The 57671-nt window shown below is 38.8% G+C and carries 62 protein-coding genes (2 of these 62 running past the window's edge); 36 read left to right on the top strand and 26 right to left on the bottom strand.

What is annotated here, in order from left to right:
- The 6 genes from cheR to flhA all read left to right on the top strand — a co-directional run.
- Window positions 1-273, top strand: the 3' portion of a protein-coding gene (gene cheR, locus ABN236_RS09800; RefSeq protein WP_088495210.1) for a protein-glutamate O-methyltransferase CheR. The gene continues 618 nt to the left of window position 1, outside the view; the window shows 273 of its 891 coding nt (coding positions 619-891); its start codon lies off the left edge, out of view; it ends in the stop codon at window positions 271-273.
- Window positions 266-1318, top strand: coding sequence for a protein-glutamate methylesterase/protein-glutamine glutaminase (locus ABN236_RS09795; protein ID WP_088495211.1), 1053 nt, complete (start codon window positions 266-268; stop codon window positions 1316-1318). Before cheR ends, ABN236_RS09795 begins: the two co-directional genes overlap by 8 nt.
- Before the next feature lie 59 nt (window positions 1319-1377).
- Complete coding sequence (cheY, locus tag ABN236_RS09790) at window positions 1378-1767, top strand: chemotaxis response regulator CheY (protein ID WP_023581807.1); 390 nt, start codon at window positions 1378-1380, stop codon at window positions 1765-1767.
- Window positions 1768-1776: 9 nt separating this feature from the next.
- Window positions 1777-2433 carry a protein phosphatase CheZ gene (cheZ, locus tag ABN236_RS09785; protein WP_023581808.1) on the top strand — a complete coding sequence of 219 codons (657 nt, stop codon included), beginning with the start codon at window positions 1777-1779 and terminating at the stop codon, window positions 2431-2433.
- Window positions 2434-2855: 422 nt separating this feature from the next.
- Entirely contained in the window at window positions 2856-4004 is a 1149-nt protein-coding gene (gene flhB / locus ABN236_RS09780) for a flagellar biosynthesis protein FlhB (RefSeq protein WP_156733639.1), read from the top strand.
- Window positions 3997-6087, top strand: coding sequence for a flagellar biosynthesis protein FlhA (gene flhA, locus ABN236_RS09775; protein ID WP_088495213.1), 2091 nt, complete (start codon window positions 3997-3999; stop codon window positions 6085-6087). Before flhB ends, flhA begins: the two co-directional genes overlap by 8 nt.
- Before the next feature lie 388 nt (window positions 6088-6475).
- On the opposite strand, the gene ABN236_RS09770 is transcribed toward flhA, so the two are convergent.
- The 3 genes from ABN236_RS09770 to flgA form a co-directional block, all read right to left on the bottom strand.
- Window positions 6476-6913 carry a flagella synthesis protein FlgN gene (locus ABN236_RS09770; protein ID WP_349473900.1) on the bottom strand — a complete coding sequence of 146 codons (438 nt, stop codon included), beginning with the start codon at window positions 6911-6913 and terminating at the stop codon, window positions 6476-6478.
- A gap of 16 nt (window positions 6914-6929) precedes the next feature.
- Window positions 6930-7229 carry a flagellar biosynthesis anti-sigma factor FlgM gene (gene flgM / locus ABN236_RS09765; protein WP_088495214.1) on the bottom strand — a complete coding sequence of 100 codons (300 nt, stop codon included), beginning with the start codon at window positions 7227-7229 and terminating at the stop codon, window positions 6930-6932.
- 585 nt (window positions 7230-7814) lie between these two features.
- Window positions 7815-8471 carry a flagellar basal body P-ring formation chaperone FlgA gene (gene flgA / locus ABN236_RS09760; RefSeq protein WP_194950776.1) on the bottom strand — a complete coding sequence of 219 codons (657 nt, stop codon included), beginning with the start codon at window positions 8469-8471 and terminating at the stop codon, window positions 7815-7817.
- Window positions 8472-8680: 209 nt separating this feature from the next.
- Between flgA and flgB the strand changes: the two genes are divergently transcribed.
- The 11 genes from flgB (at window position 8681) to flgL (ending at window position 18833) form a co-directional block, all read left to right on the top strand.
- Window positions 8681-9091 (top strand): flagellar basal body rod protein FlgB, encoded by a 411-nt coding sequence (gene flgB / locus ABN236_RS09755; RefSeq protein ID WP_075673034.1) that lies wholly within the window; start codon window positions 8681-8683, stop codon window positions 9089-9091.
- 10 nt (window positions 9092-9101) lie between these two features.
- Window positions 9102-9506, top strand: a complete 405-nt coding sequence (flgC, locus tag ABN236_RS09750) for a flagellar basal body rod protein FlgC (protein WP_069367469.1) — start codon at window positions 9102-9104, stop codon at window positions 9504-9506.
- Window positions 9507-9518: 12 nt separating this feature from the next.
- Window positions 9519-10349: a flagellar hook assembly protein FlgD gene (locus ABN236_RS09745; protein WP_349473899.1), complete on the top strand. Its 831-nt coding sequence runs from the start codon at window positions 9519-9521 to the stop codon at window positions 10347-10349.
- Window positions 10350-10376: 27 nt separating this feature from the next.
- A complete protein-coding gene (flgE, locus tag ABN236_RS09740; RefSeq protein ID WP_349473898.1) occupies window positions 10377-11603 on the top strand; it encodes a flagellar hook protein FlgE in 1227 nt (408 codons plus the stop codon).
- Window positions 11604-11624: 21 nt separating this feature from the next.
- On the top strand, window positions 11625-12380 hold the full coding sequence (locus ABN236_RS09735; protein ID WP_088495218.1) for a flagellar basal body rod protein FlgF: 756 nt from the start codon (window positions 11625-11627) through the stop codon (window positions 12378-12380).
- 19 nt (window positions 12381-12399) lie between these two features.
- Window positions 12400-13182 (top strand): flagellar basal-body rod protein FlgG, encoded by a 783-nt coding sequence (gene flgG / locus ABN236_RS09730; RefSeq protein WP_088495219.1) that lies wholly within the window; start codon window positions 12400-12402, stop codon window positions 13180-13182.
- 63 nt (window positions 13183-13245) lie between these two features.
- Window positions 13246-13989 (top strand): flagellar basal body L-ring protein FlgH, encoded by a 744-nt coding sequence (locus tag ABN236_RS09725; RefSeq protein WP_088495220.1) that lies wholly within the window; start codon window positions 13246-13248, stop codon window positions 13987-13989.
- 14 nt (window positions 13990-14003) lie between these two features.
- The gene (locus tag ABN236_RS09720) at window positions 14004-15110 is read left to right on the top strand and encodes a flagellar basal body P-ring protein FlgI (protein ID WP_088495221.1); all 1107 of its coding nucleotides are present in this window, start codon (window positions 14004-14006) and stop codon (window positions 15108-15110) included.
- Window positions 15110-16096, top strand: coding sequence for a flagellar assembly peptidoglycan hydrolase FlgJ (gene flgJ, locus ABN236_RS09715; protein ID WP_088495222.1), 987 nt, complete (start codon window positions 15110-15112; stop codon window positions 16094-16096). The genes ABN236_RS09720 and flgJ overlap by 1 nt, the downstream gene beginning before the upstream one ends.
- 117 nt (window positions 16097-16213) lie before the next feature.
- Complete coding sequence (gene flgK / locus ABN236_RS09710; protein WP_349473897.1) at window positions 16214-17857, top strand: flagellar hook-associated protein FlgK; 1644 nt, start codon at window positions 16214-16216, stop codon at window positions 17855-17857.
- Between the two features lie 31 nt (window positions 17858-17888).
- Window positions 17889-18833 carry a flagellar hook-associated protein FlgL gene (flgL, locus tag ABN236_RS09705; RefSeq protein ID WP_156733628.1) on the top strand — a complete coding sequence of 315 codons (945 nt, stop codon included), beginning with the start codon at window positions 17889-17891 and terminating at the stop codon, window positions 18831-18833.
- Window positions 18834-18897: 64 nt separating this feature from the next.
- On the opposite strand, the gene ABN236_RS09700 is transcribed toward flgL, so the two are convergent.
- From ABN236_RS09700 to fliF, 15 genes are all read right to left on the bottom strand, one after another.
- Window positions 18898-19275: a hypothetical protein gene (locus ABN236_RS09700; RefSeq protein ID WP_088495225.1), complete on the bottom strand. Its 378-nt coding sequence runs from the start codon at window positions 19273-19275 to the stop codon at window positions 18898-18900.
- A 58-nt stretch (window positions 19276-19333) separates the two neighbouring features.
- Window positions 19334-19930, bottom strand: a complete 597-nt coding sequence (locus ABN236_RS09695) for a hypothetical protein (RefSeq protein ID WP_349473896.1) — start codon at window positions 19928-19930, stop codon at window positions 19334-19336.
- A gap of 113 nt (window positions 19931-20043) precedes the next feature.
- A complete protein-coding gene (fliR, locus tag ABN236_RS09690; protein ID WP_088495227.1) occupies window positions 20044-20826 on the bottom strand; it encodes a flagellar biosynthetic protein FliR in 783 nt (260 codons plus the stop codon).
- A 5-nt stretch (window positions 20827-20831) separates the two neighbouring features.
- Window positions 20832-21101, bottom strand: a complete 270-nt coding sequence (gene fliQ, locus ABN236_RS09685; RefSeq protein ID WP_069367481.1) for a flagellar biosynthesis protein FliQ — start codon at window positions 21099-21101, stop codon at window positions 20832-20834.
- Window positions 21102-21116: 15 nt separating this feature from the next.
- Window positions 21117-21887, bottom strand: a complete 771-nt coding sequence (gene fliP, locus ABN236_RS09680; protein ID WP_023581828.1) for a flagellar type III secretion system pore protein FliP — start codon at window positions 21885-21887, stop codon at window positions 21117-21119.
- On the bottom strand, window positions 21887-22333 hold the full coding sequence (gene fliO / locus ABN236_RS09675) for a flagellar biosynthetic protein FliO (protein ID WP_023581829.1): 447 nt from the start codon (window positions 22331-22333) through the stop codon (window positions 21887-21889). Before fliO ends, fliP begins: the two co-directional genes overlap by 1 nt.
- Before the next feature lie 3 nt (window positions 22334-22336).
- Window positions 22337-22747 (bottom strand): flagellar motor switch protein FliN, encoded by a 411-nt coding sequence (fliN, locus tag ABN236_RS09670; protein ID WP_023581830.1) that lies wholly within the window; start codon window positions 22745-22747, stop codon window positions 22337-22339.
- Window positions 22740-23768, bottom strand: coding sequence for a flagellar motor switch protein FliM (gene fliM, locus ABN236_RS09665; protein WP_088495228.1), 1029 nt, complete (start codon window positions 23766-23768; stop codon window positions 22740-22742). Before fliM ends, fliN begins: the two co-directional genes overlap by 8 nt.
- Before the next feature lie 5 nt (window positions 23769-23773).
- Complete coding sequence (fliL, locus tag ABN236_RS09660) at window positions 23774-24256, bottom strand: flagellar basal body-associated protein FliL (RefSeq protein WP_006533151.1); 483 nt, start codon at window positions 24254-24256, stop codon at window positions 23774-23776.
- A gap of 177 nt (window positions 24257-24433) precedes the next feature.
- On the bottom strand, window positions 24434-25834 hold the full coding sequence (locus ABN236_RS09655; RefSeq protein ID WP_349473895.1) for a flagellar hook-length control protein FliK: 1401 nt from the start codon (window positions 25832-25834) through the stop codon (window positions 24434-24436).
- On the bottom strand, window positions 25834-26280 hold the full coding sequence (fliJ, locus tag ABN236_RS09650; RefSeq protein WP_006533149.1) for a flagellar export protein FliJ: 447 nt from the start codon (window positions 26278-26280) through the stop codon (window positions 25834-25836). The genes ABN236_RS09655 and fliJ overlap by 1 nt, the downstream gene beginning before the upstream one ends.
- A 36-nt stretch (window positions 26281-26316) precedes the next feature.
- Window positions 26317-27684, bottom strand: coding sequence for a flagellar protein export ATPase FliI (gene fliI, locus ABN236_RS09645; protein WP_088495230.1), 1368 nt, complete (start codon window positions 27682-27684; stop codon window positions 26317-26319).
- Window positions 27684-28403 carry a flagellar assembly protein FliH gene (gene fliH / locus ABN236_RS09640; RefSeq protein ID WP_349473894.1) on the bottom strand — a complete coding sequence of 240 codons (720 nt, stop codon included), beginning with the start codon at window positions 28401-28403 and terminating at the stop codon, window positions 27684-27686. The genes fliI and fliH overlap by 1 nt, the downstream gene beginning before the upstream one ends.
- A complete protein-coding gene (fliG, locus tag ABN236_RS09635) occupies window positions 28396-29394 on the bottom strand; it encodes a flagellar motor switch protein FliG (protein ID WP_023581835.1) in 999 nt (332 codons plus the stop codon). Before fliG ends, fliH begins: the two co-directional genes overlap by 8 nt.
- Window positions 29391-31124: a flagellar basal-body MS-ring/collar protein FliF gene (gene fliF, locus ABN236_RS09630; protein WP_088495231.1), complete on the bottom strand. Its 1734-nt coding sequence runs from the start codon at window positions 31122-31124 to the stop codon at window positions 29391-29393. Before fliF ends, fliG begins: the two co-directional genes overlap by 4 nt.
- Window positions 31125-31400: 276 nt before the next feature.
- On the opposite strand from fliF, the gene fliE reads away from it, so the two are divergent.
- Complete coding sequence (gene fliE, locus ABN236_RS09625) at window positions 31401-31712, top strand: flagellar hook-basal body complex protein FliE (protein ID WP_072068509.1); 312 nt, start codon at window positions 31401-31403, stop codon at window positions 31710-31712.
- A 307-nt stretch (window positions 31713-32019) separates the two neighbouring features.
- On the opposite strand, the gene ABN236_RS09620 is transcribed toward fliE, so the two are convergent.
- Window positions 32020-32646: a hypothetical protein gene (locus ABN236_RS09620; RefSeq protein WP_349473893.1), complete on the bottom strand. Its 627-nt coding sequence runs from the start codon at window positions 32644-32646 to the stop codon at window positions 32020-32022.
- A gap of 221 nt (window positions 32647-32867) precedes the next feature.
- Window positions 32868-33518: a hypothetical protein gene (locus tag ABN236_RS09615; protein WP_194950765.1), complete on the bottom strand. Its 651-nt coding sequence runs from the start codon at window positions 33516-33518 to the stop codon at window positions 32868-32870.
- Window positions 33519-33767: 249 nt separating this feature from the next.
- On the opposite strand from ABN236_RS09615, the gene ABN236_RS09610 reads away from it, so the two are divergent.
- The 8 genes from ABN236_RS09610 (at window position 33768) to ABN236_RS09575 (ending at window position 38959) form a co-directional block, all read left to right on the top strand.
- Entirely contained in the window at window positions 33768-33938 is a 171-nt protein-coding gene (locus tag ABN236_RS09610; protein WP_201161568.1) for a DUF2933 domain-containing protein, read from the top strand.
- A gap of 360 nt (window positions 33939-34298) precedes the next feature.
- A complete protein-coding gene (locus ABN236_RS09605; protein ID WP_349473892.1) occupies window positions 34299-35174 on the top strand; it encodes a YdhT family protein in 876 nt (291 codons plus the stop codon).
- 169 nt (window positions 35175-35343) lie between these two features.
- Window positions 35344-35682: a GlpM family protein gene (locus tag ABN236_RS09600; RefSeq protein ID WP_072068506.1), complete on the top strand. Its 339-nt coding sequence runs from the start codon at window positions 35344-35346 to the stop codon at window positions 35680-35682.
- 54 nt (window positions 35683-35736) lie between these two features.
- Window positions 35737-35967 carry a DUF6500 family protein gene (locus tag ABN236_RS09595; RefSeq protein WP_349473891.1) on the top strand — a complete coding sequence of 77 codons (231 nt, stop codon included), beginning with the start codon at window positions 35737-35739 and terminating at the stop codon, window positions 35965-35967.
- Window positions 35968-36071: 104 nt separating this feature from the next.
- Complete coding sequence (locus tag ABN236_RS09590; RefSeq protein WP_006533140.1) at window positions 36072-36287, top strand: hypothetical protein; 216 nt, start codon at window positions 36072-36074, stop codon at window positions 36285-36287.
- Between the two features lie 353 nt (window positions 36288-36640).
- Window positions 36641-37774, top strand: coding sequence for a hypothetical protein (locus ABN236_RS09585; RefSeq protein WP_349473890.1), 1134 nt, complete (start codon window positions 36641-36643; stop codon window positions 37772-37774).
- 185 nt (window positions 37775-37959) lie between these two features.
- Complete coding sequence (locus ABN236_RS09580) at window positions 37960-38241, top strand: hypothetical protein (RefSeq protein WP_075673016.1); 282 nt, start codon at window positions 37960-37962, stop codon at window positions 38239-38241.
- A gap of 253 nt (window positions 38242-38494) precedes the next feature.
- Window positions 38495-38959, top strand: a complete 465-nt coding sequence (locus ABN236_RS09575) for a GNAT family N-acetyltransferase (RefSeq protein WP_349473889.1) — start codon at window positions 38495-38497, stop codon at window positions 38957-38959.
- 172 nt (window positions 38960-39131) lie between these two features.
- Here ABN236_RS09575 and fliT read toward each other — a convergent pair whose 3' ends face one another.
- Genes fliT through fliD form a run of 3 tightly spaced genes read right to left on the bottom strand, consistent with a single transcriptional unit; the run spans window position 39132 to window position 41353 of the window.
- Window positions 39132-39485: a flagellar protein FliT gene (gene fliT, locus ABN236_RS09570; RefSeq protein ID WP_088495238.1), complete on the bottom strand. Its 354-nt coding sequence runs from the start codon at window positions 39483-39485 to the stop codon at window positions 39132-39134.
- A gap of 18 nt (window positions 39486-39503) precedes the next feature.
- Entirely contained in the window at window positions 39504-39902 is a 399-nt protein-coding gene (gene fliS, locus ABN236_RS09565; RefSeq protein WP_023581844.1) for a flagellar export chaperone FliS, read from the bottom strand.
- A 20-nt stretch (window positions 39903-39922) separates the two neighbouring features.
- Window positions 39923-41353: a flagellar filament capping protein FliD gene (gene fliD / locus ABN236_RS09560; protein WP_349473888.1), complete on the bottom strand. Its 1431-nt coding sequence runs from the start codon at window positions 41351-41353 to the stop codon at window positions 39923-39925.
- Between the two features lie 387 nt (window positions 41354-41740).
- Here fliD and ABN236_RS09555 point away from each other — a divergent pair, with 387 nt between their 5' ends.
- From ABN236_RS09555 to fliZ, 5 genes are all read left to right on the top strand, one after another.
- The gene (locus tag ABN236_RS09555) at window positions 41741-42904 is read left to right on the top strand and encodes a FliC/FljB family flagellin (RefSeq protein WP_194950760.1); all 1164 of its coding nucleotides are present in this window, start codon (window positions 41741-41743) and stop codon (window positions 42902-42904) included.
- 221 nt (window positions 42905-43125) lie between these two features.
- On the top strand, window positions 43126-43425 hold the full coding sequence (locus tag ABN236_RS09550) for a HigA family addiction module antitoxin (RefSeq protein WP_349473887.1): 300 nt from the start codon (window positions 43126-43128) through the stop codon (window positions 43423-43425).
- A gap of 251 nt (window positions 43426-43676) precedes the next feature.
- Window positions 43677-44798, top strand: coding sequence for a FliC/FljB family flagellin (locus ABN236_RS09545; protein ID WP_349473886.1), 1122 nt, complete (start codon window positions 43677-43679; stop codon window positions 44796-44798).
- 442 nt (window positions 44799-45240) lie between these two features.
- Window positions 45241-45963, top strand: a complete 723-nt coding sequence (locus ABN236_RS09540; RefSeq protein WP_036912728.1) for an RNA polymerase sigma factor FliA — start codon at window positions 45241-45243, stop codon at window positions 45961-45963.
- Between the two features lie 58 nt (window positions 45964-46021).
- Window positions 46022-46552, top strand: coding sequence for a flagella biosynthesis regulatory protein FliZ (gene fliZ, locus ABN236_RS09535; protein ID WP_088495242.1), 531 nt, complete (start codon window positions 46022-46024; stop codon window positions 46550-46552).
- Window positions 46553-46989: 437 nt separating this feature from the next.
- Here the strand turns inward: fliZ and putA are convergent, their stop codons facing one another.
- On the bottom strand, window positions 46990-50958 hold the full coding sequence (gene putA, locus ABN236_RS09530) for a trifunctional transcriptional regulator/proline dehydrogenase/L-glutamate gamma-semialdehyde dehydrogenase (protein ID WP_349473885.1): 3969 nt from the start codon (window positions 50956-50958) through the stop codon (window positions 46990-46992).
- A gap of 468 nt (window positions 50959-51426) precedes the next feature.
- Here putA and putP point away from each other — a divergent pair, with 468 nt between their 5' ends.
- A complete protein-coding gene (gene putP, locus ABN236_RS09525) occupies window positions 51427-52911 on the top strand; it encodes a sodium/proline symporter PutP (protein WP_088495244.1) in 1485 nt (494 codons plus the stop codon).
- A 120-nt stretch (window positions 52912-53031) separates the two neighbouring features.
- On the opposite strand, the gene ABN236_RS09520 is transcribed toward putP, so the two are convergent.
- Window positions 53032-53862: a hypothetical protein gene (locus tag ABN236_RS09520; RefSeq protein WP_349473884.1), complete on the bottom strand. Its 831-nt coding sequence runs from the start codon at window positions 53860-53862 to the stop codon at window positions 53032-53034.
- Window positions 53863-54101: 239 nt separating this feature from the next.
- On the bottom strand, window positions 54102-54938 hold the full coding sequence (locus ABN236_RS09515; RefSeq protein ID WP_349473883.1) for a hypothetical protein: 837 nt from the start codon (window positions 54936-54938) through the stop codon (window positions 54102-54104).
- Between the two features lie 292 nt (window positions 54939-55230).
- On the opposite strand from ABN236_RS09515, the gene ABN236_RS09510 reads away from it, so the two are divergent.
- From ABN236_RS09510 to ABN236_RS09495, 4 genes are all read left to right on the top strand, one after another.
- Window positions 55231-55677, top strand: a complete 447-nt coding sequence (locus ABN236_RS09510; RefSeq protein ID WP_194950754.1) for a DUF6386 family protein — start codon at window positions 55231-55233, stop codon at window positions 55675-55677.
- 650 nt (window positions 55678-56327) lie between these two features.
- Window positions 56328-56858: a fimbrial protein gene (locus ABN236_RS09505; protein WP_088495248.1), complete on the top strand. Its 531-nt coding sequence runs from the start codon at window positions 56328-56330 to the stop codon at window positions 56856-56858.
- Between the two features lie 63 nt (window positions 56859-56921).
- Window positions 56922-57647: a fimbrial biogenesis chaperone gene (locus tag ABN236_RS09500; protein WP_088495249.1), complete on the top strand. Its 726-nt coding sequence runs from the start codon at window positions 56922-56924 to the stop codon at window positions 57645-57647.
- Between the two features lie 15 nt (window positions 57648-57662).
- Window positions 57663-57671: the start of a fimbria/pilus outer membrane usher protein gene (locus ABN236_RS09495; protein WP_349473882.1), read on the top strand. The gene runs 2520 nt beyond the window's last position; the window shows 9 of its 2529 coding nt (coding positions 1-9); the start codon lies at window positions 57663-57665; its stop codon lies off the right edge, out of view.

The raw sequence follows: 57671 nt of genomic DNA, 5'->3' as shown, positions 1-57671 counted from the left end.
ATCAGCGAGATGGTCTCTTTTCAGTATTTGAATTTACTCGACAAGCAATGGGATTTAGAAGGCAGTTTTGATGCGATTTTTTGTCGTAATGTCATGATTTATTTTGACAAAGCGACACAACAAACCTTACTTAACCGCTTTACCTCATTACTTAAGCCAGACGGAATGCTGTTTGTTGGACATTCTGAGAATGTAAGCCAGCTTAGCAAGGATTTCTACTTGCATGGGCATACCGTTTACGGGCTGACACCAGCAAGGAGAGGTTATGAATAAAATAACGGTACTCTGTGTTGATGATTCGGCGTTAATGCGTCAAATCATGCGAGAAATCATCAACAGTCATAGCGATATGGAAGTTGTTGATTGTGCACCAGATCCTATAGTGGCTCGTGACTTAATAAAAAAGTACAACCCACAGGTATTAACGTTAGACGTTGAAATGCCACGTATGGATGGTATTGATTTCTTGGAAAAACTGATGCGATTAAGACCAATGCCTGTCGTTATGGTCTCATCATTAACAGCTAAAGGCTCAGAAGTGACGTTAAAAGCGTTAGAGCTGGGTGCGGTTGATTTTGTGACTAAACCACAGCTTGGTTTGCGTGAAGGTATGATGGCTTATAGTGAACTGATTGCTGAGAAAATTCGTGCTGCGGCACTGGCACGGATTAATCGACGAGAAGTACAAGCAGCGCCTTCTAAATCATTGTCATTTACACCGATGATTTCGAGTGAAAAGTTGATTGCTGTAGGTGCATCAACTGGTGGCACAGAGGCTATTCGTAATTTTCTAGAACCATTACCCGTTACCAGCCCTGCGATATTAATTACGCAACATATGCCCGCAGGGTTTACACACTCATTTGCAGAACGATTAAATCGTTTATGCCAAATTAGTGTAAAAGAAGCAGAAGACGGCGAACGTGTATTACCTGGGCATGCTTATATTGCGCCAGGTGATTATCACATGGAGCTTCGTCGCAATGGTGCTAACTACCAGATCCACATTAATAAAGAGCCAGCAGTAAATCGTCATCGTCCTTCTGTCGATGTGCTATTTAGGTCTGTCGCAAAATATGCGGGACGTAATGCTATCGGTGTGATTTTAACCGGAATGGGAAGTGACGGTGCTGCGGGTTTATTAGAAATGCGTCGTGCTGGTAGTTATACCTTTGCACAAGATGAAGCGAGTTGTGTCGTCTTTGGTATGCCACGCGCTGCGGTTGAATTAGGCGCAGTAGACGAAGTGAAAAGCATAAGCGCAATGAGTAAAGCGGTGCTGATGAAAATCAGCAGCACACAATCATTGCGTATCTGATTAAGTTCAGTTTAAAAAGCAACACAGTAATTTGCCGATATATTTTGAAGGAGTTTTCAATGGCAAGTAAGGATCTGAAATTTTTAGTGGTTGATGATTTTTCAACAATGCGCCGCATAGTTCGTAATTTGCTAAAGGAATTAGGATTTACGAATGTAGAAGAAGCAGAAGATGGTGCTGACGCGTTAGCTAAATTACGCAATTCGGCAATTGATTTTGTGATCACAGACTGGAACATGCCAAACATGGATGGTCTAGAGCTTCTTAAAAATATTCGTAGTGACGCGGGACTTGCAGCAACACCAGTACTTATGGTTACCGCTGAAGCTAAAAAAGAAAATATCATTGCAGCAGCGCAAGCGGGTGCAAGTGGATATGTTGTTAAACCTTTTACAGCAGCAATTCTTGAAGAAAAACTAAATAAAATTTTTGAAAAACTGGGCATCTAAGGAGTCGCAATGAGTGGGAATCCAATTATGCCGAAAGATAATATTGAAATGACATCTGATATTATCAGCCGGATCGGACAATTGACGCGGATGTTACGCGACAGTTTGCGAGAATTAGGATTGGATAAAGCAATAGCCGAAGCAGCAGAAGCCATCCCTGACGCTAGGGAACGACTGGACTATGTTGCTCAAATGACCGCTCAGGCAGCTGAGCGTACATTGAACTGTGTCGAAGCTGCGCAGCCTAAACAGGATGCGTTAAGTGCCGATGCGACTAAGCTTACTGAGCGTTGGGACCAATGGTTTGAACAGCCAGAAGAGCTGAAAGATGTACGCTCTCTTGTAACCGATACCCGCAATTATTTGCGGGATATCCCTGAGAGTACGGCTTTTACTAACAGTCAGTTATTGGAAATTATGATGGCACAGGATTTCCAAGATCTGACCGGTCAGGTAATTAAACGCATGATGAGTGTTGTTCAAGAAATTGAAAAACAACTCGTGATGGTATTAATGGAAAACCTGCCACCAGAGCAACTTGAAAAGTCTAATGTGAAGAAAGAGACCGACTCTTTATTAAATGGTCCACAGGTTAATAAAAACAACGCTGGCGTGATCAAAAATCAAGATCAAGTTGATGATTTACTGGAAAGTTTAGGTTTCTAACCTTCTAATGAGTTTTAGGGCGATAAGGACGTTGAGATATGCAGGACGCATTCGCTCTATGCTCTGCTCTTTTAGGATGGTGTATTTTATGGATAAAAAATCACGTAACAATGCTTTAATAGCACACGCTATTGAAGAAAATGTAAGCCGCTTTTTTTAAGCGGCTTTTGAAGTTGTCGAAATAAACATCAAAAGTAAAATTACTCAATTTTGCTGTGAATTTTGCTGATTTCCTTATAATCAGCGTCAATATTGCCTATATCTCCATTTTTATCATTGGGTTATTTTTTAAGTACATGCTGTCATAGCCCAAAAAGCCCCGTAAATTTGCGATTGTTCAGCCCATCAATTTCCTCTGAATTTGTCATGCTTAGAGTCATTTCATTCATGCTTTTAATCTCAATATCTAAATCGGACAGACTGTGGCTGAAGATAGCGATCTCGAAAAAACAGAGGACCCCACACCCCATAAACGGGAAAAAGCCAAAAAGGATGGACAAATTGTTCGTTCTAAAGAGCTATCGTCCGTATTAATGATCTTGGGTGGCGTGAGTTTGCTGTGGATGAGTGGTGGGTTTATCACTCGTGGGCTATATGCCATGTTAACAGAAGGGTTTACGTTTAATCATCACCTTATCGGTAATGAGAATTTGCTGATCCCTCGATTTGGTAGCTTGATTAAACAAGCTGTATTTGCGCTATCACCGGTATTTTTGGGTTTAGTACTTGTGGCAATTGGTGGCTCTGCCTTATTAGGCGGAATTAACTTTAGTAGTAAATCCATTAAGTTTGATCCGAAAAAATGGAACCCTATTTCCGGGTTAAAGCGCATTTTTTCAATGAATGCGTTAGCTGAGTTATTTAAAGCGATACTGAAATCAACCTTTGTGGGGATCGCTGCAACCATTTTTTTATGGCACAACTGGAACGATATTCTTCATCTGATCACGCTTCCACCACTAAGTGCGCTAGCGAATGCGATGCAACTGCTGATTTTCGCAGTCTATATCACAGTGTTTATGCTGATCCCGATGGTGGCATTCGACATTATTTTCCAAATTCGTAGCCATTTGAAAAAGCTACGTATGACGCGCCAAGAAATTAAAGATGAATTTAAACAGCAAGAGGGTGATCCGCAGCTTAAAGCGCGTATCCGTCAGCAACAACACGCAATGTCTCGCCGTCGAATGATGGCGGATGTACCTAAAGCTGACGTTATTGTTACGAACCCAACGCACTATGCTGTTGCACTGCAATATAACGACAAAATGACTGCACCTAAAGTTTTAGCAAAAGGTGCAGGGGCTATTGCGTTAAAAATTAAAGAGATTGGTGCAGAAAATCGAATTCCGCTTCTAGAAGCGCCACCGCTTGCTAGGGCGTTATATCGTCACAGTGAAATAGGCCATGCAATACCTTCAACCCTCTATGCTGCGGTTGCAGAGGTACTTGCATGGGTTTATCAGCTGAAACGATGGAAAACCGAAGGTGGTTTAAAACCTAAACAACCTATGAACTTGCCAGTGCCTCCCGCACTGGACTTTGCTGGAGAAGATAATCGTCATGGCTAATTTGGCCTCATTACTCCGCTTGCCGGGAAATTGGAAAAGTTCTCAGTGGCAGATACTGGCAGGGCCAGTGCTTATCTTGTTGATACTGTCAATGATGGTATTGCCATTGCCACCTTTTCTATTGGATTTATTATTTACCTTCAATATCGCACTCTCCATCATGGTGCTGTTGGTTGCAATGTTCACTCGACGTACTTTGGACTTTGCAGCTTTCCCTACTATTTTGCTGTTTACCACGTTGTTACGTTTATCATTAAACGTGGCTTCAACACGTATCATCTTAATGGAAGGACATACAGGACCAGAAGCGGCAGGGCGCGTTGTTGAGGCGTTTGGCCATTTTCTTGTTGGCGGTAACTTTGCTATCGGTATTGTGGTCTTTATCATCCTTATTTTGATTAACTTTATGGTTATCACTAAGGGTGCGGGACGTATTGCTGAAGTAGGTGCGCGTTTTGTGTTAGATGGAATGCCGGGTAAACAGATGGCAATCGATGCTGACCTGAATGCTGGTATTATCAACGAAGACGAAGCAAAGAAACGCCGTAAAGAAGTTTCATTAGAATCCGACTTTTACGGCTCAATGGATGGTGCGAGTAAGTTCGTTCGTGGTGACGCCATTGCCGGCTTAATGATCCTTGTGATTAACGTGGTGGGTGGTCTTATCGTCGGTGTTGCTCAACACGGAATGGCATTAAACGATGCAGCAACGACTTATACCCTTTTAACCATCGGTGATGGCCTGGTTGCTCAAATTCCTGCATTGATTATTTCAACGGCAGCGGGTGTTATCGTTACTCGTGTTGCAACAGATGAAGACGTTGGTCAACAGATGGTTACCCAGCTGTTTGATAATCCTCGTGTTCTACTGTTAACTGCTGGTGTGCTAGGTCTGTTAGGTTTAGTACCAGGAATGCCTAACTTTGTTTTCCTTTTCTTCACTGCAGCATTAGGTGGATTAGGTTGGTATATCTTACGCCGCAACGCCAATCCTGAAGTACAACAACAAAAAGAGATGGAAGAAGTTGAAAAACAAAACCGTGTTGTTGAAGCTTCATGGGAAGATGTACAGCTTGAAGATCCATTAGCTATGGAAGTAGGGTATCGCTTAATTCCAATGGTTGATAATCGCCAAAATGGTGAGTTATTAGGCAGAATTAGTGGTATTCGTAAAAAGTTTGCTCAGGAAACCGGATATCTTCCTCCCGTCGTTCATATTCGAGACAATATGGAATTAAGACCTTCCTCTTATCGTATTTTAATGAAAGGGGTTGAAATTGGTCACGGTGAAGCGCATCCGGGTCGTTGGTTAGCAATCAATCCGGGTAATGCAGTTGGTTCTTTAGATGGCGATATTACTCAAGAGCCAGCATTTGGTTTACCCGCAGTTTGGATTGATGACAGCTTAAGAGAGCAAGCACAGGTTCAAGGTTATACCGTTGTGGCTGCAAGTACCGTTATTGCAACGCACTTTAACCATGCATTAGCGAAATACGCATCAGAATTATTTGGTCGTCAAGAAGCACAAATGTTGTTTGATAGGGTGAGTAAAGAGCTCCCTAAAATGACAGAAAATATGATCCCAGATATGCTTTCGCTTACTGTATTGCACAAAGTATTGCAAAACCTGCTGTCTGAGCAAGTGCCTATTCGTGATATGAGAACCATATTAGAAGCTTTAGCAGAGCACGCGCCAGAGCAGAAAGATCCAGCCGAATTAACAGCCGTTGTTCGTGTTGCACTTCGCCGTGCGATCACACAACACTGGTTTGGCGATCAGGATGAAATCCAAGTCATTGGTTTAGATGCAAGTTTAGAGCGTATTCTTGTTCAAGCTATGCAAAGTGGCGGTGGTTTAGAGCCAGGGTTGGCTGAGAATATTGAACAACAAGCAGCGGATGCCGTGCGTCACCAAGAGATGTCCGGTGGAGCTCCAGTATTGTTAGTGAATCATGCGTTACGTTCATTATTGTCACGTTTCTTACGTCGCAGCCTACCGCAATTAGCCGTATTGTCGAATATGGAAGTCAGTGAAGGTCGTCGCATTAGAATGACGTCGATGATTGGCGGACAACCTCATTAATTGGCTATAAGGGATATCTAAGTCTAAAAGGTCACTGTAATAAGTGGCCTTTTTTATATTTATAAAATAGAAAGATGTGATGGTTAGAGAGCAGGAGATGCGTTAGCTTTTTACTCACAACAAAGAGAGAAGCCAGTGCATCAATAAATAGATAGCTTAGTGATATTTATTTTAGCGTTATGAAAAAGTATGGTCATGATGTGGTGATAATCAAGATCCAAGCAAGAGTTAAGGTTTTAGATAAGAGAAGTGCCACAAGAAGATGATAGATAACAGCGGAGTGTTATCTGTTGTTGCTGGTTTAAAGTGAGTCGTGTTTTATCGGCAAAGCAAAACGCCATCAATATTGATGGCGTATCGTGTGAATTCTGATAATTATCGAGAAAGCCTAAACCTGAATTTTACGCCCAGCCAGTGTTGAACGCTGTGCTTGCCCATCAGAACCATAAAGGGTTGGGCTGTGGTTCTTCTGCAAAAAACGGATAGCATCACTATTACGAGTGATATGTTGATCGAGTAGTAATCCGTTATGTTGATTCAGATATTTTAACTCCGCCGTGATGTCTATTATCTGTGTCCATAAATCAGATAAGAACGGCAACCCTGAATAAGGTTTTTCTACACCGGCTTGTAGGCTTAGCGTATGACGCTGTTGGTCTGTATGACCTAAAGCCGACAAGACAAAATTCTTCTGTTCAGTTACTTCGTGTAGGGCATTGATATCAATATTACCTGCGCATAATAACTGTTGTTCAGCACGTAAAATACCCGCAATGGTATTAAGCTGTGATAATTGAAGATCTAAAGTCTGGCGGAGTTCTTCCATCATAATCATTAAAATATTATTGAGTTATGCTTTCAGCAGCTTCACGGAAAAGAGCGTCCGCAATTTTACCGCTGTCCATGGTTAATGTGCCGTTGGCAATTGCTTCTTTTAAACGAGCAACTTTCTCAACGTCAATGTCTTTATTTCCAGGTTGAACAAGTTTTTTCTGCGCTTCACTTAGTTTTACAGAAGTGTCACCTGTTGCAGTTTTTTGTTCAGTTGTTCCCGATTTACGTGAGCCTTGAGTGATTTCACCCGGGTTACGTTGTGCAATTGCGTTAATCGGAAGCAGTGGATTCGCGCGTTCAATACTCATAGGAAAATCCTTTGTTAGGCATCAATTAATAGTCAGATGAAGCCATTGTAAAACAACCTATGTGTTTTCGCCTATCATCTTGTTTCTTTATATCGGCTATGAAATCAAAAACTTTAATCTTAGTCGTCATACTCGTCATACTTTAAGTTGTAGCGTTGTTGACTGCATTCACTCGCGCTAGTCCCATTACTCGTCATACTTCAAGCCATAGCGTTGTTGACTGCATTCACTCACACTAGTCCCATTACTCGTCATACTTTAAGTTGTAGCGTTGTTGGCTACGTTCATTCGCACTAGTCACATACTATTGTATGCTCCTAGTGACTCATTCACTTGCCGCCTAGCTACACCTTAAATTATTTAGAGTATCTATTGGCAGTGCTTTAAATTGCTGCCTAGCTACAACTTGAATTATTTAGAGTAAAAAGGCTTAGAGTAAAAAGTATGCAAACAAATCTAAAGTTTTTATTCAAAATGCGACATTGATAAATGTAATACAAGAGAGTTTACCTTGGCTTGCCATAACTGAAACGGGTAACAAGCAATTCAATATAGGCTTATTCTGCTTATCAGCTTTTTAATCTATTAAAGAGGGATGCGTACAGAGCCATCTTCAAGTGCTTCGCCAGTGACGATTTGACCTGATTTAACTCTGACTCGAATCGTTTCATTGGCGACAGCATTGTTTACGGCTTTACCTTCATAACGGATCTGAAAGTGAGGACCCTGTGCAAATACAGTGACTGTTTGTCCCGCCAAAATAGCCCAAGGGCGACGAACCATTGTGGAAGTTAAAGGTTTTCCTGCGGATATTTGTCGCATTGCGATCGCATTTTTAATTAATGCTGGATCACGTAATACATCATAAGGTAATTTTTCTAACTCACCCGTTGCCATGCTAACGGCAGAAGTTTCAATAATGTCATCACGATTAATGTCTTTTTTCGCGATTAAGTATTCACCATTAACGCTAACATCAATTTGAATAAACCGACGTTGTTTATCACACTGAATTGGGATTGAAAGACGCCCCCAATTACGCGCGCCAGCATGACGTTGGATCTCTTGTGTTTGGCAGACAGGCCATTTATCTTCTGGTGTTAAAACTGTCACAGTCACTTTATCGCCTTGTTGATGAAGTGCGACAAAGAAATCTTGTAGTTCTTCAGGGAGTGATTTTGCGACACTCACATTCATCATAAAGAAAAAAGAAAATAGACCGATAAGAGTTCTAACTAACATAATTTGTATCACCTTACAGAGTTGATGCTAATTGTGCGTTTGTCATTATTTAGCAATAACAGTGTACATCGACTTTGCACGCCTTAAACGCATAAATAGCAATCCAATTTACGCCTATTCCTCCAATCATCTTTTTTTTGAGCGTTTATTCTGTCAACTGAAATTGTTTTATCAGCTGAGGTAAGTGGCTTAGCCACCAAGGATAGAAGATGCTCGATAAATTAGAAAATACGTTTCATTTTCAACAAGAAGCGCTCTCAATACGCAATAAACGCCAAGAAATTCTCGCTGCGAATATCGCTAACGCAGATACCCCAGGCTTTCAGGCTCGTGATATTGATTTTGCTTCTGAATTGAAGAAAACCATTGAAAATGGACGTACAGGTACTCATGGCATGCAATTAGCTATGACATCTGAACGCCATATCCCAATCAAACCCGGTTATCGCTTAGAAGCGGACTTACTTTATCGCGTGCCTCATCAAACTGCGATGGATGGTAATACCGTGGATATGGACATGGAACGTAGTAATTTTGCTGACAATAGCCTTAAGTATCAGGCTGATGTGACATTTATTAACTCGCAAGTTAAAAGCATGATGGCTGTATTGCAACAGTAGGGTAAAGAGCATGTCTTTATTTAGTATTTTCGATATTTCAAGTTCAGCACTTTCAGCGCAATCACAGCGTTTAAACGTGAGTGCCAGCAATATGGCAAACGCTGACAGTGTTGCGGGTCCAGATGGCGACCCTTATCGTGCAAAACAGGTTGTTTTTCAGGTAAACGCACCTGCTGGTCAAGAAGTTGGTGGTGTTCGTGTCACAGAAGTGGTGGATGATCCTGCGCCATTTCGTATGGAATATCAGCCGGGACATCCCTTTGCCGATGAAAAAGGGTATGTACGTATGCCGAATGTTGATGTTGTGGGTGAAATGATTAACACCATCTCTGCATCAAGAAGCTACCAAGCTAACGTCGAAGTGATGAACACGGCAAAATCACTGATGCAAAAAACACTAATGATAGGTCAATAGGGAGAATAAATTGTGGGTATTTCCTCCTCAATGAATGAACCTTATGATAATACCATTATCGGGGATGCTCCTTCTTCATACCATACGAAAAAAAGTGGTAGTGATGATATTAAAGGGAATTTCCTGACACTTCTCATCACCCAGATGAAAAATCAAGACCCAACAAACCCAATGCAAAATAATGAGTTAACTTCCCAGTTAGCTCAGATTTCAACTGTTGAAGGCATTGAAACACTGAATAAAACAGTGAATAACATTGTTGGGCAGATTGACCAAGGTCAGGCGTTGAAAGCCTCTTCACTGGTGGGTCGAGGTGTTATGGTCTCTGGGAATAAAATTGTTGTCTTTCAGCCAGCCGACGGTAAAGGTGAGACTGAAAAACCCGGTGATGGGGATGACACAATTCCAACACCTGACACTCAAAATGAAAAAACACGTCAGCAAATGGGATCGTATAAAGCAGATGATACGGACCCAAATACGCCTGACAGTGAACACCTTTTTTCAACACCTTTTGGTTTTGAATTACTCAGTCCAACCGATTCTCTTACGATAAACATCACCAATGCGAGTGGTGTGACCGTTCGTACAATCAATATGGACAAAAAGATGCTACCGGATGTTTATAACTTCTCTTGGGATTGTACTGATGAAGATGACAATCCTGTTCCACCGGGAAGTTATAAATTTACCGTTAACGCCACGCTTAATGATGCTCAGGTCCCTGTTAAGACACTGAATTATGCGCTGGTGAATAGTGTGTCCATGGTGGATGGTGGTGCCCGCCTTGATGTTGGCTTAGGTAATACCGTTTCATTGGATGAAATTCGTCAGGTTCTTTAACTAACACATATTCAACTTGGAGGGCGCATGTCCTTTTCACAAGCAGTAAGTGGTTTAAACGCAGCAGCCGCTAACTTAGATACTATCGGTAACAATATTTCTAACTCCGCAACCTACGGTTTTAAAGGTGCAAACGTTTCTTTTGCTGACGTTTTTGCCGGTTCAGGTGCAGGTCTGGGTGTTAAAGTTGCAGGTATTAGTCAAAACTTTAAAGACGGTAGTATCACTACCACTAACCGTCCAACAGACGTAGCGATTTCTGGCGGTGGTTTTTTCCGTATTGAAGATCAAAACGGTGGGGTTTTCTATTCACGTAACGGTGAATTTGGTAAAAATAAAGATGGTTTCCTGACCAATATGCAAGGTATGCGTGTAACAGGTTATCCAGTACAAGTTGTTGATGGTAAAAATGTTGTTCAAAAAGGGGCGACACCAACACCTATCGTTATTCCTACCGATATGATGAACGCCAGTGCAACAGACAAAATCAATATGGCGGTTAACCTGAATTCAGGTGAAGAGAAACCCGCTAAAGCGCCATTTGATTCTAAAGATGGCGACACTTATAACTTCAGTACTAACGTTACCACTTACGATAGCTTAGGTAATGAACATAACCTGAACTTATTCTTTGTAAAAACTAGTGACAATGAATGGAAAGTTTATGGGCAAGATACCTCAACTAAAACAGCAGGTGGTGCGCCAACTCCTCATCAAGATTTAGGCACTTTAAAATATACCAATGCAGGGGTGCTAGAGAGTTATACAAAGACCGATATGAATATTGCCTCTTTAAATGGCTCTGCGGCAGGTACTATTGAACTGGACTTCACCGGCAGTACTCAGCAAAAAGTTTCTGAGTCGAGCGTATCTAAATTAGCGCAAAACGGTTACCAAGCGGGTGAATTCACCAACTTCCGTATTGAGCAAGATGGCTCAATCATGGCGACCTACTCAAACCAACAAAGCCAAGTTGTTGGTCAAATCGCATTAGCTAACTTTGCAAACGCGGGCGGTTTAAGCTCACAAGGCGACAACATGTGGTCTGAAACTAACGGTTCAGGTTCACCAATTGTCGGTGTTGCAGGCTCTGGTGTATTCGGCAAATTAACTAACAACGCATTAGAAGCGTCTAACGTTGATATGAGCCAAGAGTTAGTCAACATGATCGTTGCTCAACGTAACTATCAATCAAACGCACAAACCATCAAGACTCAGGATCAGATCCTGCAGACTCTGGTTAGCTTGCGCTAATAACGCCGGAAATAATCTGTTATGGATCATGTGATTTATACCGCGATGGGCGGCGCCAGACATTCGATGGAAAATCAAGCTGTCGTGGCGAACAACTTAGCAAACGCATCAACGCCGGGATTCAAAGCGCAGCTTAGTGCAATGCGAGCCGTACCTGTCAATGGCGATACCTTACCGACTCGTACATTAACGGTAGCATCAACGCCAGGTAGCGATCAGAGTCAAGGAACGATGAACTATACCGGCAGGTCAATGGACGTTGCTTTAAGTGATAACGGCTATTTAGCGGTTCAACTTGAAGATGGCACAGAAGCCTATACCCGAAACGGGAATATCCAACGTAACGCTGACGGCATGTTGATGGTACAAGGGCGTTTGTTAATGGGCGATAACGGTGCAATTGAAGTACCAGCTCAAGCAAATGTCAGTATTGCCAATAACGGTATTGTGACTGCGCATGTACCGACTGATCCACCCAAAATGCTGGGTCAAATTGGTCGTCTGAAAATGGTAAAACCAGAGCAAAACGATTTAGTTCGTGGCGATGATGGTTTATTCCATTTATCTCAGCAAGGAACAGTGCGAGCGGGTGAACAATTACCTGCTGATGATAGCGTGAAGGTGTTAGCTGGTGTGTTAGAAGGCAGTAATGTTAATCCAGCAGAAGCCATGGTCGATATGATAGCAAACGCAAGACGTTTCGAAATGCAAATGAAGGTTATTCATAGCGCTGATGATAATGCGCAACGAGCTAACCAATTGCTATCACTGAGTTAAATAGTGTAAGGGGAAAACCATGATCCGTTCTTTATGGATTGCTAAAACTGGGTTGGATGCACAACAGACAAACATGGATGTGATTTCCAACAACCTCGCGAACGTCAGCACCAATGGTTTTAAACGCCAACGTGCGGTTTTCGAAGATTTACTGTATCAAACAATTCGTCAACCGGGTGCAATGACATCAGAACAGACGAATGCGCCGTCAGGTTTACAAATTGGTACAGGTGTTCGTCCTGTTGCGACTGAGCGTTTACACAGCCAAGGTAACTTAGCGCCAACAAACGGAACACGTGATGTGGCGATTAAAGGACAGGGTTTCTTCCATGTTCAGTTACCCGATGGTACAGACGCTTATACCCGTGATGGTGCATTCCAAATGGACCAAAATGGACAATTAGTGACAACCAGTGGTTTCCAAGTTGTGCCGGCAATTATTCTGCCTGAAACTGCGAAAAAGGTCATGATTGGTCGTGATGGTACTGTTAGTGTTGAGATTGAAGGTGATCCGGCACCACAACAAGTGGGTCAATTGACACTAACAACCTTTATTAATGACAGCGGATTAGAAAGTGTTGGTGAAAACTTGTACTTAGAAACCGCAAGTTCTGGCGCACCAACTGAAAATGCCCCAGGTATCAACGGCGCAGGCTTGTTGTATCAGGGATATGTTGAAACCTCTAACGTTAACGTAGCTGAAGAGCTGGTCAATATGATCCAGACTCAACGTGCTTATGAAATTAACAGTAAAGCGATTTCAACATCTGATCAGATGTTACAGAAACTAACGCAACTCTAATTTCGTTTGTTCATTAGCCTGACAGGGTTTCCTGTCAGGCGTATTACTAAAAGAGTATCGAAGATGGATACAAAGGTCATTACTGACAATTCTGGGGCAAGAAAGCTTAGTGTCAGATGGCGTCGTCATCAACGTTTAGGTACCGCCCTGTTGGTACTGACACTGTCGGGATGCGCATATATACCCAAAAAACCGTTAGTAGAAGGTAACACAACGGCGGTTCCAACGGCACCGACTGCACCGGCACCCAATGGCTCTATTTTTCAGGCAACTCAGCCTGTTTATTTTGGCTATCAACCTTTATTTGAAGATAGACGTCCTCGAAATATAGGCGATACGCTGACTATTACATTGCAAGAGAATGTCAGTGCAAGCAAAAACTCATCTGCAAATGCCAGCCGTAATGGTAAAGCAGGATTCCTTGCTGCGATTACACCGGGATTCTTGGAAGGGGTGTTTGGTAATAAACGTACCGATATGAGTATGGAAGGAAATAGTGACTTTGGCGGTAAAGGTGGCGCAAATGCGAACAATACCTTTAAAGGCACCATTACTGTTACCGTCGATCAGCTTCTTGCCAATGGAAACCTGCACGTTATTGGTGAAAAGCAAATTGCTATCAATCAAGGTACTGAATTTATCCGTTTTTCAGGTGTTGTGAACCCAAGAACCATCAGTGGTACTAATACCGTAAATTCAACCCAAGTTGCTGATGCTCGTATTGAATATATCGGAGACGGTTATATCAATGAAGCACAGTCTATGGGATGGCTACAACGCTTCTTCTTAAATGTATCACCTTTTTAATGAGTAGGGTCCAGATGAAAAAAATAGCGATGAGCCTTTTCTTTATCGTGATGACATGTGTCGGTTTTTCCGCTCATGCCGAACGGATCAGAGATCTCACCTCTGTTGAAGGGGTAAGAGAAAATGCGCTGATTGGTTATGGTTTGGTCGTGGGATTAGATGGAACGGGTGACCAAACAATGCAAACCCCGTTTACCACGCAAAGTCTGAATAACATGCTCTCACAATTGGGGATCACAGTACCACCCGGCACCAATATGCAGTTGAAAAACGTTGCTGCGGTAATGGTAACTGCCAAATTACCGCCTTTTGGTCGTACAGGGCAATCAATCGATATCGTTGTTTCATCCTTAGGTAATGCAAAAAGCTTACGTGGTGGTACGTTGCTGATGACACCATTAAAAGGTGTTGATAATCAGGTTTATGCTTTAGCACAAGGCAATATTATTGTCGGGGGAGCAGGTGCATCTGCGGGTGGTAATAGCGTTAAAGTTAACCAGCTAGCAGGTGGACGCATTAGTAATGGTGCTATTATTGAACGTGAGTTACCTTCGCAATTTGGCCAAACAGGTCTGCTAAACCTACAACTGAATGAAGAAAACTTCACGTTGGCACAACACATCTCTGACACTGTTAATAAATTACGAGGTGTGGGTACCGCTATTCCTTTAGATGCGCGTACAGTTCAATTACGTGTTCCTATTGGTAAAAGTGAACAAGTACGTTTCTTGGCTGAAGTACAGAATCTTGAAATTAAACGTGTTGTTGCAGATGCGAAAGTGATCATCAATGCAAGAACGGGTTCTGTTGTTATGAATCGTGATGTGACATTAGGAAGCTGTGCGATTGCTCAAGGTAACCTTTCCGTTACGGTTGATAGCCAAGTGAATGTAAGCCAACCTAATACTCCGTTTGCGGGTGGTAGTACTGTTGTAACGCGTAATACTAGCGTAAATATGAGTGAACAAGGTGGCTCATTACAGCAAGTGAATGCAAGCGCAAGCTTAAACGAAGTGATCCGCACATTAAATGCACTGGGTGCAACACCAACAGATTTAATGTCAATTTTGCAAGCAATGGAAAGCGCGGGTTGCTTACGTGCGAGATTGGAGATTATCTGATGAAAGATTTATCTCTGCTTTCTTCGATGCCGACGATGTCAGCGCCGGCATATGACAGTAATGCATTGAATAAACTCAAATATCAGGTTGGACAAAATGCTGATCAGCAAGGGCTGCGCCAAGTGGCGCAGCAACTTGAAGGCGTTTTCGTTCAAATGATGTTAAAAAGCATGCGTGATGCTATTCCTCAAGAAAGCATGTTCAACTCAGAAAGTACCAAGATGTACACCTCTCTTTATGATCAACAAATCGCTCAAGACTTATCACAAAAAGGCTTGGGCTTTGCTGACATGATAGAAAAACAACTTTCTGCCAAAGTCACGATGGACCCTAGCGAAATGGCGGGTAAAACACCAATGCCATTAGATGGTAGTGATATTTTTCAATCCATGCCAACACAAGCCTTGGGGCAAATTTATCGTGCTATGCAGCCTTATCAAAATGCAGTTGAAAGCACGATTGGTAAGCTTAAAGGCTTATCTGAAAGTAGTGCTTCTTTTGCATCAAAACTGTTAGGACCTGCGAAACAAGCCACAGAAGGTACTGGTGTACACCATCTTTTAGTTGTTGCTCAAGCCGCACTCGAATCAGGTTGGGGTAAGCGTGAAATTCTAACCGGTGACGGTAAACCAAGTTATAACCTGTTTGGTATCAAAGCAGGAAGTAGCTGGAAAGGGCCTGTCACGAATATCATGACAACCGAAGTGATTGATGGTAATTCGATTAAAATGCGTGATAATTTCCGCGTTTACGGCTCTTATGTTGAAGCTATTCAAGATTACCTCAGACTTATCACTGAAAGCCCTCGTTACGCCAAAGTACCTCAAGCTCAAACCCCGGAGCAAGCGGCTTACCGTATTCAAGAAGCGGGTTATGCCACCGATCCAGGTTATGCGAAAAAACTGGTTTCAATTATTGGTCAATTAAAAGGAAGTGGTGAGCAAGTTGCTAAAACTTATACTCACGATTTAAGCGACCTATTTTAATTATTTTCCCCTCAAGTTTAGAGGGGAAGTACCGATAATAAAGACCAGAGCATCCATTCAACTTGCCAGCTATGCTCCGTGCATACGGGTGATGACTAAACGTAAAAGGATAGACAAATGTCCAACAGTTTAATTAATACAGCGATGAGCGGACTTAATGCGGCACAAGCTGCGATGAGCACTGTGAGTAATAATATCGCTAACCAAAATGTAAAATGGTACAACCGCCAAATGACTGTTTTTAATGAAAACAGCGGCACAATGACCGGTAATGGTTATATCGGTAATGGTGTTAATGTTAGTCGTATTCATCGTGAGTATAACGAATTCCTTGCAGGTCAAATGAACCGTGCAATGTCAAAACAAAGCGCACTTAATAGCTATACCCAAAATATCTCACAAATTAATGATTTGTTAGCAGATAAAGGGAATGACGTTTCAAGTGCTATTGACGAATTTTTTACCAGCTTACCCAACGTGACCAATAATGCAGAAGATAATCCTGCACGTACAACGGTTATTGGTAAAGCGGAAGCAATGGTTAATATGTTTGCTAAAGCAGACCAATCATTGCGTGATCTAGAAAAAGATATTAATAGTCAGGTGACTAACACCTCTAAAAATATCAATGAATATACAAAACAGATCGCAAAACTAAATAACGAAATTAGTCGTTCTAAAGGCTTTAATGGTGCTGATCCTAACGACTTATTAGACCAACGTGATCGTTTAATTCAAGAACTAAACACACTGGTTGATGTTCAAGTAACTCAACAAGACGGCGGTTTTGTTAACGTCACATTTGCTAATGGTTTGCCATTAGTATCTGGTACTCGCTCTTATGAAGTTTCTGCTGTTCCATCAAGCAAAAATAGCGAACGCCTTGTTATTGGTTATAGCAACGGCATTGATGAAGTTCGTGAAGTGGATGCAAAACGTATTAAAGGTGGCGAACTTGGCGGTGCATATCGTAGCCGTGAAGAAGTGTTAGATCCAAGTCGTAACCAATTAAATCAATTAGCGTTAGTGTTGGGTGATCAATTTAATAAGCAACACGAGCAAGGTTTTGATTTAAATGGCGACAAAGGTGAAAAATTCTTCGACCTTGGTGGCGCTCATGTTATGCCTAACGGTAAAAATAAAGGTGATGCTAATTTTGCTGTTGAATATGCAGATACGAAACAAGTTAAAGCAGCCGAATATACAGTTAGGTATGAAAGTGGCAAATGGAACGTCACTGTAGAACCAGGTAATCGTAAATTTGAAGCGATTCCTGATGCTACAACAGGTGAATTGAAATTCGAAGGCATGAATATCAAGGTCAATGGTACAGCACAAGAAGGTGATTCTATTGTTGTTCAATCTGTAGGTAATGTGATTGCAGATATGAAAGTTGCGGTAACTGATCCTAGTAAAATTGCGGCTGCTGGCTCGAAAGATACGGGCCCAAGTGACAACGAAAACATGAAAAAATTGTTTGAGTTACCTGATGAAAAAATTATTGATGGTAAAACAACCATTGCAGGTGGTTATGGTTCACTGATCAGTATGGTTGGTAATAAAGTGAATACCGCACAAGTTGACTTCGATGCTCAGGTTTCTATCACTAAAAGTATTATAGAACAACAACAGTCTGTTTCTGGTGTGAACTTGGATGAAGAATACGGTGAGATGTATCGCATTCAAGAATACTACATGGCAAATGCAAAAGTGATTCAAACGGCAAACAGTATGTTTGATGCGATTATGCAAGTTTTCTAAGTAACCCTTCATCAGAATAAGGAATATCACTGTGCGTTTAAGTTCAAATCAAATTTTTAGCCAGCGTGTGGACAATATCACCAGTTCACAAAGCAAATGGATGACTGAAGGAAATAAAATCTCCAGTGGTCGTCGTGTTGAAAAACCATCAGATGATCCAATGGCGGCTTCTCAAGCGGTAATGGTTAAACAATCTGAATCTCGTAACCAGCAGTATGCGACAGCGCGTGGATTTGCAAAAAACAGTATGTCTTTGCAAATGAGCTTAGCAAGCCAAATGGTCAATATCACGACTAAAATCCAAGAAACACTGGTTGCAGCGGGTAACGATGCGACATTAAGTGATGAAGACCGTTCTTCTCTTGCTGATCAATTAGAAGGTTTAAAAGATCAGTTAGTGGGTATTGGTAACACAAAAGATGGTGTTGGCCGTTATATTTTTGCTGGCTTCCAATCAGATAAACCACCTTTTGTGGCTGATGCAACAGGCAAAATCACCTATCAAGGTGGTGATAAGCAAATTACCCAAAAAGTAGATAGTAATATTGAAATGGTCACTAACTTTACAGGGATCGAAACATTACAATCTTCAGGTAGTAAAGGGACTGCTCCAGATATTTTTGAAGCATTAGATGGTGCTATCACTGCGTTACGTGAACCTTTAACAGGTAAACCACAAGCAGATCGTGATGCAGCATTAGAAAAAATTGATGAAGCAAACCGTGTTAACCGTGCAACGTTAAATAACATTTCAAGTGTAGAAGCTAAATTAGGTTTACAACTTCAAGAGCTTGATAACTTAGATGATTTAGGTGCGGATACTTCTTTAAGAAATGCAAAGCGTTTAAGTGAACTGCGTGACTTAGATTGGACACAAGCGATTTCAGATTATTACCAAGAAGAGTCTGTATTACAGGCTTCTTATAAAGTCTTTAACGACATGAAAGATATGTCGATGTTCAAAATGTATCGCTAATTATTTAGTATCGTCTTAAGATATTTTGATATCACCCCTGGTATTTATTTATCAGGGGATTTTTTTATTTAATGTAAGCACCAGCCATAACATTATGTTTTTTTTCTAGCTGAGTATCTGCATTCCAGTTGGGGCGATTAGAATTTTGTTTAACTGATTCAGTTATTTTTTGCTTAATTTTACTAGGTGTAATATTGCGTAATTGAGCCACTAAAATATATTTTCTTGCTGCACTTTCAATCGTTTTTTTTGCCGACTCTGTTAAGGCAATACCATTATCTTCGCTCTTTTGTAAGTTAGCTTTGATCATGAAATCAAGTATTTCTTCATATTCGCTTTGGATTGATGCTTGATGCATAACGGTTAATAGTTGTTCGTGTGGAGATGTGTCTGAGCTTTTATTTTTATAGTGCTTAGTTTTGGATGATTTATTTATATTCATATCGCCTCCTAACTTACATTCTTACTATTCCTGTATATCTTAATTGATTAATAATCGTTCAGCCAGTCCGAGTGTTTAATATTTTGCTCATAAGTTTTGCTCGTGGCTTATTGTTTCTTTTTTGTCGTGCTTTATCCGTTGAAGTTAGTTCATATCCTTGAGCCATATATTGAGCTATAAGCCCTTTGGCTGGGCGGCTGATACAGACTTGTTGAATGTTGTATTCGGAAGCAAAACTTTCAGCAATAATTAATGCAATAGGCAATATATAGCCTGAGAGAGGGTGTTCATTAGGATTACCTTCCAAATAACGTAATGTTACATTTAATCGTTTTTTAGAACGCTTCGCTAGCATTAATCCACATAAAATATCACAACATCGAATGGTAATATCAATTCTTTTAGTTTGGCGAGAACGAGTATGAGACCAATCAAACTCTATCCAATCACGTTTATTAGATTTTCGCCAATTATTAATAACTTCCTGTGAATCTTCATAATAAATACGATCTAATTTTATTTCACTTACAGGAAGAATATGACCAAAATTAGTTGTAATGGTAATTATTGCATTATTAATAGCTAAGGCTCGTATTAATTCATGTTCTAATTTCTTATTATCTAGGTCTATATTGTTATGGTATGTATTATTCAAAGCTATATTTCCCTATTAAGAAAACTCAACTAGACTAATCTTAAAGAAAAATGCCTTTCAATGCATTAGTTTTATTTATGCATTGTACGGGAATAGGTAAGTCGATTTAAATCTCAAGAAACCAGCTGTTGTAATATTAAAGTGATGCGATTAAACGTATCGCTAAAGACGCGCTCTGTAAATACAGGTAATGCAGGCATAATCATGGATAATGCTAACATACCGATAGTCAGCGTAAGAGGGAAACCAACCACAAAGACAGAAAGCTGTGGTGTCATACGGTTTAAAATACCTAATGAAAGGTTAAGTACCAAAAGTAGGGTGATTAATGGCATGGCTAGCATCATACCGTTAATAAAGATTGTGCCGCCACTTTGAACTAAAGTAAGAATACCTAAAGAGTTAAAGGTCTGATTTCCAATAGGAACAACATAGAACGTATCAACTAATATAGACAATAGCCATAAATGACCATCAAAGACCATAAATAACAGCATTGTTAGCATGTTAAAGATACGTGCCAAAATAGGCATGTTAGGGCCACCTGATGGATCGACGAAGGTGGCGAATGAAAGCCCCATCTGTAAACCAATCACTTCACCGGCATGGCGAACAGAAGCGAACGCCAACTGCATCGATAACCCTAGAATTGTGCCAATCAAAATTTGTTGCAATAGCACCCAAAAGGCAATAAGCGAGAATAAAGGTACATTACTTTGGGGTAAGCCCGGTGCAACTAATGCGGTAATCAAAAAGGCGAGTGCAATGCGAAATTTTTTAGGTGTTTGTCTTTCACTAAATAGCGGTGCAGTGCTAAAAAGGGCGAGTATACGCACAAATGGCCAGAAAAAATCACTAATGTAGCCGTTAAGCATTTCACTGGTCAGGGTTATCATTGCTATTAACCAATCATCCCTGGAATGCCAGTAAATAAGTTATGCATATAATCGACCAGTAAACTTAACATCCAAGGGCCAGCAACTAAAATCGCCGCTAATACAGCAAGAATTTTTGGGATAAATGATAATGTCATTTCGTTTATCTGTGTTGCAGCTTGGAGCATACTGATCACAAGACCCGTCACCAGAGCGGATAATAAAAGAGGGCCTGCTAGTGATAAAGCGATTTTCATCGCTTCAGTACCTAGTGCTAAGACGGATTCTGGTGTCATGGGGTTACCTCTGCGCTAATTGAAAAAGCTTTGTGCAAGCGAGCCTAATATTAATTGCCAACCATCGACTAAAACAAACAGCATAAGTTTAAATGGCAACGAAACTGTGGCAGGTGGCACCATCATCATACCTAGCGCCATCAACACACTGGCAACAACTAAGTCGATAATAAGAAAAGGAATAAAAATCATAAAACCGATCTGGAAGGCGGTTTTTAGCTCACTCGTAATATAAGCGGGCACCAAAATACGCATTGGTACACTTTCGCGAGTTTCAAACGCAGGTGCATCGGCAAGGCGAGCAAATAGAGCTAAGTCAGTTTCACGAGTTTGTTGCATCATAAACTGGCGTAAAGGCTTAGAGCCATTTTCTAAGGCTTGCTCAAAGGTAATTTGATCTTCAGTAAATGGCATATAGGCATCTTGATAAATTTTATCAAAAACCGGTGCCATAATGAAAAAGGTCATAAATAACGCCAAACCAAGAACGACTTGGTTTGGTGGTGCAGAAGGTGTACCTAAAGCATTACGTAATAATCCAAGGACAATAATAATGCGGGTAAAACTCGTCATCATCAGCAAAACAGCAGGAATAAACCCTAAAGCTGTAATGAAGATTAATGTTTGAACTGGCAATGACCAACTTTGGCCACCACCCGGTAAAGGCTGTGTAATAACGCCCGGAAATTGGGCAAACGCACTGCTAGGTAACAAGATTAAAACCAGCACACTAGCGAAGAGACGCCAACGCTTTAATGCGTTAAAAAAAGTGACACACTGATGCATTATGAGTTGCCTTTATCTCGCTTTAGCGTTTTTTGTAATATTTGAGTAAACAATGGCGATGTTGGTGATGAGGTCGCTTCCTGCGAGGCTTTATCAGGGACGGGTAATTTATGCAACAGATTTACCTGTGATGCAGTTACCCCTAATACGAGCCATTCCTGTTCAATTTCAACAACCACCACACGTTCTTTCGCACCTAATGAACAACTTGCTTTGACGCTAAGTTGTGCTGTTGTTCCTTTAAATGAGCCACGGGTAAAGCCAAAACGGCGAAATAACCACATAGCAACAATAATAAGAACGATGATGCCTGCAAGTGCTGTGCTAACTTGAGCAAGGCTTTGACCCACAGGCAACGGTTGTGTAGGTGTTTGAACAGTTTGTGTTGTAGCGGGTGCGGTAGTATTTACCGCACCTTGGCTGGAAAAGGAAGGAAGCTGTTCCATAGATTAACGGCTCAGACGGCGCATACGTTCTGATGGTGTAATGATATCGGTAATGCGAATACCGTATTTATCAGAAACAACCACAACTTCACCTTGAGCGATTAAATAGCCATTGATAAGAATATCAAGAGGCTCACCAGCTAAACCATCCAGTGAAACGACAGAACCTTGTGACAGGCTAAGTAATTTTTTAATGGTCATTTTGGTGCGACCTAACTCTACTGTTAATTTGACTGGAATATCCATAATCAAATTGATGTCAGAGAGATGATTCAGTGCATCGTCTTCAGGTAAAAGATGTTCAAATAGATCGGAACTATTATCCTGGCTTTTCCCAGTTTGCTGTTCCATTGCATCAGCCCACATATCCTCAGCCGATTGTGAATTATCAGTTGGGCGATTTGCATCACTCATTGGTTTGTTCCTCATCCAGAGCGTTTAAAACAGGGTTAATTAGGTGTTCAACACGAAGGGCATATTGCCCATTTACTGTACCGTATTGGCTTGTTAATACGGGCACACCATCAACATGTGCAATCAATCTTTCTGGTTTATCAATCGGGATAACATCCCCTTCTTTAAGTGTTAACACTTTTGATAAACGCAGTGGGATGTCAGTAAAGTTTGCGACCAGTTCAAGCTCTGAATGCTGAACTTGGTTGACTAAACTATCTAACCAAACCCCATCTTCTTGACGAACATTTTCAATTGGTGGATTGATCAGTCGTTCACGTAATGGTTCAATCATGGCAAATGGGATACAAATACTAAATTCCCCAACCATTGAGCCAATTTCTACTTGAAAAGGTGTCGTAACAACAATGTCATTCGGTGATGAGGTGATATTGGTAAATTTCACCTGCATTTCAGAACGAACATATTCCACCTGAATTTTGAATATGGAATCCCAAGCATCACGGTAGGCATCAAGTGCCAGTTTCAACATTTTGTTGATGATCCGCTGCTCTGTGTTGGTAAATTCACGTCCTTCCACAGGGATTGGAAAACGGCCATCACCACCAAACAGGTTATCTACCGCGATATAAACCAGATTTGGTTCAAAGGTAAATAATGCTGTCCCTCGTAACGGTTTTAAATGCACCAAGTTAAGGTTCGTTGGCACAGGTAAGTTACGAGCAAAGTCGTGATAAGGGTGAATTTTAACGCCACCAACAGTAATATCAGGACTCCGACGGAGCATATTAAACAGCCCCATACGGAATTGACGTGCAAAGCGTTCGTTAATAATTTCTAACGACTGTAAACGTTCTCGAACCACACGACGTTGCGTGTTGGGGTCATAAGGCTGAATATCCGGTTCATTCGGATCCTTCGCTATCGCAGGTTCCCTGTTCGCGCTTTTGGCGTCGTCACCTGATGTATCATCATTCAGCAGAGCATCAATCTCTGCCTGTGAAAGGATATTATCGCTCATAATGATTATCGCAGAATAAACGTGGTAAACAGTACATCGGAGAGGATCTGTTCAGATTCTCCCGGTACGAGAGTCGGTCTCAGCGTTTCTTTTACATCCGTCATTAGCTGGAGTTTTCCATTGTCTGTCGCGAGCTTATTAGCCTGTTGACGAGAAAGCAGTAATAACAAGCGGCTACGAACCTCAGGTAAATAATCATGTAGACGCTTACGAGTGTCTTCATTATGCAATCTTAATGTGATCCCTATGTAGAGCACTCTGTCTAAGTGTTCTTCGTCATCAATTAGATTTACCGTAAAGGGTTCTAATGACATAAAAACGGGTGCTGGTATAACTTTTTGCTGACTAGTGCCCGCTGAACCTGATTTAGCATGCTTCAATGCCCACCAACTATATCCACCGAATGCCGCTGCAATAATGGCGATCACCAATAATACGATGATCAGAATTAAGCTATAGCTTTTACGTTCATTGCTGTAATTAGACATGGACAGTTAAATTCCTGTTTTGTAGTGGATACGTGTTCACTGTTGTGGACTTCCATATCCATCTAAATCAACCTTAATTATCCCGCTATTTCTGTTTTTTAATTGCAGAAACAGATAGGGAAAAAACCATTAACTCTTACGTTTATTGACATAGTGTGTCCTCCCAATACATTTGTATTAGGCGAAAATATCAACACCACCACGAGCAGATGCTAATTCTTGAGGCGTAAGGGTTATCTTTTGTAGTGCCGTTTCAGAGGCTAATTGCAGAGAATTACCCTCGCTTCCTTGATGATTATCGGCACCATCTCCACTAAATTGAGAGGAATCTGACATATTTTGTTGTTGCCAACTGTCATTAGTGTCGCTAGACACTTGACTCTGCGTGAGCTGGATCCCATTTTCAGAGAGAGCTTGACGCAATTGATGCATGGCATTTTCTAATACAGAACGAACTTGTCCGTTTTGTGACGCAAGGTGTAACTGCGCTTGCCCATCTTCTATTTTCATGCGGATATGCAATGAACCTAGCTCTTCAGGGTGTAAACGTAGCTCTGCCTTTTGTAAGCCATTACGGCTAAACATCACAATTTGTTGATTAAGTTGTTGTTGCCACTCTTGTGTTCCCACTTGTGCATTTAATACCTGTGTTGCCATTGGTGAAAATTGCATTTGTGGTTGTGCTGAAGAGTGAGCATGACCTGTAATACTTTGTGAAGCCAAAGAAGAGGTAGAAAGGGTGTTGTGAAGATCGGTTTCTACAACACGATTACCGGTCACCATTTGCTGAGCAACATTGTCTGCTAATTTTGCATTTGCAACTTGCTTATCGCCGTTTAGCAATGCATTCACTTTTTCTGCTGTTGGCGTTAAAAGTGTTGCGATGCTATCGACTTTTTTGGCAGAAGGCTTTTCTGTTTGATTAGCACCAACAAGTGTACTTTCTGTTGCTAATGTCGCTGTCTCTGGACGTAGCTGGGTTAACAAGGACTTTTCATCTGATTTTGATAGATTAAGCTTGTCGGTAAGGTTGAAGTCCGACATATCATTATCTTTTGAAATAGTACGTGCTAACGAGGCTAAACCTTCATCACGTTTAACTGATTGAGGCTGTTGTAATGCTTGAGCCAGTTGTTCTGAGGGAAGGGTAAGACGTTTTAATCCAGGTAGTCCTGCTAACTGAACGGGAAGTTCAGCGGCAAGCTCTTCTGCTGACATTAATAAAGAAGAGGTTTTATTTTCAACAATAGCCGCAAATTGTTCATTATCCGGCAAAGTAAGAGTCAATTGAGGTTTCTCAAGAGATGACTCTTCTATCACATTGGGTTCTGTGGTGACAGACGCAAGATGACTACCGTCTTCTTTTGTTTTGTCTTCATCAGAGTGTGAATGTGCTTTGTTTTCTTTCGTTGAAGGGTTTGTGATATTAGCTGTCTTTTTATCACTCTGTGCATTTTGAGGTTGAGAGCCCAAAAGCTGAGCAAATGTCGGGGCATTATCACCGGGCTGACTATTTGAAGCGGATGTCGTTCCCGGAGAGGCTGCAGCGACATCCATGGTCAGAAGCGTTATCTCCATCAAGTTGTTCTCCGTAAAGTACTACGCTGTGCGTACTCGTCCATTTGTTTCTGTTCAATACGATCAAGATGTCGCTTACGGCTATCTTCAGCGCGTTGCTCCAAAGTCTCAAATGCATTGAGTCGTTGCTGTTTTTCTCTCCATTGTTCAGTTGCAAGATCAAGCTGCGCCTGCCAATGTTGAAGTTGTTGTTTATGTTGTTCGATAGTCAATTCGAGCGTTTTGAGAAATTGTTGGTAGTTTTGCCACGATGCTGACGACATCCCCCCTAAATTCAACGTTTCATTTAGACGTACACGGTATTCATCCTGATACCCAATCAACATATTGAGTTGCTGTTCCATTTGTTGATGACTCTGCCGGACCTGAGCCAGTTGAATAGCGGCTTGTTCAGCCGCTGTCTGTGCCAGTTCTCTCAGTGTCACTAAAGGTGACTGCTCCCGCATTGGAACCCTCTTTACTTTCTCTGATTATGTTCAGAATTAGTTTACTGTGATCAGTTGATTAAGTTGCTCACATGCACTTTGATAACTGCATTGCTCTTGGATATCTTGTTGTAAGAACTTCGCGAGGGACGGATAAAGAGCAATCGCTTTATCAAGCATAGGATCACTGCCCGCAGCATAAGCACCTACGTTAATTAAATCGCGGTTACGTTGATAACTCGATAAAAGCTGTTTAAACACTTGCACACGACGATAATGTGTTTTATCAATCAGTGACGTCATTGCACGGCTAATAGATGCTTCGATATCGATAGCAGGGTAGTGCCCAGATTCTGCAAGAGAACGCGAAAGCACGATATGGCCATCTAAAATCGCACGCGCGGAGTCTGCAATTGGATCTTGCTGATCATCACCTTCCGTTAAAACAGTATAGAAAGCCGTGATAGAGCCACCGCCATCAACACCATTTCCCGCACGTTCGACCAGCGCTGGCAATTTAGCGAAGACAGAAGGCGGATAGCCTTTGGTTGCAGGCGGTTCGCCTACGGCAAGGGCAATTTCACGTTGTGCCATACTGTAACGTGTAAGTGAATCCATAATCAGTAAGACGTGTTTTCCACGATCACGAAAATCTTCGGCAATACGTGTTGCATAAGAAGCACCTTGCATACGAAGAAGTGGTGATACGTCAGCAGGTGCTGCTACAACCACAGAGCGCGCTAAGCCTTCAGTACCGAGAATATTTTCGATAAAGTCTTTAACTTCACGTCCACGTTCACCAATTAATCCAACAACAATCACATCAGCTTGAGTAAAACGCGCCATCATGCCTAATAGCACACTCTTACCCACACCAGAGCCTGCAAAAAGTCCCATACGCTGACCACGACCCACCGTTAACAGTGAGTTGATTGCACGCACGCCCACATCCAGTACATCGGTAATAGGAGTACGTTGTAATGGGTTGATAGGCGGAGTGATCAGTGGTGCACGATAGCCTGTATCTGGTGGTGGTAAACCATCTAAAGGATAACCAGAGCCATCTAAAACACGCCCTAACAGCGCATCCCCAAGAGGCAATTGGCGACCTTCATTTTCACCACCCGGAGTTGCCTGTGCATAAACACGGGCACCCGGAGTTAATCCCTCGACTTCCTGTAAAGGCATTAACAACATTTGGCTACCGTTGAACCCAACGACTTCACTTTCAACTTCTTCAACAGTTTTACCAATGGTACGTTCTATTAAACACGTAGAGCCAAGGGGCATAACAAGCCCCTTAGCTTCCATGACTAAACCTGTTGCTCTGGTTAAACGACCATATTGACGTACACGCGGAATTTTATTTAAACGCGCTTCTGCATCACTGAGTTTTTCTAACCAACGCCCCAATCTTGCTGTCATTACAACGCCTCCGGAGCAGCAAGACGACAAAGCTCATGCCAACGAGTTGCAATCGTGGCATCGAGATCGCCATCATTTGTCACAACACGGCATCCACCAACATGAATACTGTTATCGGCAACCACTTTCCAACCATGAGCAGAAAGTGAATCACCCAGCTCTTTTTCAATCTGTGGAATATGTTTTGGATTAACTCTTAACTGTGGGTTGTTTGAGAACATCTGTTCTTGTTGCAACATTAAGGTTATTTGCGCCAGTAATGCAGAACCATCACAAACAGCAGGCTGACCTAAAACTTCTTTTGCTGCTGTGAGGGCGATTTGCATTAAACGTGAAGCAATAACACTGTCTAACCCATTTAAAGAGTGCCTAAACTCAGCCAATAATCCTTGCCATTCATTAATTAATGGTGATTGTTGAGCAATGCCTTGGTGAATACCTTCTTCAATACCTGATTGTAATCCAGCCTGATAGCCTTCCTGATAACCCTGGTTTTTCCCTGCCTCAAAGCCCTCAGCGTGGCCCAATTTCTGGGCCTTGTCTTTCATGTCATCAAGCATATTAATTTGCTCAAGAACTTTCTGTTGCTGAACGACTTCTTTTTCCTGTTTTTCGACTTCCTTTTCGTCTTCTGTCGTTTCCTCGACAGTTAATGCCCAATCAGTGAGTTCTTTTGGAACCCAAGGCTTCCAGTTAGTATCAGTATGTTTATCAGACATAGGTATCGTCTCCTCCATGAAGAACAACCTCTCCAGTCTCTGCTAATTTGCGTACCACAAGCAGAATTGCTTTCTGCTCTGCTTCCACTTGAGACATGCGAACAGGGCCGCGAGAACTCAAGTCATCACGCATGATCTCAGCAGCACGTTGCGACATATTGTTGAGGAAGTGATCGCGCAGCTCTTGATCGCATCCTTTCAATGCCACAACCAAGGAGTCGGATTCCACTTCCTGTAGAATGCGCTGGATAGAACGGTTGTCGATATCGATAAGGTTTTCGAACAGGAACATTTCGTCGATAATTTTTTGTGCCAATTCGCCGTCGTAATCGCGAACCGCAGTGATGACATTCTCTTCTTGCTGGCTCTTCATCAAGTTGATGATTTCAGCAGCAGTACGAACACCACCCATTTTACTGCGTTTGAGGTTTTGACCATCAAGCAGGTTATTCAGTACTTCAGTTAACTCTGCTAATGCGGACGGTTGAACACCACCAAATGTTGCGATACGTAACATCACGTCATTACGTAATTTCTCATCAAACAGGGCAAGAATATCTGCCGCTTGACCCCGTTTGAGGTGAACCAAGATAGTTGCGATAATCTGCGGATGTTCGTCGCGGATAATATCGGCAGCCATTTGTGGTTCCATAAAGTTAAGTGTCTCGATACCCGTTGTTGTTTCACGAGTTTCAGAGATCTCATCTAATAGATTATTCGCACGTTCTTCACCCAAGGCTTTAACCAGAACAGAGCGTAAATAATCGTTCGCATTGACGTTCAATGCTGCGTATTGAACTGCGTCTTCTTCAAAGCTAGCCATAACATCAATCAATTGCTGATTTGAGATATGACGCATTGATGACATTGCAATACTCAGCTGTTGAACTTCGCGTGTACTTAGATGTTTAAATACTTCCGCCGCTCGGTCTTCACCGAGTGTTAGTAACATAACGGCGCTTTTTTCGGTTCCAGTTAAGTTATTACTCATTGCTCTTTACTCATCCATTGACGAATTACCATTGCGACGACACGAGGATCTTTCTCTGCCATTTCACGGATACGTTGGCTCTGCAATTCGGCACTCACACGCTTACGTGCTTGTTTACGTCTTGCTTCGTCATCTAATTCTGCTTCATCAACATCATCTTTAACTTGTAGCTTGGTTTTCAGTACAGCTTTCTGTGCCGCAACTTCAGCTTCACGGCGTTTTTCAAGCTGTGGTTTCACCAGTTTGCGCCATAAGATCCATGCGATGATGACAAGTAATAACCAGCGACCTAAATCTAATGCTTTCGCCAAAATTTCTGGATTTTCCCATACCGGAACGGTGATCACTTTCTCTTCAACATCGTTGAACTGCGAGTTTACGACACTTAAAGAGTCACCACGTTCTTGGGAATAGCCCATCGCTTCACGAACAAGCCCTTCAATTTGCTGAATTTGTTCATCAGTTAGCGGAACAAGTTTAGTTTCAACAATAGGCTCTTCGCCTTCAGCCGCTTCTTTCTTATCTTCAACTGTTTTGTAGTTCACAATAACAGCGACAGAAAGACGCTCAACATTGCCTACTGGACGTTTGATATGGCGAATTCGGCGATCAACTTCATAGTTGGTTGTTTCATCTAAACGGCTATTGCTGTTTGGATTACGCGTTAATGTGCGATTCGTACCTGTACCTGTTGCATTGGCATCATCTGCTTTTTCACCTTCTTGCGCTTTTGGTGCTTCAATAGGCGCTTGAGGTGGAGCAACAGGCTGATTGGATAATGCACCAGGAACACCGCCAGCTAACATGCCACCATTTTGCTCACTTTGGCTCAACTGTTTTGAACGTACCGCGGCTTGGTTTGGTGGTTGGTTTGGTTTGTACTCTTCCGCTGTTTCTTCGGTATGAGAGAAATCAACTTGAGCCGTCACCTGTGCATGAACATTTCCACGACCTACAATTGGGCCTAATAACGTTTCAATGCGTTGCTGGTAACGATTTTCTAGCTCTTGAACATATTTCAGTTGGGTAGAGTTAAGGTCACGACCCATTGCATCAGGTTGTGTCAATAATTTACCGCTTTGATCAACGATGGTCACACTGCTGTCAGGCATACCTGCAACACTGCTCGCAACGATATGCACAATGGCATTAATTTGACCTTCATCCAGTGCTCTACCCTGTAAAAGACCCACCGTAACGGATGCAGAAGGGGATTTCTGTTCACGAACAAAAAGAGATGGCTTTGGTAGTGCTAAATGAACACGAGCATTTTGTACAGGACCTAATGTCTCGATAGTGCGAGCAAGCTCACCTTCAAGTGCACGTTGATAGTTAATCTGTTCACTAAATTGGCTGATCCCGAACTTTTCTTTATCTAACAGTTCAAAACCGGCAGCACCGCCTTTTGGAAGTCCCGCTTGCGCGAGTTTCAGGCGTAATTCATGAACCTGATTGTCAGGCACCATAATCGCCGCGCCATTTTGTGACAAGCGATAAGGTACATTCATCTGTGTTAACTGTGTGACAATTTCGCCACCGTCTTTATCGCTAAGATTACTATAAAGCACTTTATAATCAGGGCTTTGTAACCATAAAAATGCAGCAACAAAAATGGCAATAGCCGCCGAACCCGCAATAATGAGCGGAATTTTCGGATCGGCTTTTATCCGGTTAATAATGGCGTTAAAACCCTTATTCTGGTTCACAACGTCGGTTTTTTCGGCATTCATAGACAATCCTTGCCTTGTAGTTCGGGATGAATACTAAAAGCGTGGCGTAACAAAACAGACTCCCCTTACGCAAATAAATAAACCTACTCTCAGGTGTCTCATTATTGGCCTTTTGCGTTTCATTTAATGGCGTAATTAGCCCTTAACTTTTGCGTTAATTACTCGCTTTGGAATGAAGCCCCTGTGTTAGGGTATAACTCGGTAAGCGTGTTGGTTCACTTCCTTACTATGACATTGATTCAGTAATTGAATTAGATGATTAACGCAGAGGTTTATATGTCAATTCCAGCTATTGAAAGTGTTCTGGATAAAATGCAAATCCAGACTTTGCAAGCATCCAATATTGCAAAACCCCAGCCAGTACAAGCAGGATTTGCAACTCAGCTTGTTCAAGCCGTGGGTAAAATTAATGAAACCCGAATGAATGCAACCAACAAAGTTCAAGCGTTTACCTTAGGTACACCGGGTGTTGAATTAAACGATGTGATGGTAGATATGCAAAAATCCAGTATCTCATTACAAATGGGCGTACAAGTGCGCAATAAGCTGGTAGCCGCTTATCAAGAAATCATGAGTATGCAGGTGTAGTACCTTATCATTTGATAAAGGTGACTTTTCTTTTATATAGCTATTCTTTTATATAGCTATAAAGAAACACCTAATCAAAACAGAATGGGGCATCTTGCTCAATATCATTGAATGGATGATATAAGCTTTCGAATGTGATTAAACATTCGAATACTTATACTATTGTCTGTTATTTATGGTGATGAGTGCCCCGATTTGTGCACAAAGGATAAACACATCATTTTATTGATGTGCGCTTTTGCATATCTAGATTAAAGTATATTAAAGCCACTCACTCTTTCATTATTTAATTTTTCAAGTTTTAGCTTCAGTCAGTTTCTAATGATGCATTACATTGTTTTCTGATCTCTTTGATATTTCTTGATAAATCGTCACTGTATATTTCAGGATAAAAGAAGTAACTCACGGAAATATCATAATTTCCTTCTTCATTTTTCTTGTATTGAACTTTCTGATCCTGGTTTATGGTATCTCTAGAACTAAAATAAGCACGTTGAATATTATTTGTATCATAAGTAAGAAATCCACCATCGCTGGTAGTAATTACTTTTTTATATTGGCTATATTGAGAATCAAGATTTTTGATAATATCATTATCTTTAACTTTAAATTTATTTAAATCATTTGTTTCATAGCTATAGACGACGCCATACAATCCTGTAAACTTTAATTCTTTGAATTTATTATAAAAATAAACTTTATAATTTCCTTCTTTTTTTCCATCAATAATTTCATCAAAGGTTATTGCCGTCATTGGGCAGGTTGAGGGGTATTTATCGATAGGTTTTATTGCGAAATCTGTTTTCTTCTGAAAATCATTAAAAGACATTCCCCATGTTAATCCCAATGGAGCGGGTTCGTTATAAATAACTGTTTCTGCACAGGTGCCAAAACTAATTAACATCATACAACCTATAATCATTTTCTTTTTCATAGCTATCTCATATTTATTACTATCTATGTGTAAAACCTAGATATAGGAAATCACATTGATTAATTATCTGTTATTACAGATTTTGACTACCCAATACATCTTAGATTCTTTATCTGCTTTATAAGCTTTCAACACACCAATGGACAATTTTTTAACTGGTCAATAGCTGACATCTTAAGTAAAGATACTTATAAATAAACCTAACGATAATAGCCTGAAGTTCAGGGGGCACTAAGCAGAATAATATAAAGTGGTGCTACTAAAATAAGACTTATCGCTTGTAGTGGCATTACTGCGATTGTTTTTAATGTATCTGATGGCTTTAAATGTTTGGAATAATAATTAACGTTGGCAAAAACGGGTTTAGGTAAGGAATATTTTTCTAATAATTCATCTTTATTGGATAAATTAACCATCTCTCCATTAGCATAAAATTTTCCAATAATAAAAAATCTATTTTCATAATTAGGTATCTGATTTTTAATCATTTCCTCATCATTATTAGACTGATAGTTGCTTCTATAAAAATGATAAGTACTAGCAAGATCATCGAGTTCATCTATAGTGAAATCTTTAGGATCTAAATAAATCATATAGCTACCGTTAACAACATTCCCCATTATTCCTAGGCTAGCACTAAAATAAATCACTTTTTCATTATATTTAGATGTGGCGAATTTTTTTAACGCAGTGATAGCCTCACCTTTAAAATGATAATTAGTAGAATCACTAACAATATATAAATTATCATTTTCGATAAGTGCTGATTTAACCTTAATGACATCTCCACTTTTGTTGCTATCAATTTGTGTATATGAAGAACAGGCATTAAGAAATAAGATCATCAATAATATTTTAAAAAATATTTTCATTGAAACCTTCATGTTAAATAAGTTTTTAAATCTTATTAGAGAGTTATAGTGAACAATACTTAAATATAATTAAAGTATAGCAAAGGGTGGATAAAGTTAAATTTTGCAAAGAGAATTATTGTGAAGAAGCTCAAATTAAGGTGCGGAAAGACAATTGACAAAAATACGGATTAAATAACAAATCCATACTAGACCTTCCTCTTAGTGTAAGCCCTATCATCTTTTTAAACGTGATTTAAGGAGATGATTATGTGGGAACTTCTAAGAGATAATTGGTTTATTTTGATGTTATTACTTTGTCCGTTAATGCACCTCTTTATGCATAAACATCATCATGGCGAAAACAGTTCACATGATTGTTGTAAGAATAAAGAAGAAACAACGGCAACAGAAAAAAAGAAAACACATTTAGATGCTTAAGAATGCGACTTTATATTGCTTTTGAGCTAAATAATGAGATTTAGCTCAATTCTATTTCTTGAGATGTACATTATCCCTCTGATTTAGCTGTACCTTGATGAAACCGTAGTTGCTAATCACTTTGAACATTTTTTATAAAGTTCTTCCATCAGATTTTTTTCGCTTTTTTCTGTTTTATTTTTTCTTTATTTGACTAATCGTGAATATGTTATGTGTTATTTACTTTTATCTGTTTGATTATATTGTCGTTATTTTATTTTCTGAAATTTAGTATAGAGGTTGTTATTTAGCAATTATACTGTATATTTAAACAGTATTTTTAGTGTGTTAAATAATGGAAATGTAAATAAGGATATTACTATGACAACTGTAACTACAAATAAAGCGCTTGTTTTAAGCGGTGAAAGTAAAAATGCCATTTTAACGTTAGATGAGCAAATCGTTAATTGTATTGGTGAAGATGCCCAAATTATTCATATCGGCAAAAAAGCTAAGATTTATGATAATGAAGGCACTGAATATGACGAAGATAAAGGTACTATCAAGCACGGCAAAAACTCACTTTTTATTACTACAGGTGAAGAAAGTTTTGTCGAAGCTTCAAGTCAATCAGTAACTTTCTCGTCAGGGCAAAAAGCGGAGATTTCTCATGGCTATGATTCAGATGAAAATGGAACTCCGTTAGTAAAAAATACCATTGCTATTACAACAGGTAATGAAGCTATTATTTATAGTAATGCAGAAAATTCAGTTGGTATCTCAACGGGTGATCATACTTGGGTGCAAGATCTTGCGCAAGGAAGTATCGGTATAGCAACTGGAAATAACGCTAATGTTGTCTCTGAAGGAAATTTTAAAGCAGCTGCAATTTTTGGTGATCATTCCGGAATTAGTGGATTTGATGCAAGTTGTTCCGCTTTTGTAGGTGGGCAAAATTGTTCTGTTAATATTGGTCGTAATGGATTGTTGCTGTCTGAATTTCCTTTAGAAGCATTAAATGCGGGTGTCAATTCAGTCGTTGTGGTGGGTTGGCATGATGGTGAGCGTAAACGTTTCTCGACTTATTACCAAGGAACGGATTTTGAAGGTGATATTGAATGGGTTACAAAAGATCCTGAAACAGGGAAGAAAACAAAACACTTTAGAAGTAACACCTATAAAACAACAGAGTTAGGTGAATTAGTGCTAACTGGAACTTATGAAAGTGAAAAAGATATTTCTTGGCAAAAAGACTAATGTTTGCTTAAAGAAAATTTAAAACGCTTTAAAGCTCAATAATTTTATTGGGCTTTTTCTAATGGTTATTATTTAGTCATACTTTAAACCATAAAAAATAAAATCAGCTCACATACAAATATGAATAGGTATGATAGTACTAAGGTTTTTATAACTTGATGAAAAAATAATGGGATTACTGGTTAAAGCACTGATAGGTGCGTTTGTCGTAGTATTAATCGCCGTTTTATCGAAATCTCGCCATTACTATATTGCGGGATTGGTTCCTTTATTTCCCACTTTTGCGCTTATTGCACACTATATTGTGGGCTCTGAACGCTCTATTGAAGCGTTACGCACCACCATTATTTTTAGCCTGTGGGCTGTTATTCCTTATATGGTTTATCTAATTTCACTCTATGTGATGATCAACTATGTAAAATTATTTACGGCACTGGCTACGGCAGTGATTTGCTGGGTTATTGCTGCTTGGTTACTTATTCAATTATGGAACAAATTTCATGGATAGGGCCTTTGCTCTATCCTATTTATTGGCATGTTGAAAAATAAAAATAGAGAGAATATGAGAAAATCACTGCAACAAAAAATAATTCAAATATGTAATGATAAAATATCAGTCAAAGGAGAGGGCGTGGGATTATCTTTTTATGCTTTTTTTGCAAATAAAAATGACAACCCTGAATTATTAATGGAAGCTGCAACATGGTGGATTATGATACATAAATTGGATCACTTTGAAAAAGCAGTAAAAATAAAGAAAATGATCCAATCAGAAATGGATTGTGATGCTTAAAATGTCCTCTGCTGCTTTAATCTTTTTATAAAACAATTTTATTAAACTAAAAATTATTGATTATTATCACATTAAAGCGGGTCATAAACGGCTATGGTAATTACATGATTAATAACGTAAACGGTGATGATATGGAATATTGGTTTATTGCGTATAAAGTGCGTTCCAGAAATGGTGATACCTACGCCGGACATAAAATTGTAGAAACAGAAAGTGGGATCACACCCCATATTGCGTTAGATAAAGCATGTCAGGAAGTTGCCGAAGGGGCACAAGCTGATATTCCTGCGGTGAGAGTAGTTGCTTTTAATCGTTTATAAGACATTCTACCTAATAGAAAATCCTGCATTTTATTAATGTGGGATTTTTTTTATTTTAAATTTAAAAATGGTTATTTAATGCACTATATTTATAAGCTGATTTACTAATGGAAATAATAAAAAATAAAGAGTTTATTTATATTATTTAATTACATTGATCTGATAGAGTTTTTTCATTTCTTTTACTCAAATAAAATTCAATTATGTGATCTCAACTCTACTAATTTACTTTTAATAATTGAATAAAAAAAGGCTTATGGTTAATGTGCTGGTGGGCTAAGGAATAGCTCAATACAAGGAAATAAAAATCATTATTGTGATTTTTAAGTTATTAATAAAAGGAAATTTAAACTATGACAGTATTAACCGTTTATTTATGTGGTACCGGCTCTAACTCATTTGATAATAATAATCCGACCTTTTGGCAAGGCGAATTAGTTTCCACTTTAGCGCAAAACAACCAAGGACGAGAGTTTGCACAGTGGTTTATTGTTGATGGCCCGGGTAGTGGCAATCTACAAGAAGATGATTTATGGGTTGAAAGCCCTAATTACTCTGATATCAAAGGTTCGCTATTTGGTAGTGGTTGGGAAGAAAATGTTAATCACGCACTTTGCTTAATGAAAGGTAACTTTGATTGGCAACGTGAAAAATTGACAGAAGAGCAGTATAACCAACTGAAAAAAGCCGGCATTCCTATTGAAGATGTCAAAGTAACAGGCTCTTTTTTATGGCGTAAATATGACTATGGCGATCGTCAAGTCACTCAACAACAACTTCAGCAGCAAATTATTCGTATCTTCCGTAAAGATGGCATTATTCCAACACAAGTTAACTTAGTGGGTTGGAGTCGTGGTGGTATTACTTGCCATATGTTAGCGAATGCAATGTTGGCAGACTCTGAATTAAAAGATATCCCTGTGAATATTTTTGCTATCGATCCTGTTCCGGGTCCACTGAATTTCCAACCTGAAAAAGTGGCACTTGGTAAAAACGTCAAAGAATATGTCGGATTTTATGCAAAAGATGAGCGCTCTAAAGGATTTACTTGTGTTATCCCAACTGTTGCTGCTGATACTAAAATGCATATTTTCCCTATTTCAGGACGTCATGCCACATTAGTGGGTAATGCTTCTATTGATGGTAGTGAAGGTGAAAATGCATTATATGCACCAGGTTTAGTGGTTCGCCATTTTGCAGAAGTTTGTTTAACTCGTTGGGGTTGTGATTTAGCCAATAAATTAGCTTTAACGGATGCACAAATTACAGGCTACCACACCGATATTGCTAATGATGCTGATAAATATACAGCAATGCGTCGTAAAACTTATTCTATTCATGAAAGTACGGGTAAAGACGAACGTAAAGTTTCATTAGGTAAAGAGGGTAAAGCATTCTCTGAGATCGTTGGTGTACAATATGATCCGTCAGTAGGCTTAACAGCGGATTATTTATCAAATCAGCAACTCTATGATGTGATTAAATAAATTATTATTTATCAGATTATTATGAGCTAATAAGTCGCCCACAGTGAAGTGGGCGATTTCTATTTCAATCACTATCACATTATTTATCACAGTTTCTTACTAGGAAAATGATTGTTGATTTAATATACTTCCTTTCGAGAGCTAACAGAATTTTATTAGACATAGACAGACTGTAGGAGGTTTCTATGCCTGAGTTTACTGTTAGAGTTGAATTATCCGATCCTGAAAATGCAGATTATGTGTTATTAACACAAAAGATGGTAAAAGAAGGATTTAAAAAAGAGATCGATGGTTTGAAAGGTAAATATGTCCTGCCTCTTGCAGAATTTAATTACCATACTGAAACGAAAGATCACAAAGAAGTTATCGAGTTGGCTTTTTCGATTGCAGAAAAAATAACCTTAAATCCAGCCATTTTAGTGACTGAAGTAAAAAATAGAGCGTGGAAAGGGTTAGAGCGACTTTAAGATTATCTTTCTTGAAGTCTATAAGAGAAGCCATCAAGGCTCGTGGGGAGTCTGAACGTATTTAGATTAACGGCTTTATTGCCTATTTTTTTGTATTGAGTCTCTATTCTTCTTCGTTTTTACTATAAAAACGCACTATCAACATTACTATTTCACACTTTATATTCAACCAAGCGATGAAACAAAGTTCTTGTCGATGATATTGCATTATCATTGATTGTTTTTTATTACTTTAAACTGCGGGATAAAGCGCATGAATTGGATTTTAAAATCATTCTCACAACTCACGACAGATGAGCTTTACGCTATTTTGGCATTAAGAAATCAGGTTTTTATTTGTGAACAGCAATGTGCTTATCAAGATCTGGATGGGGTAGATCAAAATACATTACACCTATTTGCCAAAGAGGAAGAGAGTCAGCAACTTATTGCTTATGCACGTCTGTTGCCTCAAGGCATCGCATTTAAAGAAGCCTCAATAGGGCGGGTGATTGTTGCTCAAAATCAGCGGGGAAGTGGTATTGCGCATCAGTTAATAAAAGAGGCGATTGCAACTACGTGTCGTCAATTTAACACCCATACAATAAAAATAATGGCACAGGCATATTTAGTCTCATTTTATCAATCACATGGTTTTGTTATCGATTCAGAAACGTATCTTGAAGATAACATTCCACATATTGATATGGTGTTAGTGCAATCTGTACAATCTATGTAATCAAAAAACAAAAAACAAAAAACAAAAAACAAAAAAGCAAAAAAACAAAAATATAAAAAGGTAAACGTTAATTTTTACGTTACCGATAACAAGTTAAGCTGAATAATAAGAGTGACTTTTTCTAAGTAAAGACGCCATTAGCTAATAAAACCGCTTTTGGCGCAGAGGAGAGTTATTTAAGATTGAGATCAGGATAATAACTATGTTCTGTAAACTGACCATAGCTATTTTGTACCCTCTGCTCTTGTTCAGTCTGTCTTATTAATATGCCAAGCTCATCTAGACGAGCCCGTAATAAATTTCGCGTCTCATTTTCGTTTTCTAAGATTTTCTTTAGCATATCCGTGAGGCGTTGTTGTAGTCTCAGCTCACCGTCAGCTGGTTTTATCATCTTAGTGATACTTTCAACGCTTTTTAAATAATCCATTTCCATTTCTATCAGCTTGTCCCATTGCTGATCTTTGGCAAGCGTTAACATTTGCTCACTTGATTTTAAAACCTGCTCGTAAGCCGCCATAATATCCATATTGTTGTCCACTCTAATTTAATAAGAATTAATCTGTGTGCCGATTTGTTGCCAAGCATCAGAAATTTCAGTTAAGAGCTTGATGACTTCATGAATTTTTTCTGGGTTATTTTTTAAGTTAGCATCGAGTAGCTGATTAACCATATAGTCATAAAGGAGCTCCAGATTCTCTGCAAGCTCGCCTCCTTTCTCTTTATCCAAACCTTGTTTTAATCCGTTACCAATAATATTAATGGCTTTAGAAATATTTTCGCCTTTACCCGCGATATTTCCTTGTTCCATTAATATTAATGCACGGCGAAGGGCGCTAAGCGCCCCATTAAATAGGATCTGGATCAGCTGGTAAGGCGTGGCATTTAAAATCTCGCTTTCAACGTCGATTTGAGCATACATTTTACTGGCTGATTGTTGATACATAGTGTCCTACTTTTAAAAAATTACATTAATAGACGGCCAATTGAGGCACTGGAGTTAGTCATGGAGTTGACCATTTTATCTAACTGTTGGAACTGGTTTTTATAACGTTCCATCGTAGCCGCAATATTGCGTTCCGTATTTTTAATTTGCTTATCTAATGTTTTTTTGCGTTTTTTTACGCCATCAGTGGCAATATCTAAAGTACCATCATTAGATTGCAGGGTTTTCTTTAGGTAATTATAGGTTTGTGTACCAAAACCGGTCTCTTTACCATCACCCATAAAAAACTCTTTCACGTTAGCCGGTTTTTCTTTTAACGCTTCATCCAGTTTTTTATTGTCGATTTCTAATGTGCCATCGACTTTAAATTTAATCCCCATTTTATTTAGGGTATCTATATCTGAGGTATTTTGTGAACTAGTCACAAAGCTTTTTAGCTCAGACATAATCATACGGCTAGTACTATCACCTAATAACACACCGTTGTCTTTTGCCGACTCTTCACCTTTTTCAACTTGGGTATATTTGGTGAGATCTTTATACGTTTTACTTAACTCATTGTAAGCGTCAGTCCAAGCCTTAATGGCTTTTTTCATTGGCTCAATATCACGAGCAACAGTCACTATTTCAGGTTTATCAACACCTTCTTTATTGTTATCCGTCGTCTTCTTTAGATTTAAAACAATACCTTCAGGGGCATCTTTTATCTCATTGGTCTGACGCTCAATATCAATACCATTGATCGTTAACTGTGCATTATTTGCAGCAACGATTTGTTTCATACCTGATGTATGTGGTGCACTATCCGTGTCGGGTGAATTAGATAAGAACTTATTTAGTTCTTCATCACCTTCAACTTTAATCGTCATCATTGAATCCGTACCCTCTTTACGAGAAGTCAGGATCAAATGGTTAACACCATCTTCAGCTTTAACGATTGAAGCAGAAACATTACCTTCTTTTTTATTGATTGCATCACGCAATTCAATCATTGAAGTTTGTTCATCGGTTAGTTCAATGCGTAAAGGTTCTTTCTCACCAGGTTGGGTTATTACTAATGTGCGTGTTTTACCTGCACCTAACGTTTCTCCAATCTGGCTTTTTACGTTATTAACTGGAATTGATTTTAATGTTTGTGCATGAGCAAGTTTTTTTACTGAAACAGTATAGTTACCTACACTAGCTTTACCGTCAGTAGTCACTTTAAAAGCATCAAACTCATCATCAACTTTCGTGGCAACAATTTTATCGAATTTTTTTAAATCTTCAGAAGCTTTCTGTAATTTATCAAGTTGGCTACGGATCTTACCGTAAGCGGTAATTTGCGCTTCGTAGCTTTTCATCTGTTTATCAAGGGGTTCAAGGCGTTTATTTTCCGCCGCCTCTAATTGTGCCAATGTTTGGCTAAGAGGCATCCCTGAGCCCACGCCTAGTGAAGCAATACCAGCCATACCGGTCTCCTTTCTGTGTTCGTAAAATAATCCTCAAAAAGCGTTATCGGTAGAATCGGCGAAAAGTTTACGTCTATTTGGTATTTTTGATGACTGAAACAGGCTGCCATATAGAAGCCTTTTATTGCTATTGATGACCAAAGTCGAATTTTGATCACTGAAAAATGGCTTGAGATAAAAATTGATAAAAATTTAATAAAAAAATAATAAATTAATTTTCTTATTTATCATCGACTTGATATTAATTCTATAAAAAATCGCAGAAATATTTGTAGGAAAAGTTAAAGGTTGTATGTGGGGTGCCGATAAACTTGTTGCCGGTGATTGACACCGTAAATGAATAGGCAAACTTTTATTTTATCGACTTGATTTTAAAGGAATCTAGCTATGGCACAAGTCATTAATACCAACTATCTATCTCTGGTAACTCAAAACAACCTGAACAAATCTCAGGGAGCTTTAGGAAGTGCAATCGAGCGTCTGTCTTCTGGTCTGCGTATCAACAGCGCTAAAGACGATGCAGCGGGTCAAGCGATCGCTAACCGTTTCACTTCAAACGTAAATGGTCTAACTCAAGCAGCACGTAATGCGAACGATGGTATCTCTATCGCTCAAACGACTGAAGGTGCACTGAACGAAATCAACAACAACTTACAACGTATCCGTGAGTTAACAGTTCAAGCGAAAAACGGTTCTAACTCAGAATCAGATATCAAATCAATCCAAGAAGAAGTTGGCGAGCGTTTAAAAGAAATCGACCGTATTTCTGAACAAACTCAATTCAACGGCGTTAAAGTACTGAGCGGCGAAAAAGAAAAAATGACCGTTCACGTTGGTACTAACGACAAAGAAAAAATTGAATTTGAACTGAAAAAAGTTGACAGCAAAACGCTGAAAGTTGACGAATTAGAAGTTGGTGCAGAAGCATTTGGTGGTGTTAAAGCTTCTGATTTAACTGCTAAAACTGCTGCTGAATTAGCTCCAGCTGATGCTGATGGTAAAGTTGCTGCTGACTTAGGTAAAATCACTGTAGATTACAAAGGTCACACTAATACTGACGCAACTATCAAATCTGCAAGTGTTGATAAAAATGGTCAACATTACATCACTGCAGAACTTGAAGATGCTGATGGTAACAAGAAAGATGTTACGTTTAAAGCTGACATGAAAGTGACTAACCCAGCTGCAGCTACAGATGCTAAAACTATTGAGTTCTCTTCTCTGAAAGAAGTTGAAGTTGCAACTGCTGATGACGTAACTAAAGCAGAAGCTAAAGCAGAAGCTCAACTGAAAACTTTAGATGATGCAATCAACACTGTTGACGGTATGCGTTCTTCTTTAGGTGCGATTCAAAACCGTTTTGAATCAACTATCAATAACCTGAACAACACTGTTAACAACTTATCTGCTGCACGTAGCCGTATCTTAGATGCTGACTATGCAACAGAAGTTTCTAACATGAGCCGTGGTCAAATCCTGCAACAAGCTGGTACTTCAGTACTTGCTCAAGCAAACCAAGTACCACAAACTGTTCTGTCTCTGTTACGTTAATTCGTACTCTGACACAAAAGATACCTTTCTATATCCAAAAGGTCCTCGCAAGAGGGCCTTTTTTTTGCGATAAAGCATATCTATATTTTTCCTTTATCTATTTTAAAAAATTATTTCAACGTAGCTTTTTTCCTAAAGAAAACGATAAAAATCATTTTATGTTGCAGTGATTGTAACAACCCACTAGTGTGTTACATATCGTGTAATATTAGGTTAACGTTATGAAACAATTTAAAATTTCACATCCCGGCGAAATTATTGCGCGAGATTTAGCTGATATGGGAATTAGTGGGCGCCGTTTTGCTTTAAATATTGGTGTAATTCCTGCAACTGTATCTCGTCTGTTAGCAGGTAAAACCGCATTAACACCTTCATTAGCGATCCGTATTGCAGCCGCATTAGGAAGCACACCTGAATTTTGGTTACGCCTTCAAAGTATTTATGACTTGAGACAATTAGAAGATCAAATAGATACTTCTAAAATTGAAGTCTATGGTGAAGTTGCTGATTTTGAAGTATAGACTCTTGTTATTTTATCTTTAACCCCACTCTTTTTTAGTTTTTATTTTTTTCTCAATTTAATTCTCTTTTCTTTTAAATCAATAAGTTCTTAAAAATTAACTGACTGGCTTTTATTGCTATTTTCGCGACGCCAAAAACCGTAAAACCCTCGAAATTGATGACGATAGTGTTTAGGCAACGTTATTACAGTGGCGTAATAACAAACCTATTCATGAAAAAAATTTTTAAAATCAAGTCGAAGGAATATCGTATGGCACAAGTTATTAATACCAATTACCTGTCTTTAGTGACTCAAAATAATTTAAATAAATCACAAGGCGTTTTAGGCTCAGCGATTGAGCGTTTATCTTCTGGTCTGCGTATCAATAGCGCAAAAGATGATGCCGCAGGTCAAGCGATAGCTAACCGCTTTACTTCAAATATTAACGGCTTAACTCAAGCCTCTCGTAATTCAAATGATGGTATTTCAGTTGCTCAAACCACTGAAGGAGCATTGAATGAAATTAATAACAACTTACAACGTATTCGTGAACTGACCGTTCAAGCTAAAAATGGTACTAATTCAAATTCTGATATTAGTTCTATTCAAAATGAAGTTACTGAGCGTTTCGCTGAAATCGATCGTATTTCTGAGCAAACCCAGTTCAATGGTGTGAAAGTATTGAATGGTGATACCGAAATGACCATCCAAGTCGGTACCAATGATAAAGAAACGATTAAATTTAAATTGGATAAAATTGATAATGATACTTTAGGGGTTGGGAACGATAAATTATATACCGAAACAACGACTAAAAAAGGTGTGACTGAAAAAGGCACGGCTATTACAACTCAAGCCGATCTTGATAAAGTTTTAACAGGCGCAACTAAAATGTCAGGTAGTGACACTTTATCTACCTATAAAGAAGATGGTAAAGAAGTCAAAGGAAAATATATCTATCATGATAATACTAATTCTAAAGACTATTTAGTTTCAGCATCTGATCTTGAATTAAAAGGTACTTCAAATGATGAAGTGAGCATAAAAGCAACATCCAAAACAACAGCTAACGAATTTACTGCCAGTGCGGGTGTTGATGTAAAAACACTCACTGTAAATGATGATGCACTTGCAACATTAGATAGTGCAATTAATAAAGTTGATGAAGCGCGTTCTAAATTAGGTGCGGTACAAAACCGTTTTGAATCTACTATTAATAATTTAAATAACACTGTGAATAATTTATCGGCTTCCCGTAGCCGTATTTTAGATGCGGATTATGCAACAGAAGTATCAAATATGAGCCGTGGACAAATTCTGCAACAAGCAGGTACTTCAGTATTGGCTCAAGCAAACCAAGTTCCACAGTCTGTTCTTTCTTTATTACGTTAATCTTCTCTTTAAATAATCCTCAATTGACACCCACTGCAATTTTTGTAGTGGGTGTTTTTTTCATCAAAACAATCGTTTTTTTAATTAATCATTTATGAGTATTTTAACTCGCCAATTAGACGCTAAAATCTCACAAAATAAAATACTATGATTTATATGTTATTTTTTTATGAACAGAATGCATATTCAATGCGTTGATTTCTTTTAATGAGATAAAATATCAATTTAATTAACGGTTTTTCTAAGGATTAAGACCGAGTGTTTTAAGGTAAAGTAGTTCTCGTAATGCAATGACAAATTAATTTATCAATGAAAACCCAACTTTTGCTGAAAATTTGGCATAGGTGAAAAAGAGGCGCTTTTGCTTCACTGTTCAGCCGATTGCTAAATCTATTTCGCCAGATAATGGTTTCCGGTCTTTTATCCAAAGGTGTCTTTTGTTGTGAGTGATTTGTATACCGCCGAAGGCGTGATGGACAAAAATAGCCTCTGGGAGCGATATGTCCCGTTGGTTCGCCATGAAGCATTACGATTACAGGTCAAGTTACCTGCGAGTGTTGAATTGGATGATCTTTTGCAAGCAGGTGGAATTGGGCTGCTAAATGCCGTTGAGCGTTATGACTCAATGCAAGGTGCTGCCTTTACCACTTATGCTGTTCAACGTATCCGTGGCTCTATGTTAGATGAGCTGCGCAGTCGAGATTGGGCGCCACGTAGTGTGCGTCGCAATGCAAGAGAAGTAACGCATTCTATTCATCAATTAGAGCAGGATCTAGGACGACCACCATTAGAACAGGAAGTTGCTGATCATTTGCAGATTGAGTTAGCAGAATACCGGCAGATCCTATTGGATACGAATAACAGCCAATTGTTCTCTTATGACGAATGGCATGAAATTTACGGTGAAAGCTGTGAACCGTCTCAAGACGAAGATCATGATGACAATCCATTACAGATGTTATTAGAAAGTGATATTCGCCAAAGAGTCATAGACGCGATAGAATTGCTTCCCGAAAGGGAAAAAATGGTTCTTACTCTGTATTATCAGGAAGAACTTAATTTGAAAGAAATAGGCGCAGTGCTTAATGTCGGGGAATCCCGCGTGAGCCAGCTACACAGCCAAGCCATAAAAAGGCTGCGAGCACGCTTAAACCCAGAGAAATAGAAGTTTTGCTTATTTTTGTTTTTGTTTATTAAGACTACAACACAGGGCTTTATCTCTTATGTCTGTTTCAACACAAAAGAAACGGCCGCTAAGCCGTTACATTAAAGACTATAAACACAGCCAGACTCATTGTCTACATTGCCACAAGGCGCTTGATCGGATCTCTCTCGTATTCAATCGCCAAGTTATCAATAAAGAAGCCATTTCTGAAATGACGGATTTAGTTGATGATGAAACGTGGGAAACGTTACAAGAGAAGTTCTCTGCGCTATGCCGTTTTTGTAGTGAGATTTACTGTAATAGTGAAACTGACTACTTTGACATTATGTCTTTTAAGCAGTATTTGTTTGAACAAACGGAGATGAGCCACAGTACTGTTCGTGAGTATGTGGTTCGTTTACGTCGGCTCGATGAATTACTGACTTCAACTAATTTTCCTCGTCAAGAGTTTACGACAGAGAAAATTCAGTCAGACTTGAGTAAAAAGCTCACTCCCTCTGCATTTAGTAACTACAATATTGCACTACGTAAGTACGAGCAATATCTTGATTGGTGCCAAGAGCCCCCATCAATGAGTAGCAGTCACTAATTGCGCTCAAGAGAGACCTTAAAAGGAGTAGCCTAGCCTGCTCCTTTTTCTTTTCTATTAATTCTAAATCCTTCCTATTTTTTCTTACTCAATTTCTTTTTTATTTCTAAATTTATCTATCAACGATGAAAAGCAATGTTGTACTGAGTAAATTGCATCAATAGATAAAAAAAGCGCCCACAGTGGGGCGCAAGTTTCAGGTATTCATAAAGATATAATTAAATCAACTTCTAGGTTGACTTGGACGTAAGTATATTTACTAAACTAATTCGTCGCGAATAATAAATATAAAAAGAGTGAGAACAGTCACAGCATTAAAAAAATAACACTTTTAACTATCTCTTTAGAAATAATAGGGTAGCAAAATAAAAAACCACCTTTAAGAAAACAGACTTTAAAGGTGGTCTCAAAGACAAGGAGAGAAAGAGAAGGGGAAATTAACTAATCGTCATTAAGCTTGCATTACCTCCAGCTGCCGCTGTATTAATGCTTAATGCTCTTTCATGTAGTAAACGTTCTAACAATATACCTGTTTCACCACGAGAGAATCCTTGAACAGAAATTATAGCTCCTTTGCGTTGAGCAATTTTTTGGCAAGTTTCACGTAATTGGTCACCATCACCATGGTAAATCACCGCATTTATTTTCAGTGACTCATCATTCCAGTTTTCAGTCAATGTAATGGCTTTTCTGACAATATCAGGTAATTCACGATATGTTTTTTGTGAGAAAGGGCTATTAACCACAACAGCATGACAACCAGAAGCGAGAACAGCGGCAATTTGAGTCAATGCATCTTGCTCGTTATCTGAAATACACAACACATTACCACAAGGGACTAATTGATAAGTATTGCGTTCGCCAGTAGGACCCGGTAATACACGCAGTGTTCCTGCTTGTGATGCAAGGGCATATTTCTCTAAAGCTTCATAGTGTGGTTTATCCGCTTTGTTTGATAGCCATTCCATATACTTATGATAAGTTTGTAATAACGTATTACGCATAGAAGTATCAAGAGGAAGTGTTTCATCTTGGCGTGCTAATGTTTGCGTTGCGGCATTTTCAGGGCGTTTAGATAATAAGCGATATAGATAAACAGGGCCGCCTGCTTTCGGACCCGTACCCGATAATCCTTCACCACCAAAAGGCTGAACACCCACAACTGCGCCAACCATATTACGGTTAACGTATAAATTTCCGACTTTGGCATTTGAGGCAACATAAGCAATGGTTTCATCAATACGTGTATGAACGCCCATTGTTAACCCGTATCCGGTTGCATTAATCTCTTCTAGTAATGCTGGCAAATCTTGGCTTGCATAACGTACAACATGCAACACAGGGCCAAAGATTTCTTTCTTCAATGAACTGACTTTATCTAATTCAATTAAAGTCGGCGGAACAAAGGTACTGTTACTTTCAGCGTGTTTTGACAAACTATTGTGTGATGCTTGATAAATCTCGAAGCCAGTTGTACGCATAGATTGAATATGTTTTTCTATGCCTGATTTTGCTTCTTTATCGATAACAGGACCAATGTCTGTAGATAGTAAACTTGGATCACCCATTGTTGCTTGAGCCATCGCACCTTTAAGCATCTCGATAGTACTCTCAGCCACTTCTTCTTGAATACATAACAGACGTAAAGCAGAACAACGTTGACCAGCACTATCGTAAGCGGATGCCATTACATCAGTTACCACTTGCTCTGTTAATGCAGATGAATCAACAATCATGGCATTTAAGCCCCCCGTTTCTGCCACTAAAGGCACTGGGCGACCTTCGCTGTCTAATCGACCCGCTAAGGTCTTTTGTAAAATATGAGCAACTTCCGTAGAACCTGTAAACATCACACCTCGAACACGCTCATCAGCCACTAAGCGTGCACCAATGGTTTCACCTTGCCCCGGTAGCAGTTGTAGTGCAAAAGAAGGAACACCTGCTTGATGGAAAAGCGCAACGGCTTTCGATGCAATTAAAGGTGTCTGCTCTGCGGGTTTTGCTAGAACGGTATTACCTGCTGCTAAAGCTGCCGCAATTTGTCCGCTGAAGATAGCTAATGGGAAGTTCCAAGGGCTGATACAAACCACAGGCCCTAAAGGTCGATGTGTATTATTATCAAAGTCTTGAGCGACTTGAGCCGCATAATAGTAGAGAAAATCAATGGCTTCGCGGACTTCAGCAATCGCATTACTGTAAGTTTTACCTGCTTCGCGCACGAGTATTCCCATAAGAGGGCCCATTTGTTGTTCCATTAACTCCGCAGCACGGATCAAAAATGAAGCTCTTTGCGCTGGTGGTGTAGCAAACCAGATTTCACCTTTTTCTTGAGCAATGGTTAAGGCAAAATCTGCCTCGGCTTCTGTTGCTTCTCTTACTGTACCGACAATATCAGCATGATTGGCTGGATTTAACACAGATTGAGGTTCTTGTGTTTTCTCTGAAGAATTAAACGTATCACCTAATAAAGGTTCGCAATGTATATTTTCAGTTGCTGATGTTAATAAGGCACTAGAAAGTGATGCCAAGCGATGTTCGTTTGACATATCAATGCCCGGTGAGTTTTTACGTTCATCACCATACAGTTTATGAGGAAGCGGAATTTTAGGATGAGAAAGTCCAACTTGGCCTTCGGCTTGAGCCATTCTATTCACTTCTTTGACCGGATCTGCCACTAATTCATCAAGAGAAATTGTGGTATCAGCAATTCGGTTTACAAATGACGTATTAGCCCCATTTTCAAGTAAGCGACGCACTAAATAGGCAAGTAATGTTTCATGAGTTCCTACGGGCGCATAAATACGACAAGGGCGACCTAGTTTCCCGTCTGCAATTTTACCAACAACTTGAGCATAAAGTGGTTCACCCATACCGTGTAAACACTGGAACTCGTATTGTCCGGGGTAATAGTTTTGACCCGCTAAATGATAAATTGCTGACAGTGTGTGCGCATTATGTGTAGCAAATTGCGGATAAATAAAATTAGGTGATGCGAGTAGTTTTTTCGCACAGGCAAGGTAAGAGACATCGGTATACACTTTGCGAGTATAGACAGGATAATCTTCAAGACCATCAATTTGAGCACGTTTTACTTCGCTATCCCAATAGGCACCTTTTACTAAACGGATCATTAAGCGACGACGGCTACGACGTGCCAAATCAATCACATAATCAATAACTAATGGACAACGCTTTTGGTAAGCCTGAATAACAAAGCCAATACCATTCCAACCTGCTAATTCAGGTTCAAAACAGAGTTTCTCAAGTAGATCGAGTGAAATCTCAAGTCTATCTGCTTCTTCTGCATCGATATTAATACCAATATCGTATTGCTTTGCTTGTAATGTTAATGAGAGTAGGCGAGGGTAAAGCTCAGACATAACACGCTCATATTGAGCACGGCTATAACGAGGATGTAATGCTGAAAGCTTGATAGATATTCCAGGGCCTTCATAAATACCTCTGCCGTTAGAGGCTTTACCAATTGCGTGGATGGCTTGTTGATAGGAGACTAAATAATCTTGAGCATCTTTCTCTGTTAATGCGGCTTCTCCTAACATGTCATAAGAGTAGCTAAAGCCTTTTTCTTCAAGTTTGCGTGCATTTGCGAGTGCTTGAGAAATAGTCTCACCAGTAACAAATTGCTCGCCCATTAAACGCATCGCCATATCAACGCCTTTACGAACTAATGGCTCGCCACTTTTGGTGAGAATGCGATTTAAAGAGTTAGATAGCTTTTCTTCATTATGGGTCGAAACTAATTTGCCTGTGAATAATAAGCCCCATGTTGCCGCGTTCACAAACATAGATTGGCTTTGTCCCAAGTGTGAGCGCCAGTTTCCATGACTGATTTTATCGCGGATAAGCGCATCACGAGTGGCTTTATCAGGAATACGCAATAAAGCTTCTGCTAAACACATTAAGGCGACACCTTCTTGTGAAGAAAGTGAGAATTCCTGTAATAGACCTTGAACTAGCCCTGAGCGTCCAACACCATTTTTCTGTTTACGTAATTTTTCGGCGATGGAATAGGCTAATTTATGCGTTGCTTGGGCTTCATTTTCAGGTAATGTCGCTTGTTGCAATAACATAGGTACAGCTTGTGTTTCAGGTGTCCGATATGCAGAAGTAATTGCTGAGCGTAGAACAGATTGCGGATGAATATGTTCAGCAAACTCTAAGAATGGCTGATAATGAGCGGTTGGTATTTCAGTGCTTTCATCAATATCTTGTTCTGCAAATGTTGAATTACCAAGATTAACCTGATCATTTTCGATTTGTTCTAGATAATCGAAAATAGCCTGCTTAATTAACCAATGCGATGTTCTATCTAATTTCTGTGCAGCTTCTTTTAATCTATTGCGGGTTTCTTCATCAAGTCTAACACCCATTGTTGTGCTACTCATGCAGTGCTCCTATATTCTATTTCTAATTCACAAGTACAGTTACCCGTTATTTTTATTAATATCATTCATGTTGCAACTTTGTGCAACATTGTTAACAATTTATTTATAAATAATGTGAAAGTAGTCAGGTTTTGTGAGTGATTAAAAATAGTGTAATTTATTTTTTCTATATATTTATATATAAATCAATAAATTATATTTATCTTGTTGATGTTTACATTTATAATGTGTCTTCTAATTAAGACAAATAGTGTGAAGTCATAAACAAAATTTAAACATTTAAACGTTAATTTCTTGTTAAATGCAGTTAACCTATTCTAGGATTGATGTGAATGCTTTATCTGTTGCTGTAAGAAATTATTTTAATTAAAAACTGAAAAGATCATTAATGCGCAACGAAGTGCAACGTTCCTGTACAAGTCAAAAGCATACCGATGATCGGAAACAGATTTATGGAGAACTGCAATTATGGCCTTAACTTCGCCAATGCTAATTACATTTACGATCTATATCTTGGGTATGCTTTTTATTGGCTACCTTGCTTATCGTTCAACAAAAAACTTTGATGATTATATTCTTGGCGGTCGGCGACTGGGCAGTGTTGTTACTGCGCTTTCAGCGGGTGCTTCAGATATGAGCGGCTGGTTATTGATGGGATTACCGGGCGTGGTTTTTTTCGCCGGTATTTCAGAAAGTTGGATAGCTATCGGGCTCTGTTTAGGTGCGTGGCTAAACTGGCGTTTAGTTGCTGGGCGTTTACGTTTGCAAACTGAGAAAAACAATAATGCATTAACGTTACCCGATTATTTGACATCGCGTTTTGATGATAAAAGCAAAATGCTACGTATCATTTCAGCACTTGTTATTCTTACTTTCTTTACTATTTATTGTGCATCAGGTGTAGTTGCTGGTGGAATGTTGTTTGAATCTACATTCCATATACCTTATCACGAGGCGATGATTTATGGTGCACTTGCAACGATTGCATATACTTTTTTAGGTGGTTTTCTTGCTGTAAGTTGGACTGATACTGTTCAGGCAACGTTAATGATTTTTGCTCTGATCTTGACACCTATTATTGTTATTTTCTCAGTAGGTGGCATTGATACTTCTATTGCTATCATTAAAGCGAAAGATCCATCTTATTTGGATATGTTTAAAGGACTTGATTTTATTGCCATTATCTCATTATTGGCATGGGGATTAGGTTATTTTGGACAACCTCATATCCTTGCACGTTTTATGGCGGCTGATTCTAACCAAACTATTCGTAAAGCTCGCCGTATTGGTATGACGTGGATGATCCTTTGTTTAGGGGGAACTGTTGCGGTTGGATTCTTTGGTATTGCTTACTTTGAAATGAATCCAGCACAAGCGGGTGCGGTAACGGCTAAAAATGAACGTATCTTTATGGAGCTGGCTTCACTGCTCTTTAATCCGTGGATTGCTGGTATTTTATTATCTGCAATTTTAGCGGCGGTAATGAGTACACTAAGCTGTCAATTATTAGTCTGTGCAAGTGCGTTAACTGAAGATTTATACAAACCATTTATTCGCAAAAGTGCGAGCCAAAAAGAGCTAGTTTGGGTAGGGCGTGGCATGGTGTTATTAGTTGCGATTATTGCCATCTTCTTAGCGCGTGATCCTAACAATAAGGTGCTTGATTTAGTCAGTAACGCGTGGGCAGGTTTTGGTGCCGCCTTTGGTCCTGTGATCCTTATTTCTGTTCTGTGGAAACGTATGACCCGTAATGGTGCTTTTGCCGGAATGTTGATTGGTGCTTTGACCGTGTTAGTGTGGATGCAATATAAATGGTTTGGTTTATATGAAATTATTCCTGGTTTTATCTTTGCCTCTATCGCTATCGTTGTTATTAGTTTAATGGGTAAAGAGCCAAGCAAAGAAAACCAACAACGCTTTGATGAAGCTGAAACTCAATATCAGAATACATAATAAAATATAGAAAAATAGATAAATAAAAGGCCACTTTATTTTTAATAAGGTGGCCTTTGTTATGTAATATCATAATAAACTAAAAATAGAGTGTGATTTTAAATTTTTAACACTGGTAACTTATTCATAATATTCATATTCATGGTAGACAGTGGCAGTACTAGTGTCGATTAATTTATCATCTTTTCTTACTTCACTTACCATATCCCAGATTAAGCAATTATTATATTTATCCCATTCTCGACAGGTGTTGTCATATTCTCTTATATCATCATATAGGCTGGTAAATATTTGCATCTGGCGCAAAATTCGACCATCTTTATCATAATTAAATTCTAATATAACGTCACTATGATCCATCGCTTTTAAAAGACGCCCTTGTTCATCATAATAATATTTAATTGAATTGCCTTGATTTTCAGCCGTGGATTTAATAATTGTTTCTGCTACAATTTTTTTATTATTGTATGTTAGTTCAGCAAAGTCAGTGCCAATTAATGAGCCATCATCATCATAAAAATGAGAGGTTTTATCTATCAACTGATTTTGATTGTTTTTTCCATAAAATTCAACTAGATAAAGAGAGTTTGTTCTATGTCTGTTTTTTAACTGATATTTATACTTAATGTTATAAGGTGTAGACATTCTTAAAAGATTTGTCTCAATATGTTCATGAATATATTCTTGTGTAGAAAAATCATATTTAGTAAGAACGCCACATTCATCAAATTGTGCCTCTCCTTTAAAGGCTTTAAGTCGGCCTTTTTCAGGTAATTTGCTGGTGGTGATAATTGTTTTTATTGGGCCATAATTGAAATCAATCATTATGAACATATTGTTAGCTGCATTCACTTGTTTTTGTGATTGCTCACAAGATGTTGATATCGCAGAAGCAGGAAATGTAATAAAAAGTGTGCATAAAGAAAAAATAAAAAATAATGGAAATTTCATATAATGAACCATCTTAAATTTTATTAAAAGAGAACATGCGATAAAGCATATTCATCATTAATTGATTTAAGTAGTTTTACACAAATTGTTTTTTAATGAAAGTATCACGAGGGGGATCTAACTATAGATACTAACTATAGATAAGAATATATGTAATAAATATAAAAACCAGTCTATTTTTGATAGTCTGATTTTTATATTATCAACTTAAATTTGATACAAAAAACATAATATAAATATTATTCGTAGTAAATAAACTCGTTATGAAGCATAGCCTTACTAAAATTCACCACCTCATCATCAAATTTAATCGTACTCTCAAGTTCTTCTTTTGAACAATTAGCAAATTTGTCCCATTCAAGGCAAGTAGTGATAAAGGCTTTATCTTCTCCATTAATGCCTTTGATATAGTTTGATTGAGTCACAACTTTTCCTTCAGGATCATATTGATACTCTACATTTATTTTGCCGTCTTCTATTACGGATTGTAGTTTTCCTTGAGGATTATAGGTGTACACTGTTGTGATAATCTTAGTTGTAGGATCAGACGATTTGCTAGTTTCTTTAATAATGCGCCCGTCTTTATAGTCGAATTGGCTGGTGACTGTATCCAGTAAAGCGCCATCATTTGAGTAATATTGAATTACTTTTTTGTTGAACCGGTTCTGCTCATCTTTATGATAGGTTTCTTGCATATAGATAGAGTGTGAGCCGTAGGCATTTTTTATCTGAAATTGATATCGGATAATAGAAGGGTTATTAGGCGATGTTCTTATTAAATTAGTTTCTACATTACCTTCAAAGTACTCCTGCATTGAAGTGCTATCTTTTAATAACTTTCCACACTCATCAAAGTGAATTTCACCTTTAAATGCTTTAAAACGGCCGTCATGGGGGATGGTGCTTGTCATCGTGACTGATTTAACCGGACCGTTATAAGAACTGAGCAATATAATATCGTTATTGGCAATATTGGTTTGTTTTTCAATATCGGTGCATTGAGTTGAAGCCGCGATTGCTGAAAATGAGGAAACCGCATAAAGGGAAAAGGTGATAAGGAGTAGTTGTGATTTCATAAGACCGTCCATGTTATGTATTCGTCATACTTCAAGTCGTAGCGTTGTTGACTAGGCTCATTCGCACTAGTCGCATACTTGTGTATGCTCCTAGCGACTCATTCACTTATCGCCTAGCGGCATCTTGAATTATTTAGAGTATATGTATTCAAGCTACATTTTGATTTATAAAATATAGGTCTAGTATAGGGAATTGGTTTGCTAAATAGTATAGATAAAATCCTATATGATTAACGGTATATAAAAAGAAAAGATATTTAGGTACGTTTAGAACTATTTTGGGAGCATTAAGATGTCAAATGTGTTTTCTTTTATGACTGATACAGCAACTCTGGCAATTTTTGATTTACAAGCAATCCAACATAGAAAATCAGATACAGCCGATTGGTGGAGCATACCAGACGATGAATTAGAGGAAATGAACAAAGGTAATATTGCATTTATTGGGTTAGGTAATGATGGTTTTTACACAATAAATCTATGCGATAACATCGAAGATCCAGATGTAAAAATAAATATCAGTTGCCCATCAGGTGAAATTTTTATTGGTGCAGGAGAGGATACAACTGGTGGTGATTTAGAGCCAGATGATCCACAGTATCGTGCCGGAGAAATTATTTTTCTCTCTGTAGGAGATTATGAAGTTTTATTAAAAAAGGCAGAAAACAGACTTTGTATTTCTATCACCCCAAGTAAATCGAAAGCAAATAAATTTGAGAATGTTTTACGTTTAGATTAAAGAAATATATAACGGTAATATAAAAATATAATAACGAGTGAAAAAATGACGTTATTTAAAAATATCATCCTTATAATTTATTAATAAGTTAATAAAAATAAATTAAACAATCTATGGTTGTATTAAATTTGATATAACGAATATGCTGATTATAAATTAGATTAATCAATTAACTAAATATTAATTGATTAATCTAATTTAAATATCGCTGAAAGAAAATAGTGATATAAGTAATTGTTCGATAATAAAATAAAGAATGGAAACGATTTTATTTTTAAATTTAAAAATAATTAATGAATGATTGATCTTATTTTATTAAAAATGACAAATATCAAATTAAAGTAAAATAATATTATTTTTGATATTAATCCTAATAAAATTAACATTTTTTTATTAAAAAATGCGTAATAGTCGTATTTAGACTATAAGAATATGCTTAAAATCGAAAGATATATACGTATTAACCGCTATATATGATGAAGATAGTTGCATTTTATGAGTAAATAAGTCGATAATAATACATACTTAAATATTAGTACGTAATAAACATGAAATAAGGTTATTAAACCTATTTTATTTCGTGTCTGCCTTTTCATTTATTAAAATCCCAAAATAACTTATTTAGATATATTACCGGAGAGAGTTTTATTATGAATAAAATACTTCTTGCTGCGATGATCGCAGGTGTTTTTTCATCAACAGTTTATGCAGCTTCTGATAATACCATTCGCTTTCAAGGTGAAGTTTCTGATGAAACTTGTACTGTAACTGTTAATGGTAATTCAGCGCTTCCAGTTGTTTTATTACCTACAGTGCCTGTAACTGCATTAGATACTGCGGGTAAAACAGCAGGTCAAACACCATTTACTATCGCAGTGAGTGGTTGTACAGGTTCTAAACCAACAGATACAAATATTAAAACTATTTTTATTGCTAATAATCTGACAACAGAAGGTCGTATTGGCAATACAGCAGCAAATAACAACGTAAGCTTAGAAATTATTGATCCTGCGAAAACAGGCACTAAAATTGATTTAACTGGTGTAGGTAACGAAGGTTTAGTATTAAAAGCAAACGAAAAATCAGCATCTTATGATTACGCTGTGCGTTATTATGCTGATGATGTTGCAACAGCAGGCAAAGTAGAAGGTAGCGTGCAGTACTCTATTTCTTATCAATAATGCTTATATGTCTCCTTTATATAAAGGAGACATTTTTCTATTTATATAAGAGGAAGAGAAGTAATGAAAAAAATAATAATGTTAATTGCCGTATTTTTCTTAAGTTATAGCACAGCATCGTATTCTAGTGTCACCATGCTAAAAACACGTATTGTATATTCATCAGATTCACGCTTTGAAGTTTTAAAGTTTATGAATAACGATGAAATCCCTTACATTATGCAAATATGGGCGGATAAAAATAATCCTAATTCGACCCCAGATAATGCAGATGCGCCTTTTGTTGTTCAGCCCCCAGTTTTTCGTATTGATCCTAAAACAGGGAGAGACGCTCGATTAATTTATACTGGCGAAGGCTTACCACAAGATAAAGAATCTATTTTCTATTTAAATGTGGCGCAAATTCCACCTAAAGATCTGAATAAAGACATAAAAGAAGGAAATAGCTTTACGGTTATTGTGCATCATCGATTAAAAATATTTTACCGCCCAACAGCGATTGCCTCAAAGCTAAATAATATCGAGAAGCAAATATCATTCTCAAAAGAAAGTAATGGCAATATAAAAATTAAAAACGATTCACCATTCTTTGTGTCATTTGCACAACTTGAAGCCACTAATGCTTCGGGACAAAAATTTATATTTAAATCAACTATGGTTTCTCCGTTATCAACAGAAGTATTAGTCGCTGAAAATGGTGGGAAGCTTTCATTTTCACCCGATAAAATGACCTATAAATACCTCAATGATCTAGGTGGGCAGAATAGCGCGACAGATTTAATTCATTAATAAAATGGCATTGAAATGAAATTC

Source organism: Proteus sp. fly-1013 (genome assembly GCF_040140245.1).
Lineage (GTDB): Bacteria > Pseudomonadota > Gammaproteobacteria > Enterobacterales > Enterobacteriaceae > Proteus > Proteus mirabilis_B.
The sequence above is the reverse complement of the archived record's forward strand: the minus strand, read 5'-3'. Positions and strand labels throughout refer to the sequence as shown.

Coding starts and splice junctions, on each gene's coding strand:
- ABN236_RS09795 (WP_088495211.1), top strand. CDS start 266: ATGAATAAAATAACGGTACTCTGTGTTGATGATTCGGCGTTAATGCGT.
- flhA (WP_088495213.1), top strand. CDS start 3,997: ATGGCTAATTTGGCCTCATTACTCCGCTTGCCGGGAAATTGGAAAAGT.
- ABN236_RS09520 (WP_349473884.1), bottom strand. CDS start 53,862: ATGAAATTTCCATTATTTTTTATTTTTTCTTTATGCACACTTTTTATT.
- ABN236_RS09615 (WP_194950765.1), bottom strand. CDS start 33,518: ATGAAAATATTTTTTAAAATATTATTGATGATCTTATTTCTTAATGCC.
- ABN236_RS09575 (WP_349473889.1), top strand. CDS start 38,495: ATGAATTGGATTTTAAAATCATTCTCACAACTCACGACAGATGAGCTT.
- ABN236_RS09595 (WP_349473891.1), top strand. CDS start 35,737: ATGAGAAAATCACTGCAACAAAAAATAATTCAAATATGTAATGATAAA.
- ABN236_RS09620 (WP_349473893.1), bottom strand. CDS start 32,646: ATGAAAAAGAAAATGATTATAGGTTGTATGATGTTAATTAGTTTTGGC.
- cheY (WP_023581807.1), top strand. CDS start 1,378: ATGGCAAGTAAGGATCTGAAATTTTTAGTGGTTGATGATTTTTCAACA.
- fliI (WP_088495230.1), bottom strand. CDS start 27,684: ATGACAGCAAGATTGGGGCGTTGGTTAGAAAAACTCAGTGATGCAGAA.
- ABN236_RS09700 (WP_088495225.1), bottom strand. CDS start 19,275: ATGAATATAAATAAATCATCCAAAACTAAGCACTATAAAAATAAAAGC.
- fliF (WP_088495231.1), bottom strand. CDS start 31,124: ATGAATGCCGAAAAAACCGACGTTGTGAACCAGAATAAGGGTTTTAAC.
- fliQ (WP_069367481.1), bottom strand. CDS start 21,101: ATGACACCAGAATCCGTCTTAGCACTAGGTACTGAAGCGATGAAAATC.
- flgC (WP_069367469.1), top strand. CDS start 9,102: ATGTCTTTATTTAGTATTTTCGATATTTCAAGTTCAGCACTTTCAGCG.
- ABN236_RS09545 (WP_349473886.1), top strand. CDS start 43,677: ATGGCACAAGTTATTAATACCAATTACCTGTCTTTAGTGACTCAAAAT.
- ABN236_RS09655 (WP_349473895.1), bottom strand. CDS start 25,834: ATGGAGATAACGCTTCTGACCATGGATGTCGCTGCAGCCTCTCCGGGA.
- ABN236_RS09605 (WP_349473892.1), top strand. CDS start 34,299: ATGACAACTGTAACTACAAATAAAGCGCTTGTTTTAAGCGGTGAAAGT.
- flgK (WP_349473897.1), top strand. CDS start 16,214: ATGTCCAACAGTTTAATTAATACAGCGATGAGCGGACTTAATGCGGCA.
- ABN236_RS09720 (WP_088495221.1), top strand. CDS start 14,004: ATGAAAAAAATAGCGATGAGCCTTTTCTTTATCGTGATGACATGTGTC.
- fliT (WP_088495238.1), bottom strand. CDS start 39,485: ATGGATATTATGGCGGCTTACGAGCAGGTTTTAAAATCAAGTGAGCAA.
- fliR (WP_088495227.1), bottom strand. CDS start 20,826: ATGATAACCCTGACCAGTGAAATGCTTAACGGCTACATTAGTGATTTT.
- ABN236_RS09600 (WP_072068506.1), top strand. CDS start 35,344: ATGGGATTACTGGTTAAAGCACTGATAGGTGCGTTTGTCGTAGTATTA.
- fliD (WP_349473888.1), bottom strand. CDS start 41,353: ATGGCTGGTATTGCTTCACTAGGCGTGGGCTCAGGGATGCCTCTTAGC.
- fliN (WP_023581830.1), bottom strand. CDS start 22,747: ATGAGTGATGCAAATCGCCCAACTGATAATTCACAATCGGCTGAGGAT.
- fliZ (WP_088495242.1), top strand. CDS start 46,022: ATGTCTGTTTCAACACAAAAGAAACGGCCGCTAAGCCGTTACATTAAA.
- fliJ (WP_006533149.1), bottom strand. CDS start 26,280: ATGCGGGAGCAGTCACCTTTAGTGACACTGAGAGAACTGGCACAGACA.
- ABN236_RS09500 (WP_088495249.1), top strand. CDS start 56,922: ATGAAAAAAATAATAATGTTAATTGCCGTATTTTTCTTAAGTTATAGC.
- flgA (WP_194950776.1), bottom strand. CDS start 8,471: ATGTTAGTTAGAACTCTTATCGGTCTATTTTCTTTTTTCTTTATGATG.
- ABN236_RS09725 (WP_088495220.1), top strand. CDS start 13,246: ATGGATACAAAGGTCATTACTGACAATTCTGGGGCAAGAAAGCTTAGT.
- ABN236_RS09580 (WP_075673016.1), top strand. CDS start 37,960: ATGCCTGAGTTTACTGTTAGAGTTGAATTATCCGATCCTGAAAATGCA.
- ABN236_RS09515 (WP_349473883.1), bottom strand. CDS start 54,938: ATGAAATCACAACTACTCCTTATCACCTTTTCCCTTTATGCGGTTTCC.
- fliP (WP_023581828.1), bottom strand. CDS start 21,887: ATGCATCAGTGTGTCACTTTTTTTAACGCATTAAAGCGTTGGCGTCTC.
- ABN236_RS09610 (WP_201161568.1), top strand. CDS start 33,768: ATGTGGGAACTTCTAAGAGATAATTGGTTTATTTTGATGTTATTACTT.
- fliG (WP_023581835.1), bottom strand. CDS start 29,394: ATGAGTAATAACTTAACTGGAACCGAAAAAAGCGCCGTTATGTTACTA.
- putA (WP_349473885.1), bottom strand. CDS start 50,958: ATGAGTAGCACAACAATGGGTGTTAGACTTGATGAAGAAACCCGCAAT.
- flgE (WP_349473898.1), top strand. CDS start 10,377: ATGTCCTTTTCACAAGCAGTAAGTGGTTTAAACGCAGCAGCCGCTAAC.
- fliH (WP_349473894.1), bottom strand. CDS start 28,403: ATGTCTGATAAACATACTGATACTAACTGGAAGCCTTGGGTTCCAAAA.
- ABN236_RS09590 (WP_006533140.1), top strand. CDS start 36,072: ATGATTAATAACGTAAACGGTGATGATATGGAATATTGGTTTATTGCG.
- flgM (WP_088495214.1), bottom strand. CDS start 7,229: ATGAGTATTGAACGCGCGAATCCACTGCTTCCGATTAACGCAATTGCA.
- ABN236_RS09770 (WP_349473900.1), bottom strand. CDS start 6,913: ATGGAAGAACTCCGCCAGACTTTAGATCTTCAATTATCACAGCTTAAT.
- fliM (WP_088495228.1), bottom strand. CDS start 23,768: ATGAGCGATAATATCCTTTCACAGGCAGAGATTGATGCTCTGCTGAAT.
- ABN236_RS09585 (WP_349473890.1), top strand. CDS start 36,641: ATGACAGTATTAACCGTTTATTTATGTGGTACCGGCTCTAACTCATTT.
- fliE (WP_072068509.1), top strand. CDS start 31,401: ATGTCAATTCCAGCTATTGAAAGTGTTCTGGATAAAATGCAAATCCAG.
- ABN236_RS09735 (WP_088495218.1), top strand. CDS start 11,625: ATGGATCATGTGATTTATACCGCGATGGGCGGCGCCAGACATTCGATG.
- ABN236_RS09550 (WP_349473887.1), top strand. CDS start 43,126: ATGAAACAATTTAAAATTTCACATCCCGGCGAAATTATTGCGCGAGAT.
- ABN236_RS09505 (WP_088495248.1), top strand. CDS start 56,328: ATGAATAAAATACTTCTTGCTGCGATGATCGCAGGTGTTTTTTCATCA.
- flgJ (WP_088495222.1), top strand. CDS start 15,110: ATGAAAGATTTATCTCTGCTTTCTTCGATGCCGACGATGTCAGCGCCG.
- fliL (WP_006533151.1), bottom strand. CDS start 24,256: ATGTCTAATTACAGCAATGAACGTAAAAGCTATAGCTTAATTCTGATC.
- putP (WP_088495244.1), top strand. CDS start 51,427: ATGGCCTTAACTTCGCCAATGCTAATTACATTTACGATCTATATCTTG.
- fliO (WP_023581829.1), bottom strand. CDS start 22,333: ATGGAACAGCTTCCTTCCTTTTCCAGCCAAGGTGCGGTAAATACTACC.
- flgB (WP_075673034.1), top strand. CDS start 8,681: ATGCTCGATAAATTAGAAAATACGTTTCATTTTCAACAAGAAGCGCTC.
- ABN236_RS09555 (WP_194950760.1), top strand. CDS start 41,741: ATGGCACAAGTCATTAATACCAACTATCTATCTCTGGTAACTCAAAAC.
- cheZ (WP_023581808.1), top strand. CDS start 1,777: ATGAGTGGGAATCCAATTATGCCGAAAGATAATATTGAAATGACATCT.
- ABN236_RS09510 (WP_194950754.1), top strand. CDS start 55,231: ATGTCAAATGTGTTTTCTTTTATGACTGATACAGCAACTCTGGCAATT.
- fliS (WP_023581844.1), bottom strand. CDS start 39,902: ATGTATCAACAATCAGCCAGTAAAATGTATGCTCAAATCGACGTTGAA.
- flgG (WP_088495219.1), top strand. CDS start 12,400: ATGATCCGTTCTTTATGGATTGCTAAAACTGGGTTGGATGCACAACAG.